The 57,671-nt window shown below is 40.0% G+C and carries 42 protein-coding genes and 3 pseudogenes (2 of these 45 running past the window's edge); 38 read left to right on the top strand and 7 right to left on the bottom strand.

Going from position 1 to position 57,671, the window contains the following annotated elements:
• A pseudogene (locus DW152_RS13700) lies at positions 1 to 306 on the bottom strand (Archaeal ATPase) (its annotated part extends 312 nt beyond the left edge of the window); the annotation flags it as partial.
• 249 nt (positions 307 to 555) lie between these two features.
• Here DW152_RS13700 and DW152_RS13560 point away from each other — a divergent pair.
• Positions 556 to 681, top strand: coding sequence for a hypothetical protein (locus DW152_RS13560; protein WP_015540934.1), 126 nt, complete (start codon positions 556 to 558; stop codon positions 679 to 681).
• A 161-nt stretch (positions 682 to 842) separates the two neighbouring features.
• Positions 843 to 1,784: an Abi family protein gene (locus DW152_RS04235; protein ID WP_118288043.1), complete on the top strand. Its 942-nt coding sequence runs from the start codon at positions 843 to 845 to the stop codon at positions 1,782 to 1,784.
• A 63-nt stretch (positions 1,785 to 1,847) separates the two neighbouring features.
• Here the strand turns inward: DW152_RS04235 and DW152_RS04230 are convergent, their stop codons facing one another.
• Positions 1,848 to 2,039 carry a hypothetical protein gene (locus DW152_RS04230; RefSeq protein ID WP_055059878.1) on the bottom strand — a complete coding sequence of 64 codons (192 nt, stop codon included), beginning with the start codon at positions 2,037 to 2,039 and terminating at the stop codon, positions 1,848 to 1,850.
• A gap of 160 nt (positions 2,040 to 2,199) precedes the next feature.
• On the opposite strand from DW152_RS04230, the pseudogene DW152_RS04225 reads away from it, so the two are divergent.
• Positions 2,200 to 2,595 (top strand): annotated as a pseudogene (locus tag DW152_RS04225) (recombinase family protein); the annotation flags it as partial.
• A 63-nt stretch (positions 2,596 to 2,658) separates the two neighbouring features.
• On the opposite strand, the gene DW152_RS04220 reads toward DW152_RS04225, so the two are convergent.
• Positions 2,659 to 2,862: a 4Fe-4S binding protein gene (locus DW152_RS04220; RefSeq protein WP_330416714.1), complete on the bottom strand. Its 204-nt coding sequence runs from the start codon at positions 2,860 to 2,862 to the stop codon at positions 2,659 to 2,661.
• Positions 2,863 to 3,208: 346 nt separating this feature from the next.
• Between DW152_RS04220 and DW152_RS04215 the strand changes: the two genes are divergently transcribed.
• The 12 genes from DW152_RS04215 (at position 3,209) to DW152_RS04155 (ending at position 20,711) form a co-directional block, all read left to right on the top strand.
• The gene (locus DW152_RS04215) at positions 3,209 to 4,108 is read left to right on the top strand and encodes an endo alpha-1,4 polygalactosaminidase (RefSeq protein ID WP_243059776.1); all 900 of its coding nucleotides are present in this window, start codon (positions 3,209 to 3,211) and stop codon (positions 4,106 to 4,108) included.
• Between the two features lie 507 nt (positions 4,109 to 4,615).
• On the top strand, positions 4,616 to 5,956 hold the full coding sequence (locus tag DW152_RS04210; RefSeq protein ID WP_117537090.1) for a TrkH family potassium uptake protein: 1,341 nt from the start codon (positions 4,616 to 4,618) through the stop codon (positions 5,954 to 5,956).
• A gap of 13 nt (positions 5,957 to 5,969) precedes the next feature.
• Positions 5,970 to 6,617, top strand: coding sequence for a potassium channel family protein (locus tag DW152_RS04205; RefSeq protein WP_117537089.1), 648 nt, complete (start codon positions 5,970 to 5,972; stop codon positions 6,615 to 6,617).
• Between the two features lie 21 nt (positions 6,618 to 6,638).
• Positions 6,639 to 7,181 carry a LysR family transcriptional regulator gene (locus DW152_RS04200; protein WP_118288042.1) on the top strand — a complete coding sequence of 181 codons (543 nt, stop codon included), beginning with the start codon at positions 6,639 to 6,641 and terminating at the stop codon, positions 7,179 to 7,181.
• Between the two features lie 90 nt (positions 7,182 to 7,271).
• Positions 7,272 to 9,971 (top strand): sensor histidine kinase, encoded by a 2,700-nt coding sequence (locus tag DW152_RS04195; RefSeq protein ID WP_118288041.1) that lies wholly within the window; start codon positions 7,272 to 7,274, stop codon positions 9,969 to 9,971.
• A complete protein-coding gene (locus DW152_RS04190; RefSeq protein WP_006427007.1) occupies positions 9,964 to 10,665 on the top strand; it encodes a response regulator in 702 nt (233 codons plus the stop codon). The genes DW152_RS04195 and DW152_RS04190 overlap by 8 nt, the downstream gene beginning before the upstream one ends.
• Positions 10,666 to 11,579: 914 nt before the next feature.
• The gene (locus DW152_RS04180) at positions 11,580 to 13,202 is read left to right on the top strand and encodes a GH3 family domain-containing protein (protein WP_117537085.1); all 1,623 of its coding nucleotides are present in this window, start codon (positions 11,580 to 11,582) and stop codon (positions 13,200 to 13,202) included.
• A 55-nt stretch (positions 13,203 to 13,257) separates the two neighbouring features.
• Positions 13,258 to 15,777: an HD domain-containing phosphohydrolase gene (locus DW152_RS04175; protein WP_118288039.1), complete on the top strand. Its 2,520-nt coding sequence runs from the start codon at positions 13,258 to 13,260 to the stop codon at positions 15,775 to 15,777.
• A 271-nt stretch (positions 15,778 to 16,048) separates the two neighbouring features.
• On the top strand, positions 16,049 to 17,149 hold the full coding sequence (locus tag DW152_RS04170) for a GGDEF domain-containing protein (protein ID WP_118288057.1): 1,101 nt from the start codon (positions 16,049 to 16,051) through the stop codon (positions 17,147 to 17,149).
• 256 nt (positions 17,150 to 17,405) lie between these two features.
• On the top strand, positions 17,406 to 18,737 hold the full coding sequence (locus DW152_RS04165; protein ID WP_118288038.1) for a TrkH family potassium uptake protein: 1,332 nt from the start codon (positions 17,406 to 17,408) through the stop codon (positions 18,735 to 18,737).
• 16 nt (positions 18,738 to 18,753) lie between these two features.
• Positions 18,754 to 19,401 carry a potassium channel family protein gene (locus DW152_RS04160; protein WP_118288037.1) on the top strand — a complete coding sequence of 216 codons (648 nt, stop codon included), beginning with the start codon at positions 18,754 to 18,756 and terminating at the stop codon, positions 19,399 to 19,401.
• 17 nt (positions 19,402 to 19,418) lie between these two features.
• A complete protein-coding gene (locus tag DW152_RS04155; RefSeq protein ID WP_118288036.1) occupies positions 19,419 to 20,711 on the top strand; it encodes an L-cysteine desulfidase family protein in 1,293 nt (430 codons plus the stop codon).
• 172 nt (positions 20,712 to 20,883) lie between these two features.
• Here the strand turns inward: DW152_RS04155 and DW152_RS04150 are convergent, their stop codons facing one another.
• Positions 20,884 to 21,498, bottom strand: a complete 615-nt coding sequence (locus DW152_RS04150) for a TetR/AcrR family transcriptional regulator (RefSeq protein WP_118288035.1) — start codon at positions 21,496 to 21,498, stop codon at positions 20,884 to 20,886.
• A 214-nt stretch (positions 21,499 to 21,712) separates the two neighbouring features.
• Here DW152_RS04150 and DW152_RS04145 point away from each other — a divergent pair, with 214 nt between their 5' ends.
• The 13 genes from DW152_RS04145 (at position 21,713) to DW152_RS04085 (ending at position 38,938) form a co-directional block, all read left to right on the top strand.
• Positions 21,713 to 23,821, top strand: a complete 2,109-nt coding sequence (locus DW152_RS04145) for an efflux RND transporter permease subunit (RefSeq protein WP_118288034.1) — start codon at positions 21,713 to 21,715, stop codon at positions 23,819 to 23,821.
• Positions 23,822 to 23,842: 21 nt separating this feature from the next.
• The gene (locus DW152_RS04140; protein WP_118288033.1) at positions 23,843 to 26,335 is read left to right on the top strand and encodes a hypothetical protein; all 2,493 of its coding nucleotides are present in this window, start codon (positions 23,843 to 23,845) and stop codon (positions 26,333 to 26,335) included.
• A gap of 325 nt (positions 26,336 to 26,660) precedes the next feature.
• Positions 26,661 to 27,215 carry an RNA polymerase sigma factor gene (locus DW152_RS04135; RefSeq protein ID WP_118288032.1) on the top strand — a complete coding sequence of 185 codons (555 nt, stop codon included), beginning with the start codon at positions 26,661 to 26,663 and terminating at the stop codon, positions 27,213 to 27,215.
• Positions 27,202 to 27,579, top strand: a complete 378-nt coding sequence (locus tag DW152_RS04130; protein ID WP_021860056.1) for a hypothetical protein — start codon at positions 27,202 to 27,204, stop codon at positions 27,577 to 27,579. Before DW152_RS04135 ends, DW152_RS04130 begins: the two co-directional genes overlap by 14 nt.
• Positions 27,580 to 27,596: 17 nt before the next feature.
• Positions 27,597 to 28,220: a hypothetical protein gene (locus tag DW152_RS04125; RefSeq protein WP_117537073.1), complete on the top strand. Its 624-nt coding sequence runs from the start codon at positions 27,597 to 27,599 to the stop codon at positions 28,218 to 28,220.
• Complete coding sequence (locus tag DW152_RS04120) at positions 28,207 to 28,857, top strand: PrsW family glutamic-type intramembrane protease (protein WP_118288031.1); 651 nt, start codon at positions 28,207 to 28,209, stop codon at positions 28,855 to 28,857. Before DW152_RS04125 ends, DW152_RS04120 begins: the two co-directional genes overlap by 14 nt.
• Before the next feature lie 90 nt (positions 28,858 to 28,947).
• Positions 28,948 to 29,262, top strand: a complete 315-nt coding sequence (locus DW152_RS04115; protein WP_118288030.1) for a hypothetical protein — start codon at positions 28,948 to 28,950, stop codon at positions 29,260 to 29,262.
• 31 nt (positions 29,263 to 29,293) lie between these two features.
• The gene (locus DW152_RS04110) at positions 29,294 to 32,383 is read left to right on the top strand and encodes a leucine-rich repeat domain-containing protein (RefSeq protein WP_118288029.1); all 3,090 of its coding nucleotides are present in this window, start codon (positions 29,294 to 29,296) and stop codon (positions 32,381 to 32,383) included.
• A gap of 270 nt (positions 32,384 to 32,653) precedes the next feature.
• Positions 32,654 to 33,580 carry a GTP-binding protein gene (locus DW152_RS04105; RefSeq protein WP_118288028.1) on the top strand — a complete coding sequence of 309 codons (927 nt, stop codon included), beginning with the start codon at positions 32,654 to 32,656 and terminating at the stop codon, positions 33,578 to 33,580.
• 105 nt (positions 33,581 to 33,685) lie between these two features.
• Positions 33,686 to 34,225, top strand: a complete 540-nt coding sequence (gene rbr / locus DW152_RS04100) for a rubrerythrin (RefSeq protein WP_021860063.1) — start codon at positions 33,686 to 33,688, stop codon at positions 34,223 to 34,225.
• 62 nt (positions 34,226 to 34,287) lie between these two features.
• Positions 34,288 to 35,277 (top strand): LacI family DNA-binding transcriptional regulator, encoded by a 990-nt coding sequence (locus DW152_RS04095; protein ID WP_117537069.1) that lies wholly within the window; start codon positions 34,288 to 34,290, stop codon positions 35,275 to 35,277.
• A gap of 191 nt (positions 35,278 to 35,468) precedes the next feature.
• Positions 35,469 to 37,448: a PTS beta-glucoside transporter subunit IIBCA gene (locus tag DW152_RS04090; protein WP_118288027.1), complete on the top strand. Its 1,980-nt coding sequence runs from the start codon at positions 35,469 to 35,471 to the stop codon at positions 37,446 to 37,448.
• Positions 37,449 to 37,519: 71 nt separating this feature from the next.
• Positions 37,520 to 38,938, top strand: a complete 1,419-nt coding sequence (locus tag DW152_RS04085) for a glycoside hydrolase family 32 protein (protein ID WP_118288026.1) — start codon at positions 37,520 to 37,522, stop codon at positions 38,936 to 38,938.
• A gap of 137 nt (positions 38,939 to 39,075) precedes the next feature.
• On the opposite strand, the gene DW152_RS04080 is transcribed toward DW152_RS04085, so the two are convergent.
• Together DW152_RS04080 and DW152_RS13695 are read right to left on the bottom strand one after the other, a co-directional pair.
• Positions 39,076 to 39,486: a hypothetical protein gene (locus tag DW152_RS04080; RefSeq protein WP_118288025.1), complete on the bottom strand. Its 411-nt coding sequence runs from the start codon at positions 39,484 to 39,486 to the stop codon at positions 39,076 to 39,078.
• Positions 39,487 to 39,530: 44 nt separating this feature from the next.
• Positions 39,531 to 39,671, bottom strand: a pseudogene (locus DW152_RS13695) (MerR family transcriptional regulator); the annotation flags it as partial.
• Between the two features lie 188 nt (positions 39,672 to 39,859).
• On the opposite strand from DW152_RS13695, the gene DW152_RS04070 reads away from it, so the two are divergent.
• From DW152_RS04070 to DW152_RS04050, 4 genes are all read left to right on the top strand, one after another.
• Positions 39,860 to 41,287, top strand: coding sequence for a DUF6273 domain-containing protein (locus DW152_RS04070; RefSeq protein WP_118288023.1), 1,428 nt, complete (start codon positions 39,860 to 39,862; stop codon positions 41,285 to 41,287).
• A gap of 213 nt (positions 41,288 to 41,500) precedes the next feature.
• Positions 41,501 to 42,835: a DUF6273 domain-containing protein gene (locus DW152_RS04060; protein ID WP_147363194.1), complete on the top strand. Its 1,335-nt coding sequence runs from the start codon at positions 41,501 to 41,503 to the stop codon at positions 42,833 to 42,835.
• A gap of 95 nt (positions 42,836 to 42,930) precedes the next feature.
• Entirely contained in the window at positions 42,931 to 44,442 is a 1,512-nt protein-coding gene (locus DW152_RS04055; RefSeq protein ID WP_118288020.1) for a DUF6273 domain-containing protein, read from the top strand.
• A gap of 182 nt (positions 44,443 to 44,624) precedes the next feature.
• A complete protein-coding gene (locus DW152_RS04050; protein ID WP_118288019.1) occupies positions 44,625 to 47,738 on the top strand; it encodes a CotH kinase family protein in 3,114 nt (1,037 codons plus the stop codon).
• A gap of 182 nt (positions 47,739 to 47,920) precedes the next feature.
• Here the strand turns inward: DW152_RS04050 and DW152_RS04045 are convergent, their stop codons facing one another.
• The gene (locus DW152_RS04045) at positions 47,921 to 49,708 is read right to left on the bottom strand and encodes an aminopeptidase P family N-terminal domain-containing protein (protein WP_118288018.1); all 1,788 of its coding nucleotides are present in this window, start codon (positions 49,706 to 49,708) and stop codon (positions 47,921 to 47,923) included.
• Positions 49,709 to 50,045: 337 nt separating this feature from the next.
• Between DW152_RS04045 and DW152_RS04040 the strand changes: the two genes are divergently transcribed.
• The 6 genes from DW152_RS04040 to DW152_RS04015 all read left to right on the top strand — a co-directional run.
• The gene (locus DW152_RS04040) at positions 50,046 to 51,215 is read left to right on the top strand and encodes a leucine-rich repeat protein (protein ID WP_021860066.1); all 1,170 of its coding nucleotides are present in this window, start codon (positions 50,046 to 50,048) and stop codon (positions 51,213 to 51,215) included.
• A 74-nt stretch (positions 51,216 to 51,289) separates the two neighbouring features.
• A complete protein-coding gene (locus tag DW152_RS04035) occupies positions 51,290 to 52,063 on the top strand; it encodes a sugar phosphate isomerase/epimerase family protein (RefSeq protein ID WP_118288017.1) in 774 nt (257 codons plus the stop codon).
• Between the two features lie 308 nt (positions 52,064 to 52,371).
• On the top strand, positions 52,372 to 53,760 hold the full coding sequence (gene melB / locus DW152_RS04030) for a melibiose:sodium transporter MelB (RefSeq protein WP_118288016.1): 1,389 nt from the start codon (positions 52,372 to 52,374) through the stop codon (positions 53,758 to 53,760).
• A gap of 122 nt (positions 53,761 to 53,882) precedes the next feature.
• Positions 53,883 to 55,481, top strand: a complete 1,599-nt coding sequence (locus tag DW152_RS04025) for a response regulator (protein WP_021860069.1) — start codon at positions 53,883 to 53,885, stop codon at positions 55,479 to 55,481.
• On the top strand, positions 55,471 to 57,210 hold the full coding sequence (locus DW152_RS04020) for a cache domain-containing sensor histidine kinase (protein WP_118288015.1): 1,740 nt from the start codon (positions 55,471 to 55,473) through the stop codon (positions 57,208 to 57,210). The genes DW152_RS04025 and DW152_RS04020 overlap by 11 nt, the downstream gene beginning before the upstream one ends.
• Positions 57,197 to 57,671, top strand: partial view of a hypothetical protein gene (locus DW152_RS04015; protein WP_117537059.1) — the 5' portion only. It continues 137 nt past the right edge of the window; 475 of the gene's 612 nt are visible here — the first part of the coding sequence; its start codon is at positions 57,197 to 57,199; its stop codon lies off the right edge, out of view. The genes DW152_RS04020 and DW152_RS04015 overlap by 14 nt, the downstream gene beginning before the upstream one ends.

The raw sequence follows: 57,671 nt of genomic DNA, 5'->3' as shown, positions 1-57,671 counted from the left end.
TTTATATAAGGGAGTCAGATTTTTCTTTTTCGCATCTGAGATGCTGTCATCTTAAATGAATAAAGTGTAAATATCTTGTATAGCCATATTACAGTCAGACATCAGTGGAAGAAGATTCTGGTGGATGGTATGGGCTAATTTTTCCTGATTGGATGGCTTGGAATAGTAAGCGGATATTTTAGGACTGATTTTAGCCTGACCAGTCATCCAGCGGCAAACCAGACCGTTATCCATTGAATAATCCTGATTTGCCGGATCATCCATAAAATCTTCAAATAATTCGTATAAAAAATCAGGCTGACTCATTTGATTACTTTCGCTGATATGATTTTTTAAGCAAGTGCTAATAGAAGAAAAATCGCATCGATTCAATAGAAATTCCCCTTTCGTAGTTAAGATTAAGTATATCTATCATAACACGAACATATATTCGACTCAAGAAAATGCGGATATTTTTAAATTGATTGTGTCAATTTACAATCAATTTCTATTCAATGTGGTTTTCAGGCAGGTTCTGTAAAATAAGCTCAGAACAAACAATAACGGGAGGAGCTTATGCAACAGAATATTGAATTTGAGCGGTGCATTGATTTTCTGGTACGGATGATTGATAAGTACGGCGAAGAAGTCCTCCGGGAGTTGGAGGAAGAAAAACAGAATAAGGAAGAAAAAACAGCATAGAATACTTCTGAGCGGGTATGGCTAAGAATGTTTTGGCGTATTGACAGGACATTTAAAATGACGTATACTAAGCTCAGTGATCGTTCTGTAGAAACTTGCGAAGCCTACAGGCGGGGGAGAGCCTGCGGGTCTCTCCCTCTTTTGTTTTAAGGAGAAATGATATGCAGACACCGAAAAAATTCTCTTCTTTTAGTGACCAGGTTTCTTGGATCAGTGATGAAAAGGGAATAAAAATAAAAGACAGAGAATATGCGGAAGAGATGTTACGTCAAATAGGATATTTTCCTCTTATGGGAGGATATAAACATCTTTTTAGAATATCGAATACAAAGAAATATAAAGTAGGAACAAGTTTTGAAGAAATAGTCAGTCTGTATAAGTTTGATGCAGAGCTTAGAGAGTTGTTCTTTAAATATTTACTGCAGATTGAGCGACAGATGCGTTCTTTGATGTCATACTATTTTACTGAAATGTATGGAGCAGAGCAGAAGCAGTACCTGGATGCTAATAATTATAATAATACAAAAAGAAATCATGCAACAATCGTAAAGTTGATAGCGACCTTGAAACGGGCAACAACGACCACAGATTATACATATATCAACTATTACCGCAAGACATATGGTGAAATTCCATTATGGGTTTTGGCAAATGTACTTACGTTTGGAAACTTATCAAAAATGTTCCGAGTGTTTCCGCAGTCCTTAAAATCAAAAGTATCAAAAAACTTTGAACCTTTGAATCAGCATCAGATGGAACAGTTTCTATCTGTTCTCACTAAGTATAGGAATGTATGTGCCCATGGGGAACGACTGTTTACATACAGAACAGTAGATGCTATTGGGGATACACCGCTTCATAAAAAACTTTCATTACCACAGAGCGGTAATCAGTACGAAAAAGGAAAACAAGATTTGTTTGCTGTGGTGATTGCTTTTAGATATCTATTACCTGGAAAAGATTTTCTGGAATTTAAAAGAAAGCTCATAAAAGAGATTGACCGAGTAAACAGAGAAGTAGAGCATATAAGTGAAGTTGAATTATTGAATAAAATGGGTTTCCCGAAAAACTGGAAAAGTATTACCAAATATCATTTAAAGTAAAGAAATATCCTCTAAGAGATAGTGAAATACCTATTGTTTTAGAGGATTTTTTATTGAAGAATTTTAATATTTAAGAGTTTGTTTTTTCCTCTTTGACATTAAAGCTAAGATTTCTTGTGGGTTTGTCAACTGACGTCCGGGAAGTGTCTGCTTTGGTGTGCGGTCACGGTCAGCTTCATCAATCGCTGCGATAAAATGTTTTACGCTATTTGGATTGGATATGACAAAATTATGAGTAATACTTGAAGTAGCCATACGAACACCGCCCTCTTTTCGCTTTTTTGTGTATTAATTATACGATTGACAGAGAAGTGCGTCAATAAGAAAAATAAGTATTGAAAATAGTTGGGACATTAAATGGAAGTTATGTTACGAGATAATAAGAATTGTAGGTGGAAGGTTTGAACATAGAAGCATGGATAAATTTTATGAAAAGAAATATCAGGATATGGAGACACGCTTATACCGTTTGTATGATGAGATTGAAGGCGTGGAGAACAGTATAGAAGAAGTTAAGAATCGCCTGCTGAATATCCGGCAACAGAAAATATCAGAAGAAAACGTCTATCAATTTCTTTTATATTTTGATAAACTATATGATAAGTTCACCGACCTGGAGAAGAAAGAATTTCTTAACAGTTTTGTGGAACAGGTGGATATTTATGAGCAGGAGCAGCCAGATGGCAGATTCCTGAAGCACATAAAGTTCCGTTTTCCAGTGTATTTTGGAGACAGGGAAACACAGGAACTTTGTTGGGACAACGAAAGTACCGTTGAGTGCATATGTCTGCTGTCGAAGGTAGAAAAATAAATAGAGAGAAGTAGCGTAGTGATATGCTCCATCTATGATCAACGATGATTATTTCACTGTCTCTTATGATTCTTTGTTTTTCAGCTTACAAATACCCTGCGTCATGGTTCCCATCGGGCAAAATGCACACCATGTACGGGGGTTGTAGAGAACCATAACGATCAGACCCAGCAGCAGAGATGTCAGCATGAGGCTATAAAATCCAAAGCTGAACTGCGCCACCCAGTCGGTGACCGTATCGGCTGTATAAGTCCAGTCCCACGGCACACGGAATGTCCAGAACAGATTAATGGCCTCCCGCAGAGACGAAGCACCTTGACAGCCCCTAGTGAACAGGTATTTTCACACACACCGCAGGGCAAATCATTTTTCTGTGACGAGGTCACATTGATAAAATCCGGTGTTCACTCAGCATCAGATTTTTCTCCGCTTGAGTACCGGAAGATTTCGGTCAAAAGCCTCTTATTTTGCATGCAAAATCAAGATTGCTCCGAGAAGAAATCCCGCGAATCGCCAGATCCTCCCGTAATTTCGAGAAGATTTCGGGAAATATGGAAATTCGTCCCGCCGCAGAGTTACAGGGCGAGGTTAAATAAACAGAAAGGATAGTACAATGCGTAGGAAAATATTGATATTTCTATTGACAATGATCCTGGTTCTTAACGCAGTACCACAGGGCACACAATTGTTCGCTACAACCGAAGCCTCAACAAGCACAGTGATAACTAAAGTACCGGTAACTGCAAGGAATAAGCAACATTCAAATATTAATAAAAAGAAAAAAGAATATGGTGTCTTCTTGAGCATAGATGCATCAGAAATGAAAAAACTCTATGATTACAAAGAAGTGGTCATAGATGCTCAATATTTTTCAAAGAGAGATATTCAAACCTTGCATAAAAAAGGCGTTAAGGTTAATACGTATTTGAATGTCGGCTCTATTGAGAACTTTAGAAAGTATTACAAGGATTATGAGCATCTTGCGATAGGTGATTATGAAAACTGGGATGAAGAGAAATGGATCAATGTTTCTAGCCTAGAATGGCAGAAGTTTATAAAAGGATTATCTGGAAAGTTATTAAAAAAAGACGTGGATGGGTTCTTTATAGATAATTGCGATGTTTATTGCTATGCTAAAACAAAGAAAAATTTTGTTGGTCTTGTTAAAATATTAAGAAATATCAAGTCACTTAAAAAAGAAGTTATTATTAATGGTGGCGATGTTTTCGTAAAAAAATATAAAAGTCAATACGGAACTATGAAGAGCATTATGACAGATGTTAATCAGGAGTCTGTCTGGAGTAGGATTCTATTTAACAAAAACACATTCGGTAAGCAACCGAAGGATGTACATAAATATTTCTCAAATTATGTAAAGTTATGCAAAAAAGATGGAATGAGAGTGTATCTGTTAGAATATACGAAGGATAAAAAATTAATATCTAAGATTAAAAAGTATTGTAATAACAATAAATTTAAGTACTATATTTCAGATTCAATAGAGCTAGACTAATACAGTGTGTCATGCATATATATAAAAGCATAAGTGCGAATTATGTTTTCATAGAGAAATGATTGTTTCAAGTCTTTTTTATTATAGTGTTATGATAAAAGACATAATGGTATAGAAAGAAGAATAATATCAATGCATTTATTGAATTTAAATAACTTCATTTAAAACGGAATCGGAATAAGATGGAACGCTTTAGATAATTATACGGAATATCACTTAGCCCGCTGTCACTTGCGGTAGCGAGAATAATTTTGGCTCTATAAACTTTTTAGGGGTTTTGTAAAAATCAGCTTTAACGAAGTTTGTGGTGTTTATGAAAAAAGAAAGACGATAATCATTTTACACACATTGAATTGATTATCGTCTTTTTAATTGGAATCAAAGAGTAACTTCTGCTCATCTTTATACAATCTTAATTTCAAAACAAACTTACTTACGCCCATTTAATACAAATAAAGATAGAATAAAGCAATATAAAAAAGAAATTAAGATTATGAGGATATAGTTATGCAACAGACAAACAGATCAAGACATCGACATATAACATCATTTCAAGTGATTAGTTTAGGATTTTTATCCGTGATTCTCTTAGGCAGTCTGCTTTTGATGCTGCCGATTGCTACAAAAAGCGGTCAGTGTACCTCCTTTTTGGATGCTTTGTTTACCGCAACTTCTGCGGTTTGTGTGACGGGACTGGTTGTTTATGATACGGCAACCTACTGGTCTTTATTTGGCCAAGGAGTTATTTTACTGCTGATTCAAATCGGAGGTATGGGAATTATTACGATTGCTATTGCGATTGCTGTTGTTTCCGGACGCAAAATCGGGTTGATGCAGCGAAGTACCATGCAAGAGGCAATTTCGGCTCCAACGGTGGGTGGTATTGTGCGGAGAACGCAATTTATTATTCGGACTACTATTCTTATCGAAATCATTGGTGCGGTTCTTTTAGCCCCTGTTTTTTGCAGGGACTTTGGGTTTTGGAAAGGAATATGGTATTCACTGTTCCATTCTATTTCTGCTTTTTGCAATGCAGGATTTGATTTAATCGGTATAAGAGCTCCTTTTTCCTCGTTGACCTCTTATTCTGTACAGCCGATTGTAAATCTTGTAATTATGATGCTGATTATTGCAGGAGGTATTGGATTCCTTACCTGGGAGGATATAAAGAATCATAAATGGCATTTTAAAAAATACCGGATGCAAAGCAAGGTGATTTTTATGGTAACAGGAATATTGATATTCTTACCGGCTCTTTACTTTTTTTATTTTGAGTTTTCAAATGTGCCTCTTACAGAAAGAGTATGGGTTTCTTTGTTTCAATCCGTTACGCCGAGAACAGCAGGATTCAATACGGCAGATTTGACTTTACTCAGTGAAGTTGGGCAAATGCTTATCATTATGCTGATGCTCATCGGTGGTTCGCCTGGTTCCACTGCAGGTGGTATGAAAACGACAACTCTTGCAGTTCTCGTTTCATCGGCATTATCTGTATTTAGAAAAAAGGAACACACCCATTTTTTCGGCAGACAAATTCCGGATGGCACTATCAGAAATGCAGCTACGATTTTTTTAATGTATATCGTTTTATTCCTTGTCGGAGGAATGGTAATTTGCAGAACAGAAGATATTCCACTTATGACCGCTTTGTTTGAGACGGCGTCGGCAATTGGGACGGTAGGGTTATCGCTGGGAATAACTCCTGATCTGGGAGGTTTTTCCCATATAATCTTGATTTGCTTGATGTTTTTTGGCAGAGTGGGAGGATTGACCTTGATTTTTGCCACCGTTTCTGAAAAAAAGCCTAACGGTTCAAAATATCCTCAGGAAAAAATTACAGTAGGTTAAGGAGAATAAAAAAATGAAATCAATATTACTTATCGGTCTGGGAAGATTCGGACGGCATATTGCTATAAAATTAGATGAATTGCATCATCAGGTGATGGCGGTAGATAAAAAAGATACTCGAGTTGATGCTGTACTCCCCTTTGTAACCAACGCTCAGATTGGGGATGCGACTAATGAGGATTTTTTAAGTTCGCTTGGTGTTGGAAATTTTGATGTTTGTATTGTGGCTATCGGAGATGACTTTCAGAATTCATTGGAAGTAACGTCCCTTTTGAAGGAACTCGGTGCAAGAATGGTGGTGTCTCGTGCCGCTCGTGATGTTCATGCAAAATTTCTTTTACGAAACGGCGCAGATGAAATTGTTTATCCCGAAAGGCAGGTTGCCGATATGGTTGCGATCCGTTATAGTGCTGATCATATTTTCGATTACATAGAACTAGATGAAGAACATGCAATCTTTGAAATATCTATACCGGGAGAATGGATAGGAAAAACAATCGGTCAGTTGGATATACGAAAAAAATATAACATCAATATTATGGCGCTGAAAACAAATGATATTATGAATTTGAAAATAAGTTCCGATACGCAGTTGTTAAAGGACAGTACCATGCTTGTTCTTGGGGAGACGAAACATATTCAAAAATGTTTTCATATTTAATTTTTGAAAGAAGTTGGTGATATGAAAGACTTTGTTTTACTTATAGTGGTATTGGCAGCATTTATTTATGGCTATTTTCTTATGGAAAAGCTGGAAAAATTTCTCAAGGAAAATCAATCCCAAAAACTTATTTCAGATTCTAAGCTCAGGATTGGATTTGAAACACCTGCAATCATAGATTCTATTGCAGATCTATTAGAACAATTTTCAAGCGAATACTCAAACTATGAGCTGAACCTGTTCTACGGTTCTATAAGTGAAATAATAAATGGGCTGGAAAATAATAAACTTGATTTTGGCTTTATCATAGAAAATTCCAACGATATTTTGAAAGATGAGTATTGTTCCTTATCCTTTCAAATAAAGCAAAGTGTCATTACTCCAGGCTCTATAGACATTGCGGTACATCCCGTCAACACGATTGAGAAACCAGCGAGAGTGATATGGCAAAATGACATTAATTGTATGAAGGGTCTATTTGTCGAAAAATTGCGTGATTTTTTGGAGCGTTTTCTGCTTTCGGCTACACGCCCGAATGGAAAAAAAGAAAAAAAGGTGGTATAATCTTTATGCGATTTTAATGTCAGTGCTAAAATGCTTTTCTGAAATTTACGTATTATTCTATATAATGTTTTTGTACAAGGAGATGACCGTATGAGTGAAAGCAGACACAATCCGGATCAGTTATTAAAGGAAATCCAAGCTGATGAAGAAAAACGTAATAAAGGACATTTGAAAATCTTTTTCGGATATGCAGCTGGTGTGGGTAAAACCTACGCCATGTTAGAAGCAGCTCATATGGAAAAACAGCAGGGAATTGACGTGGTAGCTGGTTATGTAGAACCCCACGCACATCCCAAAACAGCAGCTCTTTTGAATGGCTTAGAAGTTCTTCCTACAAGAGAAGTTTTTTATAATGGTATGATACTGGACGAATTCGACATAGGCATGGCGTTGAAAAGAAAACCACAGCTTATCCTTGTAGATGAACTTGCGCATACGAATGCCGAAGGATGCCGTCATGCAAAACGGTATCAGGACATTAAGGAACTTTTGAATGCAGGGATTGATGTCTATACGACTGTCAATGTTCAGCATATTGAAAGCCTTTGTGATACAGTTGCATCCATTACGAAAATTGTTGTGCGGGAACGCATCCCGGATTCTATTTTTGATAATGCAGATCAGGTTGAATTAATAGATATTGAACCACAGGATTTGATCAACCGTTTGAATACAGAAAATGTATATAGACAGACACAGGCAAAACAGGCAGTAGAAAATTTTTTTACAATAGAAAATTTGACAGCTCTCCGGGAGATTTCACTGCGGCGATGTGCGGACCGGGTGAATATCCTCACAGAAAATACCCGCATAAAAAATCATGGAGATTATCACACAGGCGAACATATTCTTGTATGTCTATCTTCTTCTCCATCCAATGCGAAAATTATCCGTACCGCCGCAAAAATGGCTTCTGTTTTTAAAGGGGAGTTTACGGCTCTGTTTGTAGAAACCCCAGATTTTTCGGTGATGAGCGAGGAAAATGTAAAACGCCTGCGTTCAAATATTCGTCTTGCTGAGCAGCTTGGGGCAAAAATAGAAATAGTTTACGGAGAAGATGTTCCGTTTCAGATTGCGGAATTTGCTCGTTTGTCCGGTGTGTCAAAGATTGTGATCGGACGTAGTTCTGCTACAAAACGGCATTTGCTCAGCAAACCGACCCTGACAGAAAAATTGATTGATTATGCCCCTAACCTGGATGTGCATATTATTCCGGATACGGTTTCTAATGCGGCAGTGTATCAGTTAAGAGGGGGCAGGGAAAAGAACCATATCGTATTCTCTGTCACTGATACATTAAAATCTACTGCGATTCTGATTTTATCCAGTTTAGTCGGAATGATTTTCCAGAAATTTGGATTTGACAAAGCAAATATCATTACTGTTTTTGTTTTAGGTGTTCTTGTCACCGCTGTCATCACGAAACATCAGATATACAGCCTAATTTTCTCGATTGTAAGTGTTTTGGTCTTTAATTTCTTGTTTACGGAACCTCAATTTACCTTGAAGGCGTATGATCAGGGTTATCCTGTTACCTTTATTATCATGTTTTTGGCGGCATTTTTAACCGGTTCTCTTGCTATACGGATTAAAAACCAAGCAAAACAGGCGGCACAATCTGCTTACCGTACCAAAGTGTTATTTGATACAAACCAGCTATTGCAACAGGCAAAAGATAAAAATGAAATTGTATCTGCAACCTCAAATCAGCTCATTAAACTCTTGGGAAAAGATATCGTTTTTTATTTAGCTGATGGAGAAGTGTTGGATACGCCGCATATTTTTTCTGTAACTGAAGAAAATTTGGAATCGTGTATTTCCGAAAATGAAAAGGCCGTTGCCGGCTGGGTATTGAAAAACAATAAACGTGCCGGAGCTACAACAGGAACGCTTTCCAATGCAAAATGCCTGTACCATGCTGTTCGCAGCAGCAGTATGGTATATGGAGTTATTGGAATCGTGATGGGGGAAATACCTCTTGATCCATTTGAAAACAGTATTCTACTATCCATTCTCGGAGAATGTGCCCTGGCTTTGGAAAATGAGAAAAATGCCCGTGAGAAACAGGAGGCGGCCATTCTTGCAAAAAATGAACAGTTGCGAGCGAACCTGCTGCGTGCTATTTCACATGATTTGAGGACACCGCTGACATCCATTTCCGGGAATGCTAGCAATCTTTTGTCCAACGGCGATTCCATTGATAATGATACAAAAAAGCAGCTGTACATGGATATATATGATGATTCCATGTGGCTGATTAACCTTGTAGAAAACTTGCTGGCTGTAACCCGGATTGAAGAAGGACGGTTGAATCTCCGTATGACGGAAGATTTGATGGATGACGTGATTACAGAAGCGTTACATCATATTAACCGAAAGAGTGAAGAACATCATATTTCCGTTGAAAGCAAAGAAGAATTTCTTCTTGCAAAAATGGATGCAAAGCTTATTGTTCAGGTAATCATCAATATTGTTGATAATGCTATCAAATACACACCTAAAAACTCTCATATTGTTATTCGGACAGAAAAGAGGGGAAAACAAGCAATCGTATCTATATCGGATGATGGAAACGGAATTGCTGACGAAATAAAGCCACGGATATTCGACATGTTCTATAGCGGTGCAAATCAAATTGCAGACAGCCGCCGAAGTTTAGGACTCGGATTATCTTTGTGCAAGTCCATTATTAACGCCCACGGCGGAGAACTTACTGTTTCAGATAATCTGCCGCACGGAACAGTATTTACATTTACATTACCGGCAGGGGAGGTCAAAGTATATGAATAAGTCACTAATATTAGTTGTAGAAGATGACACATCTGTCAGAAATTTAATTACAACAACCTTAAAAGCGCACGAATACCGATATCTGACGGCACCCGATGGTCAATCGGCAATTTTAGAAACATCTTCACACAATCCTGACATTGTTTTACTTGATTTAGGACTTCCTGATATAGATGGTGTTGAGATTATTAAAAAAATCCGTACTTGGTCAAACATGCCAATTATCGTAATCAGTGCTCGCAGTGAAGATACCGATAAAATTGATGCGTTGGATGCTGGCGCAGATGATTATTTAACAAAGCCATTTTCTGTTGAGGAACTGCTTGCCAGACTACGAGTCACGCAAAGAAGGTTATCGATGATGCAAAAAGTATCCCCTGCCGAAGCGGTTGTTTTTGTAAACGGAAAACTTCGTGTAGATTATGCTGCAGGTTGTGCTTATTTGAATGAAGAAGAGTTGCATTTAACACCTATTGAATATAAGTTGCTTTGCCTGTTGACAAGAAATATAGGAAAAGTTCTGACCCATACTTTCCTTACGCAAAGCATTTGGGGAAGTAGCTGGGATAATGATATTGCTTCCCTTCGTGTGTTTATGGCAACACTTCGTAAAAAAATCGAGAAAGAACCGAACTCTCCACAATATATCCAAACACACATTGGCGTGGGGTATCGGATGCTGAAAGTTGATTGAACTTCACAACACCATAGTTAAAGTTGGAATATAAGCTAATAGGTAAAATTTAATAGAATAACACGTAAAAAAGCACTGAAATCGTTTGCTGATCACGATTTATAGTGCTTTTGTAATAACATTAATTAAGCGGTGACAGCTACAAGCTGACCAACAAAACAGTAATGGGATTATGCATTATGCATAGTATATGTGTGGAAAATAAAATCTCCTTTGTACACCAAAGCCAAATTATTCTTGCTATTTATAGTGACTTTTATTATAATTAAAAGTGCATGGTTATGCGTCTGTATATTATTGTACACAAAATTCGGAGAATGGACATGCAGCAGATTATTTTAGGCAGTGCAGGATTTCTTCTGTACTTTATTTACGATATAAATAGTGTTAGAAAACAGAACAGATATTTACAAAAATTTTTCGCAGTGGGCACTATTCTGGTTGTTTTGTCACTGTTCATGGAACTTTGGCTTGCATGGGGACAGGGCAGTCACAGGATTGGAAGAATGATTGGATTCGGAATCGGAGCGATGTGCTTTTTGGCACTTCTCATATACACCTTGTTTTTCGCCCTTCCTTTTGAGGAAACCTATTGTGAAGAAAACAGGTTACGGGCTGCATACACAGAAGGTGTGTATGGATTGTGTCGGCATCCCGGTGTTTTGTGGTTTGCAGGTGCATATCTTTGTATGTGGGGAATGGTTGGCGGATGGAAACAGGGAATCTATTTTTTACTTATGATTTTTTGGAATTATCTGTATATCATTTTTCAGGATCTGTGGACTTTTCCGCAGACATTTTTTAATTATAGGGAATATCAGAAACATACACCTTTTTTAATACCAAATAAAGAAAGCATACAGGCATGTTTCTATAGTGTCAGAAAACAATGATCGATCTGGAGCGGACAGACTATGAATTTAGAAGAAAAATTGAAGAAACAACAGTATAAAGAAATCTGGCAGCAGTACTGTGGATTTCTTGATTTGTCCATGGATGGATATATGAAAATTCAACGGCGATTGATGGAGGAGCAGATCCGGTTATGGAGTAACTGTGGTCTGGGACAGTCTATTTTGAAGGGAAAGCATCCGAGCAATCTGGATGAATTTCGAAAAATGGTACCATTGACAACCTATGAAGACTATGCAGATGTGCTGCTTACCAAACAGCCGGATATGCTTCCGGGCAATCCGGTTATCTGGATCCAGACGACCTGGGAGGGTGGAAAGCATCCCATTAAGGTGGCGCCCTATACCAGAAGCATGCTGGATACCTATCGCAACAACGTGACAGCATGTCTGATTCTTTCTACCAGTAAAGAAAAGGGCTCTTTTGATGTGGCAGCTACAGACAAATTTTTGTATGCCCTGGCACCGTTGCCTTTTGCAACCGGACTTTTTCCGCTGGCATTGGGTGAGGAGATCGGTATTGAATTTTTACCGGCAGTTGATGAAGCAGTAAATATGAGCTTCAGCGAAAGAAATAAACTGGGATTTAAGATGGCCATGCAGAAGGATCTTGGTTTTTTCTTTGGCCTTGGAAGTGTGGCTTATGCAGTGAGTCTGAGTCTTTCTTCTTTGACCAGTGGCGGAGGTGGCGGCATTAAACTGTCAAGCCTTATGAAATGCAAGCCTCATATGATCTTACGTATGATCCAGGCAAAGCGCCGGTGTAAGAGAGAAAACAGAACATTTCTCCCAAAGGATTTGTTTCATCTAAAAGGATTTATGGTGGCAGGTACGGATAACCTGTGTTATAAAGATGATCTGGAAGAACTTTGGGGCATTCGTCCCATGGAATTGTTCGCCGGTACGGAGCCTTCCATTATGGGTACAGAGACATGGACAAGAAAGGGAATGTATTTCTTCCCGGATACTGCGTTCTATGAGTTTATCACAGAGAAGGATATGATGAGGAATTATGACGATCCTTCTTATATTCCGCCTACCTATCTGATGGATGAAGTGAGACCTGGTGAAAAGTACGAGCTGGTATTTACGATTCTGAAGGGCGGTGCGTTTGCCCGTTATCGTTGTGGAGATATGTATCGCTGTGTGGGATTGGAAAACCGGGAAGATGAGACCAGGATTCCCCGTTTTGAATATGTGGACCGGGTACCCTGGATCATTGATATCGCAGGATTTACCAGAATTTCGGAAAATGGAATTCGAAGTGTAATCAGCCTTTCCAAACTTCCGATCACCAACTGGGTGGCAACGAAAGAATACAATGAACAGAATCGACCGTATCTTCACATGTATGTGGAACTGGAACAGGAGGCACTTCTTAGCAATGCCATGAGTGCCAATATTTTAAAGGATTTACTGAGTACATATTTCAAATATATTGATCAGGATTATCGGGATCTGAAAAAGATTCTGGGTATGGATCCGTTACAGGTGACAATTTTCACTTGTGGAACCTTTGAAGCCTATGAGAAAAAGACAGGCAAAAAGATACATCAGATGAATCCTTCTCATTACGATATGAAGGAATTACTGGATGTGCAGGAATATCTAAATAAAGTAAGATAACTGTGCAGGCATGGAACAGTTATGAGTGAAGCAAAGAATGGGATAAGGGAAATTTATGGGAACCTACGGATATATATCAATTATAGCCATGCTGTGCTATGGCTTTCTGCTGTTGATGTTTTTGACAGCAAAGAAAAATAAAATAATAAACAGTTTTCTGGTGGTATTGACGGGATTACTTTTCTGGACCGGAGGTTCTGCCTTTATGCGTGCACAGTTCTGGCCGGGATGCGAATTCTGGTATCAGGTTTCCTTGTTGGGAATCTTATTACTGCCATATGCGTATTACCGTTTTATTCTTGCCTTTGGCGGAGTCAGGAACGGATCCACCGGTAGAATATACCTGGTGATCATGCTGATCTGCTTTTGGGTAAATGCCCAATTTGGAGCTTTTCTGGAAGCCCCTGAGATGGTAGAAAAAAGAGGGGTACAAAGCTTTGTATATGAGATTAAGCCATCTATTATTGCATTTTTTATCCCGGCAGGATTTTTTCTGATCCACCTTTTCGTAATTCTTATACGGATCTGTAAAGAAAATCCTACCATGAAAGTTCAGTATGAACCGGTGATGATGGGAGTGCTTGTACTGTTTCTTGGCAATGCATTTCTTGGAATTCCTTTTTTCAGCGGCTTTCCGATCGATATTTTAAGTGGTGTAGTAAATGTATTTTTACTGTTTTATGCACTGATCCGAAGACGATTATTCCGCCTCCAGATGCTGGCATCTCCCAGTTTATGTTATGGTGTAGGATTGCTGTTTTCTATTTTTGTATTTTTAAATATCATGCCGTTTCTGCAAAAAATTCTCCATATGCAGCCGGATAAGAATATCACCATGTACACCCTTGTATTTGCCATTGTTTTTCTGATTACCTATGCAATCTTTACTTATCTGTGGAAACTTTTGATCCGCAGTGTATTTGTAAAGGAAGAGAATCATCAGGCGGAGAAGTTAAGAGAATTTAATTCAGCAATTTCAAAAACCCTGGATCTTCAGGAAATTCTGGATCGAACCATCCGGGTGATGAAAGAATTGATGGATGTGGGCAATATCTATATATGTATGCAAAAAGCACCCGGAGAGACTTACTGTGGAGTTGCAAGTGACCAGCCTCTTAATGATCTGGCATTTTCTCTGGAAGAAGAAAATCCGATGATACAGTGGCTGAAAGATCATGAAGAGCCGCTGGTTTACAGGGATTTTCGCTATTCTGTAGAATATAAGTCCATGTGGGAGGAAGAAAAACATCATCTGGATAAGAAGCACACGCGCTACTGTGCCGGATTAAAAGACGGTGATACTTTGGCAGGGGTGATATTGATCACAGCAGATTCCGGGAAAAAGAGATTGGTCTATGATGAAGTGGAACTGATCTCAAACATCACATCGGTGGCTTCTATTGCTATTAAAAATGCAAGAATGTACGAAAAAGCTTGTATTGAGGCAAGAACGGATGAGATGACTGGTTTGTTGAATCGAAAATATTTCCATGAAGTACTTTATGAAGAATTTGAAAAGAATAAAGATGCCTCGTTGGCACTTGCAATTATCAATGTAGATGATTTTAAGTTATATAATCAGCTGTATGGTTTAAAAGAAGGTGATCTGTGTCTCCAGCGCATTGCAAAAATCATCCAGAGCAGTGTGGGAGAAAACGGATATGCTGCCCGTTACGGTGGAAAAGAATATGCTGTTTTGTTGCCGGGATATGATCTTTTCTCAGCCAGAAATCTGGTGGAATCCATTGAAAAGCAGATTTCTGTTATGAATAATCGCAGGACAGACATGAAGCTGAAAGCAATTACGGTCAGTGCGGGAATCAGTGCGGCGCCTTATGCGGCAAAAAATGTGAAGGAACTGCTGGAGAATGTGGATCTTGCAGTTTACCATGTGAAACACAGTGGAAAGAACGGGATCCAGGTCTTTGATACCATGTTCCGCAATGCCAACAAGAATATAGTGTCAACAAACCGGGCACATATTTATCAGGAATATGAATCAACCATCTATGCACTGACAGCAGCAATCGATGCAAAAGATCATTATACATTCAGCCATTCCACAAATGTGGCCTATTATGCAACAGCGCTTGCAACAGCACTTGGCATGAATGAAGATATGGTGGAGATCATTCGCCAGGCAGCCCTTTTACATGATGTTGGTAAGATTGGTATCCCGGAGTATGTATTAAATAAGGCCGGCAAACTGACAGACGATGAGTATGAAACAATCAAGGGACATGTGGAAGCGTCTATCGATATTATCCGTCATCTGCCTTCTCTGGATTATGTTATTCCGGCTGTTATCGGTCATCATGAACGTTATGATGGCAAAGGATATCCACGACGGATCGCAGGAGAGGATATACCTCTGACAGCACGTATCCTGTGTGTGGCAGATTCCTTTGATGCCATGACGTCCAAACGTTGTTATAAGAAAGCCTTCTCGTTGAGTGTAGCAAGAGAGAAACTTCTTCAGGACGCAGGAAAACAATTTGACCCGGATCTGGTCTACAAATTTGTGGAATGCCTGGATAACGGGACCATTACGTTAGTGAAAGCTGAAGAGATATAAAAAAGGTAACATTCAATGTCTGTTGTGACGGCAGAATACGATGAATGCTCCTGTTATGAAGTAGATGCATGAGAAAAGAACAATCTTATGCATCTATTTTTTTGACAATGGATTTTGCATGTAGATGTGAAAGTGTATATCTTTTTCATGCATAGTTTGTTAGAATATAGTTTAAGGTTTATGAATTCGAAAACAGAATCTTTTGCGGCAGATAAACAAAGCAAATATTTGTGAAAAAGCAGTGATAGATGAAAAAATGGGAAGTTTTGTAATGGATGGATATTTTTATGTATTAACTACAATTGATCTTTTTGTTTTATGCTTTATGTGCATACTCACATATCTGAGTGAATCGCTTAGCGAAAAACAAAAGCGTGGTTTTTTTCTGGCTTATCTTATGATCGCAGGAATTTCAGTGCTGGAGGTTATAACAGTGGTTGTGGACGGCTTGCCGTCCGGATACCGATGGCTGAATATTGTGTCTAATTATCTGGGGTTTGGCCTGTCGCCGGCGGTGTCTATCTGTCTTGTGTATGTATTGGACAGAAAAACAGCTCTCCGACGAAAGATCAGAATTGCAGTGTGTTGTGAGATCGCATATCTTATGTTTCTGTTGATTTCTATTCCATATGGAATGGTATTCTCCGTGAGTGTGGATAATATTTATTCACGTGGTCCGCATTTTTACATATATGTCATCATGTATTTTGGGGCAATTTTGTATCTTTCGATATCTACGATCATCACAGCCAGAGAATTTCAGAATCGCAGCAGGATGCTGATCTATCCATTGATTCTTTTTGTGATGGCGGAAACAGTCATTCAGGTTGCACTGCCTGAACTTCATGTAACATGGTTATGTGTTACGTTGCTTTCTGTATTATATTTTATCTATTGCAATGAAATGTGGAATCAGTTGGATGCACTCACAGGACTTTTGAATCAGAACAGCTATTTGAAACAGACCAGGGAGGTAAAATACAACAAAGGAGTGCTGGTGGTGTTTGACGCGGATGATTTCAAACAGGTCAATGACTGTCATGGTCATGTGAAAGGTGATCTTTGCCTTGCGGATATTGCGGAATGTATCAAAAAAGCATATGCAGACTTTGGATATTGTTATCGGATAGGTGGGGATGAGTTTTGTGTATTACTGAAAAACGGAGCGAAAGAAGAGGAATGCAAACAGGAATTTCTGCGGCGGTGGAAAGAGAAACGAAGGAAGTCCACATTTTTCCCAACCGTTTCTTACGGGTCAGCTCCATTTTCAGGTGAAGATGTTGCAGTCGTCAAAGACAGAGCGGATCAGGATATGTATCAATATAAAAAAGAACGTAAGAAACATCACGCGCCAAGTCTTACAGACGTTTGATTTGAAGTGATTATTCAAAGGGCATATGCTATCATTTTTGCATAGTAAAGACATGTGCTTACATGTGGATGATCGCAATGGGACTTCAGTTGTTATTTTAGATAATAGGAAAAATTGAAAAGCTGTCGCTTTTACGATGGATCAATCGCAAAGTGGCAGTTTTTTTGCTATCTTGATTTCAAACAGGTGTAGTATTATACTACAGCTATACGTAGACATTGTTTGAATTGTTAATAGAAGAAATCAGGAATTTGATATGATGAAAAATATAAGAAGACATTTTACACCGTTTCAATTGATCACGATGGGTTTTGCCGCAGTTATCTTATTTGGCGCGTTTTTGCTGACGTTGCCAATCTCCTCGGTGGAGGGAGTATTTACGCCATTTCACAAGGCTTTATTTACTTCTACTTCGGCGGTGTGCGTGACTGGGCTGGCAGTGCTGGACACGGGGAGCTACTGGTCTTTCTTTGGACAGCTTGTTATTTTAATACTGATCCAGATCGGTGGACTTGGCGTGGTGACAGTTACGGTTTCGGTCACATTGTTGTCCGGGAAAAAGATTTCTCTTATGCAGCGCACGACAATGCAGGATGCCATTGCAGCGCCAAGGATCGGAGGAATTGTCCGACTGACGAAGTTTATATTAAAAGGAACATTTCTGGTAGAGCTTATCGGAGCGGTATTACTGCTGCCGGTTTTCGGAAAAGATTTTGGCGTGAAGGGAATCTGGATGTCAATCTTTCATTCTATTTCTGCATTTTGCAATGCGGGATTTGACATTCTCGGAACGACGAAAAATACGTTTCCGTCCCTCCTGCAGTATGCGGGAAATGCTCTTGTAAATGTAGTGATTATGCTGCTTATTATTATTGGCGGCATTGGTTTTCTTACATGGGAAGATGTGTGTACGAATACATATCATTTCCGGCGCTATCGACTGCAAAGCAAGATCGTTCTCGTGACGACGGCAGTGCTTATTTTATTGCCGAGCCTTTTCTTTTTCTTTTGGAATTTTAAAAATCTTGCAATGGAGGAACGGCTGCTTGCATCGTTTTTCCAGGCGGTGACACCGAGAACTGCCGGGTTTAACACCGTAGATATCGGAAAGATGGCGGAACCGGCACAGACACTTATTATCATTCTTATGCTGATCGGTGGATCGCCGAGTTCTACAGCCGGAGGTATGAAGACAACGACAATTGCAGTGCTGCTCTTAAATGCATTTGCAACATTTCGAAGTAAAGATACGGTAAGTGCATTTCACAGGCGAATTGATAATCATGTAATACGCGATGCAGTTACACTTTTGATGCTGTATGTGATGCTTTTCTTTGGCGGTGGAATCGCGATCAGCATGTATGAAGGTCTGCCATTGGCCGAATGCCTTTATGAGACGGCTTCGGCGGTTGGAACAGTGGGACTTACACTTGGAATTACGCCACACCTTCATATGGCGTCCCAGTTGATCCTTATCGTGTTAATGTATCTTGGAAGAGTCGGAGGACTTACATTGATCTATGCTGTATTTTCATCCAGAAATAAGAGCAAAGCAAAGTTCCCGGTAGAACAGATTACAGTTGGATAGTTTGGAGGAAATAAACATGAAAAATATTTTACTTATTGGACTTGGAAGATTTGGCAGACATCTCGCTGTAGAGTTAAATGAGCTCGGCCATGAGGTTATGGCAGTTGATGATGATGAAGACAGAGTAAATGAAATTCTGCCATATGTTACGAATGCGCAGATTGGAGACAGCACAAATGCAAACTTCTTAAAATCACTTGGGATTGGAAATTTTGATATTTGTTTTGTAACAATTTCGGCAAATTTTGAAAATTCATTGGAGACGACTTCGCTATTAAAGGAGCTTGGAGCAAAGATTGTTATCTCCCGGGCAGAACGAGATATTCAGAAGAAATTTCTCTTAAGAAACGGAGCAGATCAGGTCGTATACCCGGAACGCCAGGTAGCCAAGTGGGCATCTATCCGGTACACGGCAGACCACATTTTGGATTATATGGAAATTGACGCATCCCACGCAATTTTCGAGGCGGAAGTGCCGGAGGAGTGGCTTGGAAAGACAATCGGAGAGCTGGATGTCCGAAGAAAATATAATATCAATATCATTGCAGTGAAAGATAAAGGCGGGGTGAACATCGCCCTTTCCACAGATACGCTTTTGAAGCAGGATGCGACAATTTTAGTAATCGGAGAACATAAAGCGATTAAGAGATGGTTCAACATATAAAGGAGGTAAATTTTAAAATGAATGAACTGACAAAATTAATCAAAGCGGACATGCTTCCGGCACTTGGTGTGACGGAGCCGGGAGCGATCGCATTCAGTGTAGCGAAGGCACGTTCCTACACAAAAGGAGAATTAAAACATGTAAATGTTGCAATGAACAGTGGAATGTATAAGAATGCATTTACGTGTGGAATTCCGAATTCCAATGAAGTGGGCAATGTGTTTGCTGCAGCACTCGGCTATGTGGCTGGAAATGCAGAAAAAGGATTGGAATCGCTGGCGGATGTAAAACCAGAAGACAATGTTACCGCACAAAAGCTCATTGACGAAGGTAAGATCACCGTTGAGTTAAGTGGTATTACAAGTCGTATCTTTATCCAGGCAACAGTGGAGACGGAAAGCGATAAGGCAATAGTTACGATCCGTGATTCTCACACGAATATTACGAAGATTGAAGTAAATGATGAGGTGCTGGAGGAGAGTGAGGCAGAGCATGCCGCAGATACGACAGAGGCGGACGCAAAGGAAGAGGTACATTCTATTCATGGTTATACATTGAAGGAAATCTTAGAATATGTAGAAACTGTTCCGGTAGAAGAGATTGAATTTGTAAAAGAAGCTTACAAAGTAAACCTGGAATTATTCCACGAAGGACTTGAAAATCCACGCACGACATTTGCAAGAACGCTTCTTGCAATGAATGGTGGCAAAGAGATTTCCGACGATGAGAAGAATACAGCGTCTCTTCTTTGCAATGCAGCCATCGAGGCACGCGTGATCGGACTCGACAAACCGGCAATGAGTATTACCGGTTCCGGCGCACATGGAATTATCGCTACAATGCCACTCTATGGTGTGTATAAGATTAACCACTTGAGTGAAGAAAGTTTGTATCGTGCGACAATGTTGAGTTATCTTGTCTGCACTTATATTAAAGAGTACTCCGGAAGATTGTCTGCATTTTGCGGATGCGCGATCGCGGCAGGATCTGGTATGGCTTGCGGAGTCTGCTACATGAAGGGTGGCAGATTAAAGGAACTGGAATATACCCTCAACAATATGGCATCTTCCATTACCGGTATGATCTGCGATGGCGGAAACCAGGGCTGTACGATGAAAGGTGTGGCTGCCTGTGACACAGCATTTCGATCAGTAGAATTTGCACTTGAAGGCGTTCATATCGACAAGGCTCATGGTATCAACGGGACGACACCGGAAGAGACGATGCGCAACATGGGACTTATTGCATCGCCGGGAATGGTAGCGACAGAGAAGACGATCGTAGAGATTTTCGAAGATAAGTTGAGATAGTCAGAGACAGGATTGCGGAAGGCATTCTTAGGATGGATGCACTCCCTCCCGGGAAGATAACAGTTGTGCCAAGACATATCACTGGCCAACTTCGGCACTTGCAAAGAAGCTACCAAAGAAAAATCGCTTAGGCCTGAGAAAAAAGGTCTAAGCGATTTTTACATTTGGTGTGTTATTCGGCATCTTCTTTTACAGTAAATACTTCGATGATCTTCTTTAATGTCTCGTGAAGATATGGCATATATTCTGCCATTGATACCGGTGTCTGTTTTAAGATGCAGCTGTAACTTGTGGAGCCAATCAGCTCAATGATCGTATAGAGCATAAGGTTTGGTGACGTACAGTTGACATGATAAAGTTCCAGTGATTCTAAGTAATGGTCGAAAAATGCCTGTGGCAGTACGCCGGCACCGTTCGATACTTCTGCCTGGAAAATTCCCCAGGATAGATTCTTCGCAACGAACTGGATCAACGGTTCATCGGTCATAAATCTTCCTATAATGTAATCTGTCATAAATAATACTTCATCTTCAAATGTTGGCACATTTGCTTTATCCAACTCTAAGTGCGCATCGTTGAAAAGCTGCGTAGCTTTGTATGCGATCAGTTTATCGCGCAGGTCAAACTTGTCTTTGAAGTACAGATAAAAAGTACCTTTGGCAAGCCCGGCGCGATCTACGATGTCAGCGACAGTTGTCTTGGAAAATCCTTTTTCTGTAAATAACTGAAAAGCCGCCCGCAACAGAGTATGTTTTTTTTGCTTTTTATTATCGTCTACTTTTCCCATAATCATTCCTTCTTATCCTAATTACATATATTAATAGGAACTGTTTGTCCTTTTACGTAAGTTTTACATTTATATGGTAGATTATTTTTACTTGCATGTCAAGAAAAATGACTTTTTTTCATTTTTTATATAAAAAAGATTGACTAAAAGTCATTTTAGTGTATACTATACTACGAAAGAGATTTATGAAGAGTATTAAGGAGATGATACAACAATGGTTAAGGTAGGAAAGTGGATTGCAAAGCACCGAGTAATTGTGCTGATTCTCGCGTTGCTGCTGACAATCCCGTCAGCAATCGGAGTAGTGAAGACGAGAGTTAATTATGATCTGCTGAGTTATCTTCCGGAACATCTGGAGACGGTAAAAGGCCAGGATATTCTCGTAGATGAATATGGCATGGGAGCATTCTCCATGGTGGTTGTGAAGGACATGGAATTGAAAGACGTCCAGCAAATGAAAGAAAAATTCAGTAAGGTCAAACACGTAAAGGACGTGTTATGGTATGATGATGTTGCAGATATTAGCCTGCCGGTAGAGATGATCCCGAAGGATTTAAGAGAGTCATTTTTCAAAGGCGATGCAACAATGATGTTAGTATTATTCGATAATACAACATCCTCAGATGATGCGATGGATGCATTGACACAGCTTCGTCATGTGGCGAATAAGCAGTGCTTCATCAGCGGTATGACAGGAATTGTTACAGATATTAAGAACATAGCAATGCAGGAACTGCCGGTATATGTGGTCATTGCAGCAGTTCTGAGTCTGATTGTTCTGGAGCTGACATGTGGATCTTTTGTCGTTCCTGTTTTATTCTTGCTCAGTATCGGACTTGCGATTTTGTATAACCTGGGAAGTAATATTATCCTCGGAGAAACTTCCTATATTACGCAGGCATTGACAGCGGTACTGCAACTTGGAGTTACGATGGACTATTCTATCTTCCTGCTGAACAGTTACGAAGAAAATAAGAAGAGGTTCCCTGGTGAGAAAGAACGTGCCATGGGGCATGCCATTTCCAACACATTCAAGTCTGTAGCGGGAAGTTCTGTTACAACCGTAGCCGGATTTGTTGCACTTTGTGTTATGACATTTGCACTTGGACGTGACCTTGGAATCGTTATGGCAAAGGGTGTTGTGATCGGAGTTATCTGTTGTGTAACTGTGCTTCCGTCACTCGTATTGTTCTTTGATAAGGCGATCGATAAGACACAGCACAAGCTGCTGCTGGCACATATGGATAAGCCATCCGCATTTATTACCAAGCATTACAAAGCATGGATTGTAATCTTCCTTGTATTATTGCTTCCGGCTATTTATGGTAACAATCATACAAAGATTTATTACAACATTGCTGATTCATTGCCGTCTACACTGGACAGTAACGTAGCGAATGCAGAACTTAAGAAAGACTTTAATATGAACAACATGCATATCGTCATGATGGATAAGAACATGGATTCACGGGATAAGCAGAAGATGTTTGATGAGATCGATAAGGTCGAGGGTGTTAAATGGACAATCAGCATGAACTCCTTGATTGGACCAAGCGTTCCGGATTCTATGATTCCGAAGGACATTAAGAAGATGCTTAAAAGTGATAATTACGAACTTGCATTCGTAGGTTCTGAATATGAATCAGCAACCGATCAGGTAAATGCACAGATCAAAAAGGTTGATAAGATCGTTAAGAAATATGATAAATCAGGAATGGTGATTGGCGAAGCACCACTGATGAAAGACTTACAGGATGTTACAGATACAGACCTTGTAAGAGTAAATGCAATTTCCATTGCGGCCATTTTCATCATTATTATGGTGATTTTCAAATCCATTTCGTTGCCGATCATCCTGGTATCTGTTATTGAATTTGCAATTATGGTAAATATGGCGATTCCTTATTATCAGGGAATCAGTCTTCCGTTCGTTGCCAGCATCGTTATCGGAGCGATCCAGTTAGGAGCAACCGTTGATTACGCGATCCTGATGACAACCCGTTATCAGCGTGAACGACAGCACGGCAAGCAGAAGATGGAAGCAATCAGTATTGCGCACAAGACAAGTATGGAATCTATCATCAGTAGTGGACTGAGTTTCTTCGCAGCAACATTTGGTGTTGCATGTTACTCAAAGGTTGAGATGATCGGATCTATCTGTACACTGTTAGCGCGAGGCGCTATCATCAGTATGGTAGTCGTACTTTTTGTACTGCCGGCAATGTTTATGATTTTTGACAAAGTAATCTGCAAGACATCCATTGGTTTCCTTGATGATAAGAAAATGGTAGGAAATGATGTGTATGCCGCAGAGGCGAAGTAAGGTAGAAAGGAAGTAAGAAGCATGAATAGAAATAGTAAATTGATTAAACGTGGACTCACAACTTCTCTTGCTGTAGGAATGTCGGTTATGGTAGGTGCGATGCCGGTATATGCTGCAAGCTCTGATAAAAAAGATAACGATGACAAATTATATAAAGAAGAAACTGTGTATGTAAATGCAGATGCAGCCGGTAATACAGATGAAATTACTGTATCCAACTGGCTGAAAAATTCCGGTGATGTTTCCGGAAAACTTACAGACAAGAGTACACTGAATGACATTAAGAATGTCAAAGGTGATGAGAAATATACAGCAGACGGTGACAAAATTACATGGAATACAGACGGAAAAGACATTTATTATCAGGGAACAACCGACAAAGAACTTCCGGTATCCGTAAAACTCACTTATTACCTGGATGGAAAAGAGATTCAGCCGAACAAGTTAAAAGGTAAAAGCGGACATCTGAAAATTAAAGTAAACTATGAAAATAAATCCAAGAAGAATGTGGAAGTAAATGGCAAGACAGAAAACATGTATACAGCTTTCGTAATGATGACGGGTATGATTCTTCCAAATGACAACTTCACAAATGTTACGATCGATAACGGAAAAGTTATTTCTGATGGAAACAGAAGTATTGTTGTTGGATTTGGTATGCCGGGATTAAAAGAAAGCCTGAACCTGGATGATATCAAGGATGCAGATGATCTTACAATTCCGGAAAGCCTGGAAGTGGAAGCAGACGTAACCGATTTCGAGATGTCTTCTACATTTACAGTAGGCTTGAGTGACCTTACAAAGGACTTAGATCTCGATAATATTGCAGATATGGATTCCCTTCAGAATGCACTCGACGAGCTCGATGATGCAGCACTGGAGCTCGTAAGCGGGTCGAACACACTTTCCGATGGAACAAAGACACTTGCAGACGGAGTGGACAGCTACACAGAAGGTGCAGATACGTTAAATGATGCAATCCAGAAATATTTAAGCAAAGACGGAGAATTAAGCGGCAGTGTTACAGAGTATGTAAATGGTGTCAACAAAGTTGTAAAAGGTGTCAATGACTACGCGAAAGGAACAACAACTCTTGCAAATGGAGTTACATCTTATGTAGGTGGCGAGAAGAAGCTTGCCAAAGGAGCAAAACAACTTACAACATTGAGCGATGGCCTTACAAAGATTCAGGGAGCGATCGACAAAATGAAAGCTTCTACAGACGGTAAGGGAGAGGCAAAAGAAGACTTAACGGTTGCTTCCGCACAGCTTGCAGCCGGAACAGCGCAGTTAAAGAAAGCTCTTGGCAGTGCAGAAGTACAGACATTGCTTGCACAGGTTGACGGAATGGTAAAAACCGGTAATGAGATGATCGCAGAGACAGAAAGCCTGCAGACAGCAATGAATACAGGAATTGCTGCACCGGTACAGCAGATTGGTACAGATCTTGAAAGCTTACAGAAAGAATTAGGTACAATCAATACGCAGCTTGGTAATTTACAGAAAGCCTGCGAAGCAAAAGTTACAGAATTAAATAAATCCATTACAGATTACAATGATGCGGTAGATAAAGCACAGACAGCTTCCGAGAAGAGCAAGAAGCAGATCGACAGCTCTGTTGCAGCATTAGAGAAACAGAAAGAAAATGCAACAGACGCAGAGAAGAAAGAGCTGAATGAGTCCATCGATGCATTAAAAGATGCGAAAGACGCAACAAAAGATATCGATGCATTAAAGAAACAGGATAAAGTCAGCATTACAATGCCATCTGTAGATGTGACAAACATTCAGAAGATTGCAGCTGATATTCAGAAACAGGGTACAACATTCGAAAAAACAGCTACGGCACTTCAGACACAGCTTCCGGAGATGCAGAAAAAACTGAACAAGATTTCAGCTAGTAAAGGTGCGCTTCCGCAGGATGATGTGAAAGACCTTACAACAAAGATCGATGCATTAAATGCAGGTATGCAGGGACTGGATGCCGGAATTAATACTCTGGCAGGAGGAATCAACGAGTTAGATGGTAAGACTTCAGCCGCTTTCCCAAAAGCACAGCGGGGAATCGTTGCGTTGAACGACGGATTTACACGGCTCAGCTCTTATAACGATGCCCTCACAGGCGGTGCATTGAAATTAAAGAAGAACAGCCCGACACTGGTAGCCGGAGTAAGCACACTGCAGAGTGGAACGAATAAGCTTGCAACCGGTCTTAATACACTTGGCTCACAGTTAAGTGAAGGATCTGCAAAGCTTTCTTCTAACAGCGATGAGCTTCGCTCAGGAGCTGATAAGTTAAGCTCAGGAGCAGAGGAGCTTGCAAACGGAGCAGATAAATTCCAGAAAGAAGGAACAGGCAAGTTAAAGAGCACATTCGAGGATGAACTCGGTGATGTTCTGGATCGTTTCGATGCACTGACTTCTGACAAGTGTGCTTACAAGACATACAGCGGAAGAGACAAATCTATGGATGGAGCAGTAAAATTCGTCATCGAGACAGACGAGATCAAATAATCGCTACAGGAAATATATTTTATAGCAAAGACAATTCACTAATAATTGTATCATCTTATAAAGAGGCAGAGAGCTTTGACCACAGTTCTCTGTCTCATTTTAATTACCATAGCTTATCGCAGTATCCGAAAAGGGATTAGGTTTAAATGGTGGCATAATTATAACAAGCAAAAACTGAAAAAGAAAGGATATTATAGGATAATAATTAAATAATATATGTAAAATCAAAGATAAAAATAGGAATTAGCGGTCAGCACTATTTTGAAAAGATTGAAAAATATAGTCGATTCGGATACAATAAAAGAAAAAGGAAGGGGGAACCCGTATGATCTCAGACGAGGAGGCATATCGGCAATATCTGGATGGCATAGAACAAGGTGCCGACATTCTGGTAGATAGATACGGGGATGCGCTTACCTATTACATCCATGGATATATCCATGATATACATGAATCAGAAGATTTGATGATTGAAGCATTTTCTAAGATTTTTGCAAAGGAGCGTCCGATTAAGGGGAATGGAAGTTTTAGGGCTTATTTATATAAGACAGCAAGGAATCTGACAATCCGGCATAACCAGAAGCATAAACTGTGGTTTTTGCATCTGGATGATCTGACTTTTGATCTGCCGAGTGAGGAACTGGTAGATACAAAACTTCGACAGACGGAGAGAGAACGTCAGCTTTATGAAGCGATGGCAAAGTTAAAAACAGAGTATCGGGAAGCATTGTATCTTGTGAGTCTGGAAGAAATGAGTTACCGGGAAGCAGGAAAGATTCTCGGAAAGAGCGAACAGCAGATTACGAATCTGGTACATAGAGGCAAAAAAAGTCTGAAAATCATTCTGGAACAGGAGGGATTTGTATATGCGGACGAATAAAGAGCGTCAGCAGTTGATTCATAAAAGAACACAGGAGATTAAGATAGAAGAGCGTAAGAAAAGACAGTATATGATCAGTGGAATAAGTATTGCCGCATGTCTGATCGCTGTAGTCGGTCTGGGAATGTATCTTCCGAGTGTTATGAAGCAGAACGCTGCAGGTAAGATGAATTACAGTCCCGGAATGGCAAGCATGCTCGGACAGTATGATGCGCTCGGATATATATGTATGGGAATACTGGCATTTGCACTTGGTGTGTGTGTGACAGTGTTGTTATATCGGATGAAACGTGCAGAGGAGCATCGGCAGGAGAAGAAACAATATGAAAAGAGTGCGGAACAGGCGAAAAAGGATGAAGAGTAGAAGCAGGGAGCATACAGATGAATTTTGAGTTGATTGACAATTTTATGCAGGTCGGTGTAATGCTTGTGGCGGCAGTGGCAGATATTATTTTCTGGTTCCGGCAAAAAGATCGGATCTATATTATTCTGGCGCTGGAACATGGTTGTTTTATGATGGGGACTTTGTATTATGTGTTATACCTCTTCATTCGCGGTGACGTTCCGCAGATTTTTTATGTAGCAGAGATTTCATGGATTTCCAGCTATCTCTTTCTGCATACTTATCAGATTGTGCGCAGAGACGGGGAAAAATCCCGTTTTGCGCCTGTCCCTGCAGTCTGTGCGGCTGTGATTTTTATAGTCGCAATGAGAAGTGAGATATTCGGTCCGGCAATTCTGTCTACAGGAGCATTTGCAGTGACAGTCGGAGCAATTACGTATATAGCGGTATTTCATATGCAGTATGGAGACGACATCCGGTTGACAGATGTGTGGCCGCTGATCTGTGTGATCCTTCAGCTTGTTCTATACATAAGCTCGCATTTTTTCAATGATTATACAAAATTTAATCTGTATTTCCTGATTGATTTTGTACTGACTTTTTCAGTCGCCGGTCTGCTGCCGTGTACAGTTTCGGAGGTGAAGAAACATGATGTACATTGAAAATATTTTCATCTGTATTGCAGTACCGATGTTGTTGTCACTTCTGTTTATACCGGGTGAGGCGAGAAAATATACGTTTTTTGTTACAACCGGAATGGGAATGTGTATGCTGTCGGCATATGTGAACAGCTTTTTTATGAATTATTATGGAGCAGATGCAGTACAGGCGGCAATTGAGATTACGCCGGTCTGCGAAGAAGTGATGAAATTATTTCCGCTTCTGTTTTACATTCTGATTTTTGAACCGAAGAAAGAAGAAATACCAAGAACCGCGATTGCGATTGCGGTTGGATTTGCAACATTTGAAAATATATGCTATCTGACAGAGAACGGAGCAGCAGATTTTGAGATCCTTGTAGTCCGTGGATTTGCTTCCGGTGCGTTGCATATCCTGTGTGGGATTCTTATGGGATTCGGGATTACTTATATTTTCCGGAGACGTACTCTTGCAATAACCGGAATGGTCGGACTTCTTGGAGCGTGCAGTGTATTTCATGCAATTTATAATCTTCTTGTTTCTGCAGAAGGGAACTGGAGAGCATTTGGATATCTGTTCCCGACAGTCATGATACTTGGGCTGTTTGCCGGATGGAAGAGCATAATAAAATTAAAAGAAGAAAAAAATTCTTTCACTTAGGAAAAATAAGTGAAAGGATTTTTTTTATTGTGTCTTTCGTATAGATAGAGAGTGAAAAAAGTATATAAAATCGAGAAAGGAGGTCGGAAAATGGATCAGAAGGAGATCAGAAAATGTAAGATCCGTCGCCGGAGTCTGTTTTTGCGCTGCCGGTATGACAGGCGGATTATTTCAGGATTAATAGCGATAGCTATTGTACTGGCTGTATGTATGGGGAGGATGTTTCGTATGACACACATATCTGGAGTTGCGACGGTAGCATCCGGCTACGGATCTGTTCTCCTGCGCAACGGAGCAGATATTTATGTACTGATCGGTCTTGCTGCTTTTGTGGCAGGTGTGGTTGTCACCGTTATCTGTATGCGGTTTCGGAAAAAGAAGGCAAACAATATTTACAGTGAATAAATAATCAATATAAATACAAGAGGCGCAGAGGATGAATTACAGAAAAAGAAAAATGTTGGCAGGGACCCTCGCAGTAGTACTGGCTATGTCGTCTGTACTCGGATTATCCGTTCCTTTGCCGGTGAAAGCGGCGTCTGACGCCAGTGTGACATATCGGTATAAAAACAATGCGGAAAGCGGCCCGGTAAAAGACCGGACAGGGATTCGTTCGGTGAATATAGATAACAAGATATATTATGATATCCATGATGGAGATCCGGAAAAGCGCTTGAATCTGGCAGATCAGAAGGCTTTATTTAAAGCGGTTCTGCAAAGTGGAAAAGATATGGATGGTGGCACAGATAGTGTGATCAGTCAGTGGTCGTCTCTTGCAGAGCAGATTTATGGAACGCATAGTAAAGTTGCGGCAAGAGTAAATGCAAACGGCGGATTTGAGAATAATTTTACTACAGAAAATACACGGAACAAAGCAGGATATGCAGATATTTCCGATGCGCTTGCACAGCCGGAAGAGCATGTGAATGGAACAAAAGGAAAGGATTATACAAAGTGGAGTGGGCTTTCCTGTACGACCAGTCTGAAAGAGGTACGACAACTTGCTGCAGATGAAATCGCAGATGCGATTCATCATAAGATCAAAGGAAGTGATGTGCTACAAGAGACCGAGAGTGCAGAAAATACATTAAAACAGTTAAATGATGATACCGGACAGGATGTAGTATTTTCGCTTGTTACGTGTGTGGACCGCGCAGGCAGAACATTTAAGTATAACTATAATACATTTGGAATTGCATTTTATGATTTTAAGTTAGCGGTGCTTGCCGGAGACGGACTGGAATATATTACAAAAGCACAGGAGTATGAGTCGCTGCAGCAAGCGGCAGAAAATAATGCCGGCGGGGTATCTATTCAAACAAGTAGTAAGAAAGATCCGGAACTCAGTTATTATAAAAATGAATCAACAAAGGCAAAAAATGTGGGAATGGAGTTAAAACAATCTCATTCGCTTACAACGTCCAACACTTTAGAGGCAGGAAAGAAGTATTCTTACAGTGAGATGATCAACCCGGATATCGGACTTTCAACGGGGATTCCGCTTTTGGGCGAGATAGAAAAAAAGTCGGGACTGGAAGTTACATGCGGAGAGGCATTGCCTACCGCTTATTCCGGGGAGAAGGAGTATAGTCTGTTAAAGGAAAATAAAGTTTCCACCAATATAACGCTTCCGGCACAGACAGCAGCCGGAGTAGAATCTTCAGGCGTTGCAACGAATGTAAAATTAGGTTATGACTGTCCCGTGGCAGTGACATTTAAAACAGCAATTTTCTCGTTATCGGGCGTGGTGTATGATGATAACGATAAAGTGCAGATGTTCCATACATCTGGATATCGGCAGGGGCATTTCAGTACGATTTTTGGAACGGATTCAGAAAAAGGCGGCACGACAGCGATGGATAATCTGTATAATCGTGCAGTAAAATATGTAAACACACAAAATTACGAAGAGACTTATGGACAGACTGTTGGCTGGTCTGAGAAAAGAAATGATGAAAGACCGGCAGATAAAGTAAATAGCCTGGACTGGACAGGAATCTTAAACGGAACGATCAACGAGGATGAGGTCGGAACAGAGACGGCAGCAGTACGTGTGAACAGGATCCTTGTAAGTGACGACGGAGAAATCCAGAGTACATTTGACGTAGAGGATCTGGAAGAAGAACGTCCGGTTTCTTATGAGACTGAGATGACAGCAAGCGGTATATATAAACTTAGAAATAAGACGTATTACTTATATGATAAAGTTGTGAAGAACAGCAACGGAGAAGAAGTTGAAAATGAATGGAGCTATGATGAAAATTCCGGAGTATACAGGAAATGGATACAGCCGATCGGAAAGGCAGACAAAGAAGCACTAGAGGCTGCAGGAATAGAGAATTATATGCTCCAATCGATTAACAGTGTGAATTTTTATTATACAGAAGATACCTCTATCTATGGAACACAGAGTACGGATGATAGTAAAAATATCGTGAAGAAGGCGAAAGAGAATGTTTCTTCCGGTACAATGACTCAGTCAGCAGGCAGTGAAAAAGTAACATTGAAAGATAAGGTAGCATGGCTGTCGTCCCATTGTCCGATGACAGTAACCGGTGGTGTGCTCCGTTATGATGCAAATAGTACGCATTCGGATGTCAAAGGGCTCATCCCACTGTATCCTCTTAAAAAAGTGGTTGTTACAAATGGTGTGAAGACGTTGAACATGCGAAGTGGAGATCAATTTGCACTGGAAAAGATTACAGTAAAAGGAACAAATAAAAATGGCGTAGATTACTATGGATTTAATCAAGCCCATGGGCACTGGGCTCTTACAGACAGTAAAGGCAAAGAGCTGAAAAAAAGTAAAGTGGCATCTATAGAAAAAAATAAAGCGACAGAGAAAAAAGTATTGAAGGCAGGTAGTCTTAACAGTGATAAAAAAGAAACAGTTTACTTAAAATATATTATTGATGAAGACAAATATAAAAGCCTGAACAGTACTGTAACTGTGAAAAATTCAGAACTCGACGCCACAGCCATGATCAAAGTAAATGTAACAGGAAAGCGGAACATACACAAAGGCGATGTTATTACGAAAGGGATATATCGTTATAGGGTGACAAATTCGAAAACAGACGGAACAGGAAAAGTGGAAGTTATCGGATTTGCCAAAAAATGTAGCAGTAAAAATGTGTCGATTCCAAAGAGCATTTCATGGAATTCGGTCAAATATAATGTAACTGCGATTGGAAAGCGTGCGTTTGAAGCAAATAAGAAAATCAAAACGATTGTACTTCCGGATTCTATCGAAAAAGTTGGATACAAAGCATTTTACAGGTGTTCGAATCTTAAGAAACTTACAGTTGGAAAGAATGTAACAAAAATGTTTGCACATGCGTTTTGTCAGAATAAGAAGTTGAAAAAGATTGTATTTAAAGGAACAAAACGGATGAGGTTGGAGAAGCCACATGTATTTATTAATGTGAAGAATGCAAAAGTATATGTGCCAAGGAGCAGATATACAACGTACAAAAAGCTGTTATGCGCTTACGGACTTAAGAAATGCAAGTTCGTAAAGCAATAACATAGAATGCCTTCTTGGCAAACTCTCTTTATATACCTTACGGGAAAATGGTGTCGGGATTTCCGGCACCATTTTTCTTTGCTGATCATATGCGGATATAGCGGAGAGAGAGATTTTATGTTAGAATCAAGAAAATGCAAATGACTGCCGAGCATATGCGTTCGTGCAAATCATTGAGAATTTTATATATGTCATATTAAGCAAACAGAGAATTTGTAAAGAATGAAACCTGAGATAATTATAGGAAAATAATAGCAGGAGAGACATAGAATGGTAAAAATAGATCTGATTACCGGATTTTTAGGCTCCGGGAAGACAACATTTATAAAAAAATATGCAGAGTATCTGATCGGACAGGGGATGAATATCGGGATTCTGGAAAATGATTATGGAGCTGTCAACGTTGATATGATGCTGCTTCAAGATCTGATGGGAGAAAAATGTGAACTGGAGATGGTTTCCGGTGGCTGCGATAAAGAGACGCACCGCAGACGGTTCCGCACAAAGTTAATTTCCATGGGAATGTGTGGATATGACCGGGTGATCGTGGAACCGTCGGGCATCTATGATGTAGATGAATTCTTTGATGTTTTGCGGGACGATCCCCTGGACCGTTGGTATGAGATCGGAAGTGTTATTGCAGTGGCAGATGCGGCTCTGGAGGAACATTTATCAGCAGAAGCAGATTATCTGCTTGCGTCGGAGGTCTCCAATGCCGGCTGTGTCATTTTAAGCAAGACAGATCTGGCGAATGAAGAAGATAAGAGAAATACGATCGCACATCTGAACCATGCGCTTGCCGGTATTGGGTGTAAGAGAGTGCTGGAGGGAGACGAGATACTGGAAAAGACAGCGGACAGTATGACAGATACGGACTTTGAGCGGATCATGGCAGTGGGATATAAACAGGCAAGTTACCGTAAGATGGATGCAACAGAAGAAGATTTCACGTCTTTGTATTTTCTGGAACTTCATAAAAATGTGCAGGAACTGGGTGAAGCTGCCAGACAGATTTTGGCAGATCCGGCATGCGGACATGTCTTCCGCATCAAAGGATTTGCAAAAGAAGACGGTTGGAAACAGATTAATGCAACGAGAGACCATATGCTGACAGCGGATGTCGCGGAAGGGCAGGAAGTGCTTATTGTGATCGGTGAGAATCTTCAGAAAGAAAAGATTGAAACATATTTGTTGTAAAGAAATTTTGTTTATATTTTGGAAAAAGCTGTATAATATAGATAGTATCGGAAATGAGGGAACGGCATTTCCGGACAAATATTTTAAGAGACGGAGGGTTTTAAAATGGGAAACAAATATGCAGGAACACAGACAGAAAAGAACTTGATGGAAGCATTTTCAGGTGAGTCACAGGCGAGAAATAAATACACATATTTCGCATCGAAAGCAAAGAAAGAAGGCTTTGAGCAGATTTCTTCCCTGTTTTTAAAAACAGCAGATAACGAAAAAGAACATGCAAAAATGTGGTTCAAAGAATTAGAAGGAATCGGAAATACAGCAGAGAACCTGGCAGCGGCTGCAGAAGGAGAAAACTACGAGTGGACAGATATGTATGATGGATTTGCCAAGACTGCAGAAGCAGAAGGATTTCCGGAGCTGGCTGAGAAATTCCGCATGGTTGCAGCGATCGAGAAGGCACATGAAGAGCGCTACCGTGCACTGCTTCATAATGTGGAAGCACAGGAAGTATTTGCGAAGAGCGAAGTAAAAGTATGGGAGTGCCGCAACTGTGGACACATCGTAGTTGGCGAAAAGGCACCGGAAGTCTGTCCGGTATGTGCACATCCACAGGCATATTTTGAAGTACATGCAGAAAATTACTAAGATTCGATGAAGCAGAAAGAATAATCAAGAGAAAATTACTGAGATAAAAGGAGGATATCCCGTTGACAATTAAAGAAATAGCAAAACTGGCAGGCGTATCAAGTGCGGCCGTATCCAGATATCTGAACGGAGGCTATGTCAGTGAAGAGAAAAAAGAACAGATACGCAGTGTGATAGAAAAGACGGGATATCAGCCTTCTGCGCAGGCGAGAATCCTGCGGACGAAAAAAGCAAGTCTTGTGGGGGTTGTCGTTCCGAAGATTAATTCGGAGTCGATCAGCCGTGCTACGGCAGGAATTGAGAAGATTTTATCAGAACGGAATTACCAGATGCTCCTCGCAGGAACAGACAATACGCCGTCAAAAGAAGTATCCTATATGCGTTTATTCGAGAATTATCCGGTGGATGGCATTATTCTTATAGGAACAGTGATCACAGCAGAACACCGGCGTTTTTTTAAAGAAGCAAGAGTTCCGGTTGTTGTAGTCGGACAGTATACGAAGTATGCTAACTGCATTTATCATGACGACTATGGTGCCGGAAAGGCAATGGGGCATGCAGTTGCGTTAAGAAGCCGGGAACGGATCGGATACATCGGAGTAACGAGAGAAGATAAGTCGGCTGGAGCTGCGAGAGAAGACGGATTCATGGCAGGCATGAAAGCGGCAGGCAGGGAACCTGAAAGTGTGTACCGGAGGACGGCAAAATTTACAACGGAATCCGGATATGAGGAGAGTGTGAAATTATTAAAAGAAAAACATGATATCGATATCATATCGTGCGCGACAGATACGATTGCTGCAGGAGCGATCCAGGCAGTGAAAAGTGTCTGCCCGGATAAAGAGATCCTTGTGACAGGGTTTGGTGATAACCAGTTGCTGAAAGCGGTTACAGGAGGAATTCCAACGGTGCATTTCGGCTATATGACAAGTGGCATAAGAGGTGCGGAACTGTTGCTTGACCGGATTGAACAGGATGAAAATGTATCCGTGGAGATGAAACTGGGATTCCGCCTGATCGGTCTGGATGAGCTGCCGGACGATAAGGAGTAGTTGTCAGGGGCAGGTTTTAAGGAAGGACTGGTTGCCAGAAACAGGCTTTATAGGTAGAAGTGTACAAAATTGAATCAGAAATATCAGTAAAAATGCCATCTTTACAAATGGCATTTTTTTTCTTATTATAAAACCATGAAATGTGAAAACGATTTCACATTATAGGAATGAATGAGGAAGGAGAGCAAGAGATGGATTACAATAAGACGGCAAAAGAAATCTTAGAACATGTTGGCGGAAGTAAGAATATTGCATCTGCCGCACATTGTGCAACAAGACTTCGGCTTGTAATTGCCGATAACAGTAAGACGAACAAGGAAGTACTGGAGAATGTAGAAGGAGTAAAGGGGGTGTTTGAGGCATCCGGACAGCTTCAGATTATTCTCGGCACGGGAACCGTGAACAAAGTTTTTGATGAATTTATCAAAATCGCCGGGATTACTGCAAGCACAAAAGAAGAAGCAAAACAGGCAGCGACAGACAAGCAGAGCTGGTTTATGCGTGCGATTAAGTTATTAGGTGATATTTTCGTACCGATCATTCCTGCGATCGTAGCGAGTGGTTTCCTTATGGGAATCATGAACTCACTTGATTTTATGAACAGCAATGGCTTTCTGCATATTGATACACACAGTTCTATTTATGTATTTGCTAATTTATTCAGTAATATCGCTTATACATTTCTGCAGATCCTGATTGCATTTTCAGCTGCGAAGGCATTTGGCGCCAATCAGTATCTTGGAGCGGTCATCGGTATGATCATGATCCATCCGTCTCTGCAGAATGCATATACAGTGGCAACAGAAGGTGTCAAGCAGACACAGAGCGTATTTGGTGGACTGTTCCATATTGATATGGTCGGCTATCAGGGACATGTCATTCCGGTAATTATTGCGGTATGGATCTTGTCCGTACTGGAGAAGAAGCTGCATAAGATAGTTCCGGAAATATTGGATCTCTTCGTGACGCCGCTTGTCAGTGTATTTGTGACCGGTTATTTAACACTTTCTATTGTAGGCCCGGTTTTCGTATGGGCAGAAAATGCAGTACTTGGACTCATCCAGTGGATGCTGACACTTCCTCTCGGACTTGGAAGTCTGCTCATGGGAAGTCTGTATGCACCGACAGTTGTTACCGGTATTCATCAGATGTATACCGCAATCGATATCGGACAGCTTGCAAAATATGGCGTAACTTACTGGCTTCCACTTGCAAGTGCAGCAAACGTTGCACAGGGTGCCGCAGCACTTGCAGTTGGTGTAAAATCCAAAGATAAGAAAATTAAATCTCTTGCACTTCCATCTTCACTTAGTGCGTTTATGGGAATTACAGAACCAGCGATTTTCGGTGTCAACTTAAGATTTTTCAAACCATTTATCGCAGGATGTATCGGTGGAGGATGTGGCGCTTTATATGCATCACTTGCACATCTTGGCGCGAAAGGAACAGGAGTGACCGGTATTTTCGGAATCCTGCTTTGCCTCAACCAGCCATTACAGTATCTGATAGAAATGATCATTTCTGTCGGTGTGGCATTTGTGATCTCATTTGTGATCTATACAGATAAGAAAGCGGAGACACAGACAACTGGTAATATAGAAGCAACAGCGATTGAAAATACAGACATAGCAGCAGACACAGCAAAAGCAGAAGACTCGATGGAAACAGAAAATACAACAAACCCAGAAGTATCAGAAAATGCTGTGGATTCAGTATCAGAAGAAGTATTATACAGTCCGGTAAAAGGAAGAGTAGTTCCACTTTCTGAAGTGGCAGACGAAACATTTGCAGGAGAGTTACTGGGAACAACGATTGCAGTAGAACCGGAGGATGGGAAAGTGACAGCACCGTGTGACGGCGAGATCACCAATATTTTTGAAACCGGACATGCTGTGTGCTTAACAACAAAAACCGGTGGTGAACTTCTGATTCATATTGGAATCGACACAGTGAAGATGGACGGAACCGGTTTTGTGAAAAAGGTTGCAGACGGAGATCAGGTAAAGGCAGGAGACGTGCTGGTTGAAGTTGATCTGGATGCTGTGAAAGAAGCTGGCCATCCGGCAACGACAATGATGATCCTGGCGAATGCAGATGATTTCAGCGAAGTTGAAAAAGCAGAACCGGGAGAAGTTACTTCTACAGATGAAGTATGCAGACTGGTTAAATAATAATTGAATGATTCGCAATCAGAGATAAAAGCGATCAGATTCAGACATAGATAAGATGGAGATAAACGTAGATGAACGCATTAACAAGAGATCTTATAAAATTAACAGATATCGCAGAAACACAGGGGGCTGAAAAGGAAGAAAAGCTTTTATTCCGGGAACATTTCCACCTGATGCCGCCAGTGGGCTGGCTCAATGATCCGAACGGACTCTGCCAGTTTGAAGGTGTGTACCATGCATTTTTCCAGTATTCGCCATTTGACGCAGAAGGCGGCGTGAAGATGTGGGGACATTACATAAGTGACAATATGTTGGACTGGAAATATCAGGGAGTTGCCTTGTATCCGGATCAGCCGTTCGACTGTCATGGAGTGTATTCTGGAAGTGCGCTTGTGGAAGACGGAAAAATGTATCTCTATTACACAGGTAATGTGAAACTGGAAGATGGTGAGTATGACTATATCCGAACCGGAAGAGAAGGAAATACAGTACTTGTATCAAGCGAGGACGGAATCCATTTCGGACATAAAAAGCAATTGATGAGAAATACAGATTATCCGGATGATCTGACCTGTCATGTGCGTGATCCAAAAGTCTGGAAAGAGCAGGACACTTACTATATGGTGCAGGGAGCGCGTACGAAAGAAGATGTAGGGCAGATACTCATTTTTACATCTAAAGATAAAGTAAACTGGAAGTTTAAGAGCAGAATTGAATCGAAGGAACCATTTGGATATATGTGGGAATGCCCGGATTATTTTACGATTGGAGATAAGAAAATCCTGTCTGCTTCTGTACAAGGCTTAGAAGGCGGTATTTGGGAAGAACGTAACGTATATCAGTCCGGATATTTTGAAGTAGAGGGAGATATTTTATCTTCTTATAAACTTGGAGAATATAAACTCTGGGATTATGGATTTGATTATTACGCACCGCAGAGTTTTGAGACAGAAGATGGAAGACGGATTCACATCAGCTGGATGGGAATGCCGGACTGCGAAGCGTATACAAACCTGACAATCGCAGATGGATGGCAGCATTGTTTTACTCTGCCGAGAGAGATTTATGTGAAAGATGGAAAAATCTGTCAAAGACCGATCAGAGAGCTGGATTACAAAGAAGCGATTACAAAGATTGCAGAAAATAAACTGCAGGCAGATTCCTGCAAGGCATATGATCTGAAAATAGATAAAATACAGAACAACCAGTTCTGTATTGCATTGGCTGAAGAATTGCTTCTGGAATATACAGATGGCAGATTCAGGATGCGTTTTACAGACAATAGAAAGACTTGCGTTTCTGCCGGAAGAGACTGCCGGTATGTAGAAACGGATGAAGTGACGAATATCCGTGTTATTGCGGATGTCTCTTCCGTAGAAGTATTTGTAAATGACGGAGAATATGTATTTTCAACGAGATATTACCCGGATAAGTACAACATTAATGTACAGGCAGAAGGAGCAGACATCTGTCTTGCAGAAATAAAATAAGGACGCTGGGGCGAAAGCTTTCAACGATGACAGCGTTAAAAAGGAGCCACTGATAACAGATGAAAAGTTATCGGTGGCTTTTTTGAGGATATTTTCAGTTACCTGTTGTAAGCATTTGCTCAGAAATGATCAGGTGATTAAAGATTACGAATAATTTGCTTGCTATCCTCCTCTTGCGTACGGATCACAATAATATCATTTAACTTTAATATCATATTTTTCTGGGGAAGCACAGACAAATGATCGCGCAATACTAAAAAATCGGAAATATTGCTTTTGTGCTGGTATTGCTCGACGAAACCGGCGCTGATAATACCGGTCGGAATAGCGACAACACCGACGCCGAGATAAGCAATGCAGAAAATAAAAATGGTTACATATTCCATGCCGCAAAAGAAGCCGGATAAAAAGGACAACTGTTCAAAGGTTTCCAAAAAAGTTACAAGAATATTGGAAATGATCACAATCGTAATAAAAAAATCAAAAGCCCGGCTGATACGATTGCTCTTGTCGCCAATCTGAATAATGTTAAATATCTTTTTCTTCATAATGATTCCTCATGATTTTACTTTTCGATTCCGTGTGCAAGATTACGTTTTCCGTAAGTGGAAGGATCTTCCGTGCACCATTGCATAAATTGCTTGATCTCTTTGATCTGTAATCCTGATTTTTTCAAACATTCAATAACATGCAACGCTTCCATTTCCGCATCGGAAAATTTCCGGATACCGGATTTGGCAATATAGAGGTGTTATCGTATTGACAATGATATATATGACAGATATAATCCAATTATAAAAATAAACAAAAATGAGAATGAATACAACAAGATAATATACAATATATACAAAAAATTAATATATGAGGAGGACTTATAGAAAACACTAATAACACATATTTGTTTGGGGAAAGGGAAAAAGTATGAAAAAAAAGAATAAAGAAAAAAAATGGCATGCATCTGTTAAGAAATCGGTATTTTGTATGGCGGCATGTTTAACACTGGCCGGATTGGCTAAGCCATGGGACGTACATGCGGCAGTTCTCGGAGAAGATATGAAACAGGGAAATATCTTAGAATTGCAATCCGGCGATTGGAAAGAAGATTATGTGGTTTTAAATCCAACGGAGACGAATGTCGGGACAAGTGGAACATTTGTAATGTTGAATGGATATTACGATAAGATTATGTTCGATGAGAAGGGAGAATCGAACGCGTGGGAAGGAAGCAGTGCGCAGAAATATTGTACAGAGTATTACAGGAAGCTTCCGGTTACAGTTAAGGATCGAGTGATTGGCGTAAGGACAACGGATACAGAGAGCGGATCGGCATGGCTGGATGTAAGTAATATTGACGGAACGAAAACAGATAAAGATAAAGTATTTTTCTTATCGTTTAAAGAGTATGATGCATACAGAACCGGAGCGAATCTTAGTAGTGGTTACAAATGGCTGCTTCGTTGCCCGGGAACAGACTGTAGTGAATATCATGATTATATTGGAGTGGTGGATAATGATGGATCAATTCATAATTATTCCATCGAGCATCTGATCGCAGCAAGACCTGGATTCAATTTACAGCTTCCATCAGATATTTGTGCGGTGAAAACAGAAAAAGACGGTGTAACTGTATGGAAAGCGGATGCAGATAAACTGGGACATACTTATGGTGCACCGGTATATGAATGGTCGAAGGACAATCGGGGATGCACAGGAACGATTCGTTGTGAGATTTGTGGAGAGAGTATTGTTGAGAAAGCAACAGTATTTGTAACAAGTGAAAAAAAACCAACAGCGAAAGAAAATGGAATGGATGCATATACAGCAACATTTCCGGATGAACGTTTTCAGACACAGGTGAAAAATATTTCCATTGAGAAACTGCCATCAAAGACAGAGACAAAATCTAAGAAGATTACAGCAGGAGCAAAATATACAATTGCCGGTTCTGTATACAAAGTGCTTTCACCAAAGGCAAAGACGGTTTCAATTGTGAAAGCAAAGAATGTAAAGAATTATACCATTTCTTCTACAGTTAAGATTCAAGGAAAAACATTTAAAGTTATGCAGATTGAAGCGAAAGCGTTCAAAGATTCTAAAATTGTTAAAGTAACAATTGGAAAAAATGTAAAAGTTTTAAAGCCAAAGGCATTTGCGGGATCAAAAGTAACAAAAGTGATTTTAAAGACAAAAAATCTGAAGAAATCAACAATTAAAAACTGCATGAAATCATCAAAAGTAAAAACAATACAAGTAAAAGTCGGAACAAAGAAAGAGAATAAGAAGATATTAAAAGCATATAAGAAATTTTTCAAGAAATCAGTTCTTGGACGAAGCGTAAGACTTTTTTAATAAATTGATTAGAGAGAAGAAGTTGTATAAAGCAAAAGTTTGGGAAAGGAATGAAAGAAAATGAAGAAAATACAAAGAAGATGGATATATGCTTTTCTATCGATCGTACTGATTTGTATATGTGGTCTAATTTTCCGGAAACCACAAACAGTAAATGCGGAAACAGTAAATGCGAAGAGGATAGCGGATATAAAAACAGGGGATCTTCTTTTTATGGGGAAAAATGCGGAAGGTTATACGGGATTACCTTGCTGGAGGGTGCTTGAAAAAGACAGTGACGGTAGTGTGCTCTTGTTATCTGAATATCTTTGGAAAGGGGACGGAACCGAAGCCGGAGAGCTGATTCATTTTAATACAGATGAAACAAAAGGAAATCTGTGGACGAAAAGTGAAGCAAAACAGTGGTGTGCAGATTTTGAGAATGCCGTGTTGGCAGACGTCGCTGGCTTAAAAATAAAAGAAACGACAAAATCAGACGCATTTTTTCAGTCTCCGGATATTGTGACAATACAATATTCAAAGCAGGAGAATTTGTTAAATAAAGATAAAGTATTTTTCTTATCGGCAGAAGAAGTGGCAAAATATATGCCGGAGAAAAATCAGCGAATTGCATACCTGCATGACGGGAAAAATGCAGGAAAGGCAGAGAGCTGGTGGCTCCGTTCACCGCGTGAAAACAGTAATGTGTGTGCGGGACGGGTTTTCAGCTATGGAGATCTGGGAAAGAATTTTGTGTATGAGATAAGTGCAGCAAGACCGGCATTCTGGGCGGACTTATCTTCGATCAAATCTATAACCGGAACAGAAAACAAAGGGAGGCAGATCTGGTTTATAGATGGTGCAGAAGATCCGCACAGCTATGCAGAGCCGGAGTATTATTGGTCAGATGATCAAAAAACATGTACCGCAGTGACGAGTTGCGTTATCTGTGGAAAAGAAGTAACAGAAAATGTAGTTGGCGTGTCAGAGATTATAAAGAAAGCAACGGAGAAAACAGAAGGTGTATGTTCCTTAACCGCAACATTTACAAACAAAATATTCCAGACACAGGTGAAGCATATTCCGCTTGCAAAACAACCAGAAAAACCGACATCAAAACCGGAAAAGAAGATTGTGTCCGGAGCGAAATATACGGTAGCAGGTTCTGTATACAAAGTGCTTTCGCCAAAAGCAAAGACAGTTTCTGTCGCAAAAGCAAAGAATGTAAAGAGCTATATAATTTCTTCAACTGTCAAAATTGAAAGTAAAATATTTAAAGTCGTACAGGTTGAAGCAAACTCTCTGAAAGCAGCAAAAATTGATAACGTAACAGTTGGCAAGAATGTTAAGACATTGAAGAAAAATGCATTTGCGGGATCCAAGGTAATAAAGGTTGTTCTGAAGACAAAGAACTTAAAGAAATCTCAGATCAAAGGTTGCATGAGTGGCTCTAAAGTAAAAAAGGTTTATGTAAAAGTTGGAACAAAAGCACAGAATAAAAAAGTTCTAAAATCATATAAAAAATTTTTTCGGAAATCTGTAATTGGTCGTAAAGTAAAGATTGTATAGAAATACATAACATTTTACAGTAATGGGGAATATCAAGCACAGTAGGATAGTCTGTGTTAGATATAAACAATTTTCCAAGAGAGGAGAAAGAAAACATGAAAAGAAAAATTGTTACAAAGAAGGGCATTGCGCACACACTTTCACTTGCAATGCTCACAACAACTGTTCTTGGGGGATCTGTTCTGGGTATGGCAGGTGCACAAGAAGTTCAGGCAGCGGCACCTAGTGCGGAGATAAAGAAAGGCGATCACGTATCTATGGGAGTTGCTGATGATAGTTATGTAGGAACTCCAAGCTGGATTGTACTGGATACAGCAGATACAGACGGGGATGGAGTTGCCGACAAGGCATACCTTCTTTCAGAATATCTGTGGAAAGATAAAGAGGGATCAGATACTTTGATCTTTAATCAGATGGGGAAAGGAAATAAGTGGGATTCCAGTAATGTGAAAACATGGTGTGAAAATTTTTACAAAAATGTTTTAAAAGAATCCGATTTGGTAAAGGAAACAGATATTTCTGATGTGGCATATAAAGATGGAGCTTATAAAGAAGGAGAATCTAAAGCTAACAAAGTATTCTTTTTATCAGCAGAAGAAGCAGATAATGCAGAATATTTCAAAGATAATGCTGCAAGAATGGCATATTTTCCAGGAGAAAAATATGCCAATGCATGGTGGACACGCTCAACAGCAAAGATGGTAAACCGTGTCGGATCTGTCAGTGAAAGTGGAACACTTGGCAATGCGAATATCATGGACAATACAAAATGGGCTCGCCCTGCATTTTATATGGATCTGACAAAAGATATCTGCATATCAAAATCTGACAATGAAGACGTAACAACATGGAGCATTAATGTTGAAGATACCGGACATAAATATGGTGAACCGGAGTACATCTGGTCAGAAGACAACAGTTCCTGTGAAGCATGTACAATTTGTGAAAACTGCGGCAACGGAATTAATGAAAAAGGAACAGTTACTTCAGAAGTGACAAAGGAAGCAACAGAGCAGGAAGAAGGAAATACTGCTTATACAGCAACATTTACAAATGATAAGTTCCAGACACAGGTGAAGAATGTTCCAATCGAAAAATTACCGGCAAAACCAGAACCGACACCGGAACCAAAGCCAGAACCAAAGCCAGAACCAAAGCCGGAGAAGAAGATTGTAGCAGGCGCAAAATATACAATTGCCGGTTCTGTATACAAAGTGCTTTCACCAAAGGCAAAGACAGTTTCTGTTGTAAAAGCAAAGAATATAAAGAGTTATACCATTTCTTCTACAATTAAAATTGCAGGTAAAACATTTAAAGTTACACAAGTTGAAGCAAAATCTCTGAAAGGCGCAAAAATCGCTAAAGTAACCGTCGGAAAAAATGTTAAAACACTGAAGAAAAATGCATTCGCAGGATCAAAAGCAACAAAAGTTGTTCTGAAGACAAAGAGCTTAAAGAAATCTCAGATCAAAGACTGTATGAAAAGCTCTAAAGTAAAAACAGTTTATGTAAAAGTCGGAACAAAAGAACAGAATAAGAAGATGGTGAAATCTTATAAGAAGATTTTCAAGAAATCAGTAGTAGGAAAGAGCGTTACAATCAAATAATGATTGTTAAAAAATAACAGAAATAATAAGGCGGACATTTCAGCAGAATGTCCGCTTTTCTTAAGATTTCTTGAATGCTTTCTTAAGATACTTTGAGGTGTATTGTTTTCGCTTTTTTGATGCAGTATTCTAAGTTCATAAATGAAAATACAATCCCGAACAAAGAGTGAGGAGGAGAAGCGATGAAAAAGAGCAACGCATTCGTGAAGAGGCTTATGGCAGCAACAATGGCAGCAGCATTGTGCGCGACTATGACGGAGCTTCCGGTGGCAGCACAGGCAGGACAGAATGAAAAAGGCATAGAAAGTAACGCGGGTAATGATGCGGCAGATGGCACAGTGTCTGATGCGGATACAGAATCGAAAGACGCATTTGACATACAGAATATTTCAGGTCTTTACAATGAACAGAAAATTACTTTGTCTAATCCGGAACAGGTAAAAGCCGCGTACAGCAAGGCAGCAGAAGGACTTCTTGTGTCCGGCAATTCGACGGATGTGGCAGACAACACATTTACATTTGCGGATGAATTTGATTTCTCCGGCGGAACGATCGGAAGAGTGGATGTTGATGCATTGTCAGTAAAAGGAACAAAAGCAAAACTGGAATTTTATCTGGATGACAACACAACTCCATTTGCAGAAGTAAAACCTGCAGAGCAGAAACGTGCAAAAAAATGGTACACCAAAATCGAGACAACAAGTGTATCCGAGCAGAAAATTACCGGAAAGCATAAAGTATCGTTTAAGATTGTTCCGGGTGAAAATGAGACAACAACCGGAATGGCACTGCGTGCGATTACATTTACGAAAAGTACGGTCCCGACCATATATTTTAATATCGATGAGACAAAAGGAAGCATTGATTCGATGAATGGCGACCAGCAGCATGATACAGAGTGCTACGGTGATATGAAGGTGGAGATCCCGAATGGATACACCTGCGAATATGCCAACGATAAAGGAAAGACGAACAATCTGAAGACTGAAACCTATTCAATGGAATATATCCGCGGACGTGGAAATTCCACATGGGGCACCGGGAAGAATCCATACAAGATCAAGCTGGATAAAAAAGCAAATCTGTTTAATATGGGTAAAAACAAGCACTGGGTTCTGTTAGCTGATTATTATGATCCGAGCCATATCCGTAATAAGATTACATACTGGATGGGCAAAAAACTTGGCATGGCTTACACACCGGAGTGTGTATATGTTGATGTTGTCATGAATGGACAATATTATGGAAGTTATCTGCTCTCTGAACAGGTGCGCGTCGGAAACTCCCGTGTAGATATCGATGATCTGGAGGCAGATGACGAATCCAAAGCTGCAACAGATGAGCCGACGATCACAGGCGGATATCTGCTTTCAATGTCTCCATACAAAGATGAAGATGGAAAGATCATTCATACAAAACAAGGCACAGATTATCTGATCGAAAGACCTTCTTTCGAAGATTATGAAAATGAAGCGCAGTATAATTACATTTCTAAATATGTGCAGGATACAGAAGATGCGATATATGGAAAAGATTTCAAAAAGGACGGAAAATCTTACGCAGAATATATGGATGTCGATGCAGCGATTGATTATTACTGGATGCAGGAATTCAGTATGAACGGTGATGCGTTTGGCAGCACAAGTACTTATTTATACAAACCACGGAATGGCAAATTATTCTGGGGACCGCTCTGGGATTTCGATTATGTAGCGTGGGGCAATAATGAATACAATGAATATAACTGCGAAGGCTGGGCAATGAAGGAGAATGTCTGGTTTGGACGGTTATTTAGGGATAAAGATTTTGCTGATAAAATGATTGCGCGTTGGACAGAGATCCGCAAAGTGATGGAAGAAGCCAGCAAAGACGGCGGTCAGATCGATCAGTATGCAGAAAAAATCCGCAATTCTATGAAATATAATGCTTATCAGTATGGCGGCAACTATGATGTAGACGAAAAAGATAAAACTTTCCAGCAGAGTGTGGATCAGCTTAAAGGCTGGATTCAGGCGCGTATCAAATGGGTGAATGAAAATATAAATACCTTACAGACAAAATACCACCAGGTAAAATTCATGGATGGTAAAAAAGTTCTTTCCATACAGAATGTAGCAGATGGAGACAGTGCTGAGTTTCCTAAAACGGGAACAAAGAAAGGCTACGTTTTCAGTGGCTGGTACGCAAACGACGACGGAGAGACGTACCGTGTAGATAAGAAAATGGAAATTTACGATGATATGACAATCACAGCCAAATGGACACGTGCTGATAGAATAAAACCAGTCTCTAAGATTATACTTGGCTATGATAAGATCACACAAACGTATTACCAGACAGATTCAGATTATTTAGATGATGATGAGACAGATACATTATCTATTCCATATTATGTAATCGGAGGAAGCGGTGAGAACGAGGAGCTTATATGGAAGTGCTCTAATTCAAAAGTCGGTAAAATTTCCGGGGATGGCGAGATACAGATTCTTGGTGTTGGGGATACGGTAGTTACAGCATCTACAAAAAACGGTAAAGTAAAAGCAAGCTGTAAAGTACATATTATAGAGCCGGTTGATGATGAGATATATTGTAACGGATTTGATCTGAACAAAACGGATGTGAAAATGAAAAAAGGTGGATATACGGTATTAAATGCAATTCCATATCCGGATGATATTACAGAGAGCTTTGACGTAGAATATTATTGTGACGATCCGGCAGTAGAGCTGGAAACATTTGGAAATAAATGTATCGTAAAAGGTGTTAGGGACGGTGAGGCACAGATTACAGTTGTTTCTACTATGCAGGAGAGCGGAACGGTTATCCGGGTTTGTAAAGTGAAGGTTGGAACTGCTACTCAGAAACAGGTGAAGCCGGGAATGAAAGTGGTATCCGGAGGAATCGCATACAAAGTCAGCAGCGTTACTGTAAAAGGCGGAACTGTGAAAGCAATCGGAATTTCAAATGCGAAGAAAACAAGCCTTAAGATTCCGTCAGCGATTAAGATCGCAAAGAAAAAATACACAGTTACAGCAGTAGCATCAAAAGCATTTAAATCCAACAAAAAACTGAAATCCGTTGTATTTGGTGCAAATGTGAAGCGGGTTGGAGAGAAAGCTTTTTATGGATGTAAGAATCTGAAAACTGTACAGTTTAAAGCCGGAAAAGCGAAATTCGGGAAACAGGCATTTGCCAAAACGGATTCCAAAATGAAGCTGAAAGCGAAGAAAGCAGATCAGAAAACCTATCAGAAGCGCCTGAAAAAAGCAGGAGCGAAAAATGTGACTGTGAAGTAGTTGAAATATTGAAAGAGTGATGCCGGTGGTGGTGGATAACTTCCTGCTTAGAGCATTATCATAAAAAATGCTGTCTCGTAATGATATATTCAGAAAACTGGGAACATATCATTAGAGACAGCATTTATGCGTGTTGCTATTAGTAGTTAGATTAAGTCATAGTGACTCAAGGTCTCGTTACATTAGATGGCTCTTGTATACTCTTTCAACCATTCACGCTCATCGTTGTTCAGGTGCGGAGCAACAATCTCATAAACTTTCTTATGATAGTCATTGAGCTGTTCTCTCTCCTGATCTGTCAGCATCTCAGGGATGATGGCATCCAGATCGATCGGAACGTAAGTGATCGGTTCAAAGTATAAGAATTGACCATATTCATTCTTCTCGCCTTCTCTTACAAGCAGTTCATTTTCAGTACGGACACCGTGGCTTCCTTCAATGTAAATACCCGGCTCGTCTGTGATTACAAGACCAGCCATCAGAGGTGCATGCTCTTTTTCACGGATTGCACAGCGGAATCCGCAGGATGCTTCGTGGATGTTCATTAGGTATCCGACATCATGTCCGGTTCCGTGGTTGAAGTTGATACCACGTCTCCAAGCAGGCATTCTTGCCAGAACATCCAGATTGTAACCGGTTGTTCCTTCCAGGAATACGGCATGTGCCAGATTGAAGTTACACTGAAGAACAGTTGTAAAATCTTCTTTCATACGTTGTGTCAGTTTACCAAATGCGAAAGTACGGCTGATATCTGTAGATCCTTCTAAATATCCGCCACCTGTATCTGTCAGGAATAATCCGTTCTCAGTAAGCGGGATATCTGTTTCCTGAGTCGGCTCATAATGCACGATCGCACCATGTTCGCCGGATGCGCAGATCGGCTCAAAACTCTGCCACAGATAACCTTCCTGCTCTTTACGGAAAGTTTCCAGTTTGGCAGCAGCGCTTAACTCTGTGATTTCAATCTTACCAATGTTAGTTTTCAGCCAGTACATGAACTTCGTCATGGCTACGGCATCTTTTTTATGTGCATTAATGATATTTTTGATCTCGACATCATTTTTCTTTGCTTTCATAGCAATTGTCGGATTTACCTGCTGTACAACTTTTGCTCCGTCCGGAATGTTGTTGAACAATGCATAGTTTAATCTGTTTGGATCAACAAGAACAGTAGAATCAGCGCTTAAGTTCTTGATATCCTCATAAATTGCATTGTACGGATGCAGTGTAATGTTATTCTTTGCAAGAGCCGCTTTCATATCATCATTCAGCTTGCGCTCGTCAATGTAAAGCTTCATCTCATCCATTGTTACAATGGCATAAGAAAGAAGCAGCGGGAAGAAATCTACGTCATCTCCACGCAGGTTTGTGATCCAGCATACATCATCAAGAGCTGCGATGATATGCACATCAGCGCCGGCTTTTTTCATAGCCTTGCGAACACGAGCAAGTTTGCTTTCTGTGCTCTCACCGGTGTATTCTTCGCCAAGAGCAAATGCCGGTTTTTCAGAAAGTGCCGGACGGTCTGTCCACACCTTATCTACCAGATCTTCAGAATAGTTGATCTTACCATTTTTAGCTGCAACGGCTGCTTCTAGTGCAGTACCTTCTTCGATAGCGATAACACGTCCGTCGAAGCCAAGTGTTCCATTCTCCGGAAGTACCGAAGCGATAAATTCTTCTTCTGTCGGTACACCAGGCTCGCCCATTTTATAAAGCTTCACACCTGTGCCGTTTAACTGCTGCTCAGCCTGCAGGAAATATCTTCCGTCAGTCCACAGACCAGCCTGGTCTTTTGTGAAAATGGCAGTTCCGGCAGAGCCAGTGAAACCTGTCATGTATTCCCTTACTTTAAAATGATCGCCCACATATTCGCTCTGATGAAAATCATCGGTTGGAATCATGTAAACGTCGTAACCACGTTCTTCCATTAATTTGCGAAGAGCGGAGATTCTTTCTGGTATTGTCATAATAAAAACCTCCTTCATTTTTCTTATATAGAAATACCTTCCAAACAAAGATTGTAGCACAATCGTTAATAAATGAACAGGAAGAATATTGTCAAATTTTTGTGATCGCGTTAAGTTATATAAAAAAATTCCATCCGCTGCATACCTAATCACAGGGCTGAAAAAAGGCAAGACTTATTATGTAAAAGTCCGCACTTACAAGACTGTTAAAGGTAAGAAATATTACTCTGGAGGTTTTTATGACCTTTGGATAGTTGTATGAATGAGAGATATCCTTTATACTTATTGTAGATAATATACTAGGGGAGTAGAAGCAATCAACAGAAAGGAGACGCGTATGAAAAAGAAACATTGGAAACAACATGTAACTACAGTTATACTTTCTGCAACATTGTTCCTTGTATTGATATTCATGTCAGGAAAATTGGGGATGGTTGCATATGCATCAGACAAAATAAGTGGAGAAGTTGGAACATTAAAATGGTATTTGGAAGAACAAAAGGATGTAGTCGATGAAAAGGAACAGGTGGAGACTGCGCTTGTGATTTCCGGGAAAGGAGAGATTCCAGATTATAAAAATCCGGAAGACAGACCGTGGAATGGAATTGCGGATCAGATTGAGAAAGTGGAAATCAAATCAGTGAAAGGAAAGGATAATATAACAAAGATTGGAGCAAGAGCTTTTGAAAATTTGCCAAATTTAAGTCGGGTATGGATTCCATCATCTGTAAGAATAATTGAAAAATATGCATTTAAAAACTGCCCGAAACTGGATTTTGTAACCATCATGTCTTCTACGGGTGTGGATGAAGAAGCTTTTGATCCGGACGTAATACAGGATGTCATTTGCGATCATATGTATATGGGAAGAGTTTATGTTGCGGATGATATTGTAATGGCTACACTGAAAAAGGATGGAAAATGTAGTTATGAAATTTATTGCAGTGGTTGTGGAGATTACGTAGACAGTGCAGGAGATCAGAAAATTCCGTTTATAAAATCCATATATTTACAAAAGAAAAATTATGTGTATACCGGTAAAAAGATTACACCGGAAGTTATCGTAAAAGACAGAAAGAGAAAAGTACTTGAGAAAGACAGCGACTATAAATTAAAATATTCTGCAGGAAGACAGTATGTTGGTACTTATACGGTAAAAGTGAATGGATATAATAAGTACAGATTCACGAAGAAACTGTCCTTTATCATTAAGCCGCAAGGTACAAAGATTGTGAAAATATCTGCCGGAAAGAAAGCATTTACAGTGAAAGTGCAGAAACAAAGTATACAGACAACAGGGTATGAGATTGCATATAGCACAAATAAGAATTTCGCAAAAGGCACGGAGAAGAAACTGGTGATACCGAGTAATAAGACAACAAAAAAGAAAATTACCGGATTAAAAAAAGGCAGAAAATATTATGTGAAAGCCTGTACTTATAAAACAGTCAAAGGGAAAAAATATCATTCCAGATGGAGTGAAGTGAAAACTGTGAGAGTAAAATAACACTGCGAAATAATCAGCCGGGATCATAATAGCCGGGACTTTTCAAAAAATTATAACAGAAGAAAGGATTAACTATGGTATACGCAAGTCACCTGATCGCAGATAATGAGATGCAAGAAATAATAGAACAGACAGGAATGGGCGTGGAGAGTATCGATTTTTCCATTGCAGATGTTCTGGATCACTGGGAAGAACATTTGCCGGAATATAAAGAGAGGCTTCACGTAATGGAAGCCGCACATCTTACGCTGCATGGTCCGTTTCTGGATCTGAATCCGGCGGCGTATGACAGTCAGATTCGTCAGGTGACAAGACTTCGCTTCGATCAGTCCTATGAAGCAGCAAGAGAACTGGGCGTAGAAAAGATTATATATCATAGTTGTTATTATCCACAGGTTTATTTTCTGGAAGGATGGGCAGAGCGTGTTGCAGAATTTATGAACCAGTTTCTGGAAGGACGTTCAGACATAGAAGTTGCATTGGAAAATGTATTAGATCCAAAATGGGAGTCGTTAAAAGTGGTTGCAGATCAGGTAGAGGCAGATAATTTTGGCTTGTGTCTGGATATCGGACATGCTAACTGCTATTCAGCTCAGCCGGTAGAAGAATGGGCGCAGGGATTAAATCCTTATCTTACGCACATTCATGTACATGATAATCATGGTGATAGAGATGCGCATCTTGCACTCGGAGACGGTAATCTGAAGTGGAAGAAAATTCAGGAGATATTTATGCAGGAAGAAAAAAGGCGCAGAGAAACCGGTTGCAAGAAAGAGCTGACATATACAATCGAATGTGCGAAGAAGGAGTGGATTTTGCAATCTTGGGAAAAACTCTCATGTATGTAAAAATATTTATCGATTTAAAGGGAGATGCGAAAAAACTCAATCGAGTTTTTTTACATCCCCTTTCGATTGCCATAATTCAATAAAGACTTTGTGCCGTAGATATAAGTTTGCGGAAAACAGACCGTTTTCCCAGCTTCGCTTGAAGGCATTGTAGCATACCGGGTTTCATGTGGCAAGAACGAGGAAAAATAGAAATTCATATTTTTTGAGTAGAATATCAAATGTTCATATTTCCTTTCGAATGTTAAACTTTAGTCACATTAAAGATAAGTGCATGTAAAGAAAAGCACAAGAAGGAGATAAAGGGAATGGAGAACAACAACAGTAAAAGTAGTGTAGTTTACCAGGGTAAGATTCCTGGAAGAGTAAAATACTCCTTTGCGTTTGGGGCATTGGGTAAGGATTTGATTTATGGAATGATCGCAACATTTTCCATGATCTATTTTACAGATATTATTAAAGTAGCACCGGCATTCATCGGAACTATGTTTTTTGTAGCAAAGATCTGGGATGCGTTTAACGACTTATTCATGGGAATGATCGTTGATAACACAAGAAGCCGTTTCGGTAAATTCGTACCGTGGCTTGTAATCGGAACTCTGATCAATGCATTCGTATTTGTGATCGTATTTACAGACTTCCATTTATCAGGTGTAAGCCTTTGCGTATTCGCATCCGTTATTTACGTTCTGTGGGGAATGACTTATACAATCATGGATATTCCATACTGGTCAGTTATTCCGAACCTGACTTCTGATCCGCAGGAACGTGAGAAAGTATCCGTATTACCACGTATTTTCGCAAGTATCGGTCAGTCACTGATCATCGCAGGATTTGGCGTACAGATCATCAAAGGTCTTGGTGGAGATTACACAGGATACCACAGATTTGCATTAATCATTGCAGCAACATTTATCTTTACAATGGCAGTATGTGTACTGAATCTTCCAAAGATCCAGCATAATGTCGATAAGAAAGATAAGATGAAATTCAAAGATATTTTCACAGTCATTAAGAAAAATGACCAGTTAAGATGGGCAGTTCTCCTGATCCTCTTATATAACGTAGCAATTCAGGCTATCATGGGAGTTGCAACATACTATTTCAGTTATGTATGTAACGATGCAGGAATGTTATCTGCATTTATGATCAGTGCATCTGTTGCCGAGGTAGTAGGTCTTCTGATCTTCCCGAAAGTTACAAAAATTTTATCCAGAAAGAAAGCATTCTTAATGGCATGTGTACTTCCGCCGATCGGATTAATTCTTCTGTTAGTTGTTGGCTTTGTATGCCCGACAAATATTCCGCTGACTGCAATTGCAGGTGTGATCGTTAAGACAGGAACTGGTCTGGAACTTGGATGTGCAACTGTATTCCTTGCTGACGTCGTAGATTATGGCGAGTATGTGCTCGGAAACAGAAATGAAGGAGTTGTATTCTCTCTGCAGACATTAATCGTTAAGCTGACGGCTGCATTTACATCACTGGCAATTGGATTTGTTCTGGAACTTACAGGATATGTTCCGAATGCTGTTCAGTCATTTGCAACACAGAATTCCATCCGTATTTTAATGTGTGTTGTACCGACTATTGGAGTTATTCTTGCATATGTTGTATTTAAGAGTAAATACAAATTAAGTGATGAATTTATGAAAAAAGTCGTAGCAAAGATCACTGGTTCTGTGGTTGAAGAATAGATAAAATAATCATAGTGAACAAATAAGACAAGTCGATTTTAGAGGGATAAAATCGGCTTGTCTTGTGTTATAATATGGGAAAAAGCCATTGGTTATATAAGATGAATATGAGGAGTGTGACAATGAGGACATTTCAAATTATTTTAGCAGATGATGAACAGCAGATCCTTCATGGAATGGAAAGAGGTATTGACTGGGAGGGACTTGGATTTTCAGTTGCGGGAACGGCACAGAACGGAAAAGAAGCGCTGGAACTCATGGAAGAATATCACCCGGATCTGGTGATCAGTGATATCAAGATGCCGTTTATGGATGGTCTGGAACTGGCGAAGAACATACATGAAAATTACATGAATACGAAGATCATTCTATTTTCCGGATGGGATGATTTTGAATATGCCCGCCTTGCAATTAGCTATGGCGTGTCGGAATATATTATGAAGCCGATCAACTATGATGAGATGCGAAAGCTTCTGACAGATATGCATGAAGAACTGGACAGGGAATACGATGAGAAAATAAACCGCGCCCGGCTGGAACATGCCTATGCAGAGAGTCTCCCACTTTTAAGGCAGCAGTTTTTCACCCGTCTTGTTACCGAGCCAATGGATGTAAAAGAGCGGGAACAACAGATCAAAAGTTTAAAGCTTGATTTTTCAGATTTTGTTTATTCAGTAGTAGCAGTCAAAGTGCAAAAAGGCGAGGAAAAGGATATCTTAAGTGAACTGTCGATCAAAGAGACATTAAAGGAAGCGCTGGAAAAGATTGCAAATGTGTATGAATTTGGTATGAGTGATAAAGAAATATTTATCCTTGGCAGTAACAAAAAACACGATATCGGGAAAATCACCCGGACGATCGACGAGACGGCTGTGCTGATCGAGCGTATTTTTGGCAGCAGGATTTCCTGTGGGATCAGTGGAAATGCAGAACGCTTGAAAGACATGCCGGTGTTATACGAACAGGCGGTGGAGGCGCTGGATTATAACCTCGTCCTTCCGGAAGAAAGTTATACTTATTACAATGATATTATGCCTCTTCAGGAAGTGGAAGATGACTGGAACACACAGGTAGAAATGATTGGAAAAAGCATTACACACTGTTCGGAAGAAGAACTGAAAAATCAGGTGGAAGAATTACTTGCATGGCTGCATAAGGGGCATTATAACCTGAATGAATATCAGATTGTCATTCTGGAGATATCCTTTTCATTTGCAAGATTTTATAAGAAATATCAAATCACATCCGATACAGAATTTGCCGGTTCCAAGAAGATGGCAGTGAAGATCCTTTCCTTAAGTACAGGAGAAGAACTGGAGCACTGGCTGATGAATTACTGTCAGCTCATCCGTTCGCTGATCCAGAAAAAGCAGATAGATAATAATGTAATTCTGGCGGAAAATGCGAGAAAGATTGTAGAAGAGAATTTCCAGAATCCGGATCTCAGCGTAGAATCCGTATGCGACGAACTGCATGTCAGCACATCCTATTTTTCAAAAATATTTAAGCAGGAGACGGGCGGCACATTTTTGAATTATTTGATCAGTCGCAGAATGGAAGAAGCGAAGAAACTGCTTTTGCAGACGGATTATAAGAGCCATGCGATCGGTGCAATGGTAGGTTATCCGGAGCCGAATTATTTCAGCTATGTATTTAAGAAAAACTGCGGTATGTCACCGGTGAAGTACAGGAAACTGGAAGGAGCGGAACATGAAAAATAGAAAAATAAGCATCCGACTTGTATTTCCGGTTGTGATGTCGGCATCTATTGCAGTTTGTATTATTAGTTGCATGCTGTTATTTTCCTATTATTTTTCTACATATTTTCAGAAAGATGCGATTGAGAAAACAGGAAAACAAAAAAATGCACTGGCACAGAGCCTGGAAAAAGAAATTGACAACATGAATGATCTGACAAATTCTATATATTATCAGGAGATCAAGGAATATGATGTGAGTGGCAGATTGTTCAGTGAAGAAATGCAGCAGCGTATCAACCGGGAAACAGACACGATTTATGCGGCAGCATTGTATGATGCGAACGGCAGAGATTTATGGCATTCAGAGAATCTGGAAAATATGCAGAAAGAAGAGATTCGCGAAACGACATGGTTCCGTCAGGCGAAAGAAAACATAGAGACGATAAATTATGGACAGAAGAAATTACTGCTGAATGGAGAGTCCTGCTATATTTACGAAATCAGCCGCTATGTAGAATATATCGATCATGGAAGTATGAAATCAGGAGTTCTTCTGCTGGATTATTATACGGATTCGATGGATTCTGTTTTGCAGCATTATAAAAATCAGAAGTCCGCATATTGTTATCTTTTAGATGCAGATAACCAATTATTATATCACCCATTTGAAAAACAGATTGTTTCCGGCCTTTATAAGGAGAAGACGATAAAGGTGGCACTTGCAAGTAAAAATTACAAAATATACAAGGCAGACGGAGAAAGATGGATGCTCATGCGGCAGCAGATCGGTTATACCGGCTGGAATGTTGTGCTTGTAAATTCCATGTCCAGTCTGGATCTGGAAACCCGGAATCTCTATTCCGTGGCATGGTTTACACTTTTGCTCGTTGGTGTGATTCTGATCTTCCTTGATATTCTGCTTTTTCGCAGTTTTACGAATCCGGTTTACCGTCTGCTTCGGACGATGCAGGAATTTGGAAAAGGAAATTATGAAGTAAAAGCAGAAGAAGAAGGAATCGGTGAGCTGAAAAATTTAAGTGCACATTTCAATATTATGGCAGATAAATTACAGAAGCAGATGGAAGAAATCCGTGAGAATGAAAGAGAGAAGCAGAAGATGGAGAAGAAGCTTCTGCAGTCCCAGATCAACCCGCATTTCTTATATAATACATTAGATTCGATCATCTGGATGATCCGCAGTGAAGAATATGAAGGTGCCGGCGAGATGGTTTCATTGCTTGCAAAATTTTTCCGGACTTCCTTAAGCCAGGGAAAAGATATGATCCCTCTGGAAAAGGAATTGGAGCATGCGACCAGCTATCTCGCAATCCAGAATATCCGCTTCAAGGATAAATTTGAATTTAAAGTAAAAGCAGATCCGGCGTTATTGAAATACCTTTGTCCGAAGTTATCGATACAGCCACTTCTGGAAAATGCAATCTATCACGGAATGGAAGGCATGTATGAGGATGGCGAGATTGAGATCCACATTTATGACAAGGACGGAAATATAGGAATAGATGTAGCAGACAATGGTCTTGGAATGACGCAGGAAAAAATAGATTATATTATGCACAATAAAGTGGTATCCAGCAAGCGCGGATCCGGAATCGGTGTGCGGAATGTAAATGAGCGGATCCAGCTGATTTATGGTGAGGAATATGGAATCACGATCACGAGTGAGCTGGACGAAGGAACAACTGCGACAATTATAATTCCGAAGATGGAGGAAACGGATGAGACAGAGTAGAAAAAAACATGCAGTTCTGATATTGCTGCTTCTGCTTATCGCACTGGTATCAACCGGGCTTATGACGAAGCACAGCAAAATAGAAAAAAGAAGCAGAATGACAGTTGTTTTTCCGAAAAACGAACCGGAAGATCTGTCGGCATTACAGGATGGAATCCGCGATTATGCATACGATCATCAGGTGAAATTAGATGTCTGGTACAAAGAACAGATGTCAGCAGAAGAACTGAAAAAGCTGATAAAAGAAGAAAAGAAAAATAATTCAAAAGGTGTCGTGCTTGTCTATCCGGAAAACTATCTGGAGAAACAAGCAGATGGCTATGTTTATAAGGATGTTCTTGCTGTGACAGATAGAATGCAAAAAGAATTTAAGTATTACGCTTCCTTTGCAGAGAGTAAAGAAAAAGCGTACCGGCTTCCGGTAAAGACATCGGTTCTGGAGCAGGTAAAAAACGGGAAGA

The organism is Dorea sp. AM13-35 (genome assembly GCF_003473885.1).
Classification (GTDB): domain Bacteria; phylum Bacillota; class Clostridia; order Lachnospirales; family Lachnospiraceae; genus Dorea_D; species Dorea_D hominis.
This window is presented reverse-complemented; position numbering and strand designations above follow the sequence as displayed.

What these genes read in the sequence shown, in the direction of transcription:
- DW152_RS04150 (WP_118288035.1), bottom strand. Translation starts at nt 21,498, where the DNA reads ATGGGAAAAGTAGACGATAATAAAAAGCAAAAAAAACATACTCTGTTG.
- DW152_RS04090 (WP_118288027.1), top strand. Translation starts at nt 35,469, where the DNA reads ATGGATTACAATAAGACGGCAAAAGAAATCTTAGAACATGTTGGCGGA.
- DW152_RS04205 (WP_117537089.1), top strand. Translation starts at nt 5,970, where the DNA reads ATGAAATCAATATTACTTATCGGTCTGGGAAGATTCGGACGGCATATT.
- DW152_RS04115 (WP_118288030.1), top strand. Translation starts at nt 28,948, where the DNA reads ATGGATCAGAAGGAGATCAGAAAATGTAAGATCCGTCGCCGGAGTCTG.
- DW152_RS04210 (WP_117537090.1), top strand. Translation starts at nt 4,616, where the DNA reads ATGCAACAGACAAACAGATCAAGACATCGACATATAACATCATTTCAA.
- DW152_RS13560 (WP_015540934.1), top strand. Translation starts at nt 556, where the DNA reads ATGCAACAGAATATTGAATTTGAGCGGTGCATTGATTTTCTGGTACGG.
- DW152_RS04170 (WP_118288057.1), top strand. Translation starts at nt 16,049, where the DNA reads ATGGATGGATATTTTTATGTATTAACTACAATTGATCTTTTTGTTTTA.
- DW152_RS04060 (WP_147363194.1), top strand. Translation starts at nt 41,501, where the DNA reads ATGGGGAAAAATGCGGAAGGTTATACGGGATTACCTTGCTGGAGGGTG.
- DW152_RS04135 (WP_118288032.1), top strand. Translation starts at nt 26,661, where the DNA reads ATGATCTCAGACGAGGAGGCATATCGGCAATATCTGGATGGCATAGAA.
- DW152_RS04195 (WP_118288041.1), top strand. Translation starts at nt 7,272, where the DNA reads ATGAGTGAAAGCAGACACAATCCGGATCAGTTATTAAAGGAAATCCAA.
- DW152_RS04215 (WP_243059776.1), top strand. Translation starts at nt 3,209, where the DNA reads ATGCGTAGGAAAATATTGATATTTCTATTGACAATGATCCTGGTTCTT.
- DW152_RS04235 (WP_118288043.1), top strand. Translation starts at nt 843, where the DNA reads ATGCAGACACCGAAAAAATTCTCTTCTTTTAGTGACCAGGTTTCTTGG.
- DW152_RS04155 (WP_118288036.1), top strand. Translation starts at nt 19,419, where the DNA reads ATGAATGAACTGACAAAATTAATCAAAGCGGACATGCTTCCGGCACTT.
- DW152_RS04175 (WP_118288039.1), top strand. Translation starts at nt 13,258, where the DNA reads ATGGGAACCTACGGATATATATCAATTATAGCCATGCTGTGCTATGGC.
- melB (WP_118288016.1), top strand. Translation starts at nt 52,372, where the DNA reads ATGGAGAACAACAACAGTAAAAGTAGTGTAGTTTACCAGGGTAAGATT.
- DW152_RS04140 (WP_118288033.1), top strand. Translation starts at nt 23,843, where the DNA reads ATGAATAGAAATAGTAAATTGATTAAACGTGGACTCACAACTTCTCTT.
- DW152_RS04165 (WP_118288038.1), top strand. Translation starts at nt 17,406, where the DNA reads ATGATGAAAAATATAAGAAGACATTTTACACCGTTTCAATTGATCACG.
- DW152_RS04125 (WP_117537073.1), top strand. Translation starts at nt 27,597, where the DNA reads ATGAATTTTGAGTTGATTGACAATTTTATGCAGGTCGGTGTAATGCTT.
- DW152_RS04070 (WP_118288023.1), top strand. Translation starts at nt 39,860, where the DNA reads ATGAAAAAAAAGAATAAAGAAAAAAAATGGCATGCATCTGTTAAGAAA.
- DW152_RS04105 (WP_118288028.1), top strand. Translation starts at nt 32,654, where the DNA reads ATGGTAAAAATAGATCTGATTACCGGATTTTTAGGCTCCGGGAAGACA.
- rbr (WP_021860063.1), top strand. Translation starts at nt 33,686, where the DNA reads ATGGGAAACAAATATGCAGGAACACAGACAGAAAAGAACTTGATGGAA.
- DW152_RS04190 (WP_006427007.1), top strand. Translation starts at nt 9,964, where the DNA reads ATGAATAAGTCACTAATATTAGTTGTAGAAGATGACACATCTGTCAGA.
- DW152_RS04110 (WP_118288029.1), top strand. Translation starts at nt 29,294, where the DNA reads ATGAATTACAGAAAAAGAAAAATGTTGGCAGGGACCCTCGCAGTAGTA.
- DW152_RS04045 (WP_118288018.1), bottom strand. Translation starts at nt 49,708, where the DNA reads ATGACAATACCAGAAAGAATCTCCGCTCTTCGCAAATTAATGGAAGAA.
- DW152_RS04160 (WP_118288037.1), top strand. Translation starts at nt 18,754, where the DNA reads ATGAAAAATATTTTACTTATTGGACTTGGAAGATTTGGCAGACATCTC.
- DW152_RS04040 (WP_021860066.1), top strand. Translation starts at nt 50,046, where the DNA reads ATGAAAAAGAAACATTGGAAACAACATGTAACTACAGTTATACTTTCT.
- DW152_RS04085 (WP_118288026.1), top strand. Translation starts at nt 37,520, where the DNA reads ATGAACGCATTAACAAGAGATCTTATAAAATTAACAGATATCGCAGAA.
- DW152_RS04130 (WP_021860056.1), top strand. Translation starts at nt 27,202, where the DNA reads ATGCGGACGAATAAAGAGCGTCAGCAGTTGATTCATAAAAGAACACAG.
- DW152_RS04180 (WP_117537085.1), top strand. Translation starts at nt 11,580, where the DNA reads ATGAATTTAGAAGAAAAATTGAAGAAACAACAGTATAAAGAAATCTGG.
- DW152_RS04050 (WP_118288019.1), top strand. Translation starts at nt 44,625, where the DNA reads ATGAAAAAGAGCAACGCATTCGTGAAGAGGCTTATGGCAGCAACAATG.
- DW152_RS04055 (WP_118288020.1), top strand. Translation starts at nt 42,931, where the DNA reads ATGAAAAGAAAAATTGTTACAAAGAAGGGCATTGCGCACACACTTTCA.
- DW152_RS04080 (WP_118288025.1), bottom strand. Translation starts at nt 39,486, where the DNA reads ATGAAGAAAAAGATATTTAACATTATTCAGATTGGCGACAAGAGCAAT.
- DW152_RS04035 (WP_118288017.1), top strand. Translation starts at nt 51,290, where the DNA reads ATGGTATACGCAAGTCACCTGATCGCAGATAATGAGATGCAAGAAATA.
- DW152_RS04120 (WP_118288031.1), top strand. Translation starts at nt 28,207, where the DNA reads ATGATGTACATTGAAAATATTTTCATCTGTATTGCAGTACCGATGTTG.
- DW152_RS04145 (WP_118288034.1), top strand. Translation starts at nt 21,713, where the DNA reads ATGGTTAAGGTAGGAAAGTGGATTGCAAAGCACCGAGTAATTGTGCTG.
- DW152_RS04025 (WP_021860069.1), top strand. Translation starts at nt 53,883, where the DNA reads ATGAGGACATTTCAAATTATTTTAGCAGATGATGAACAGCAGATCCTT.
- DW152_RS04020 (WP_118288015.1), top strand. Translation starts at nt 55,471, where the DNA reads ATGAAAAATAGAAAAATAAGCATCCGACTTGTATTTCCGGTTGTGATG.
- DW152_RS04200 (WP_118288042.1), top strand. Translation starts at nt 6,639, where the DNA reads ATGAAAGACTTTGTTTTACTTATAGTGGTATTGGCAGCATTTATTTAT.
- DW152_RS04230 (WP_055059878.1), bottom strand. Translation starts at nt 2,039, where the DNA reads ATGGCTACTTCAAGTATTACTCATAATTTTGTCATATCCAATCCAAAT.